We start from the raw sequence: 57,671 nt of genomic DNA, 5'->3' as shown, positions 1-57,671 counted from the left end.
ACCAAATAAGCCTGCGCCAATATTAGCAATACCTTGGCCCTTACATTCTTTATTACGATCGCTCGTTGTATCAGTTAAGTCATCAACAATAGTGGCGGTCATCATTGACTCAAGTAAGCCCACAACAGCAAGACCAATTGAATACGGTAAAACAATTTGCAGTGTTTCGAGTGTTAGGGGGACATCGGGCCATAAGAATATAGGTAGAGTGTCTGGTAGTTCGCCCATGTCGCCAACGGTTCTTATATCAAGACCCAAAAATATTGAAACCAGTGTAATAACAACAATACACACTAAAGGAGAGGGAAGTATTTTGCCAATAGTTGGAATATACGGAAATAAGTAAATAATACCTAAGCCCGCTGCGGTCATCGCATAAACATGCCAAGTAACATTAGTCAGCTCAGGTAACTGCGCCATAAATATTAAAATCGCCAGCGCATTTACAAACCCTGTTACAACAGAGCGCGATACAAAGCGCATTAATTCACCGAGCTTTAAAAAGCCTGCAAATATTTGTAGTACACCAGTGAGTAAGGTAGCAACCAGTAAGTATTCCAAACCATGGTCTTTAACTAGCGTTACCATTAACAGTGCCATTGCACCGGTAGCCGCCGATATCATGCCAGGACGTCCGCCTACAAAGGCAATAATAACCGCAATACAAAATGAGGCGTATAAACCTACTTTTGGATCAACACCGGCAATAATAGAAAAGGCAATCGCTTCAGGTATTAGGGCAAGCGCCACAACAATACCAGCAAGCACATCGCCACGAACATTAGAGAGCCAATCTCTTTTTACGTGATCAAACATGTAATAAACCTAATTAGTTAGTTTCCCAAAGTATAGGGGAGTATTTTATTTAAATAACAGTGATTCTCGCGCAGATGGCGATTAAGGTTGCACGTAACGTGCTGATGAAAAAGAGGAGTGGTTGCCTAGGGCGGCGTAAGTTTCAAGAAAAAAGCTCCTTTTGATTAGTTTATATTAATAATGCGGACGAATTATAAACATCACATATATATTAGCAATATGTTATTTGGCCTTAAAGACCAAACATTAATTTAATTATGCATTTGCTTATTTAAAACTCAAATGTAAAACCAAACTCTCTTAGTTTTTCGTATAAGTTTATATCAAAACGGTACAAAGTAGCAGCTCGGTGAGCTACGTTGGTTTGTTTTTCTTTGCAGTTTATGAGTAAGTTTATTTTTTGGAACTTACGTCTAAAGTTAGGCTTATCGAGTGATTTATTTAAAATCGACTCGTAAATTCCTTGTAGCTCAAGCAAGGTAAACTTTTCAGGGAGCAGGCTAAAACCAATCGGCTCGTGCCTTACTTTATAGCGTAAGTAATCTAAGCCACTTTTTAAAATGTCGGCGTGGTCAAACATTAAAGGGAGAACGTTATTTACATCAAACCATTCACATTCTAAAGCATTGTCGCCGCTCACAAGATTGGTTTCTTCAAAGCGTACGAGCGAATAGTAAACAATGGTTATAATACGTCTAGCAGGGTAGCGGTCAACGTTACCAAACGCACCTAACTGATCTAAATAAAGGTTTTCAACACCGGTCGTACTTTTAACAACACGCAGAGCTGCTAACTAATGGTGACTTTGAAGCCGGTCTTGATTCATGGCAATCACGAGGCAGTGCTACTATTTCACTTGAAACAACCCAAGCTCACAGCGGGCAAAACCTATAATGTATCTGCGTGGGTTAAGTTATCTGACGATAACACAGCGGTATCGCCAGGAATTAAACTTACACTGCAAATTGAGCATGCGAGCACTGAATACCTCGAGCTAACCACTGTTACAAACGTAATTGCAGGCGATTGGGTAAAGCTTTCGGGCACTTATACCCATTCAATAACAACCGAGGAAAGTGCGGCTTTACTTTATGTGGAGTCAAACGAACTGACTGCTGATTTTCATGCAGACGACGTATCGGTCATTTTGGTAGAACAATAAACCAAACTAAAAGTAATTAACCCCACATTTGATAGTCTGTATTTTTATACAGACTATCAAATGTGGGGTTTCATAAAAAGAAGTGCACTATGCTTTTATATTAGTAATGAGTATCGCTTTAAAGCGACATATACCGTCATTATAAATACATTAGCACGATAACGCCGGTGCGTGAAAAGCTATATTAGTTTGACTCAAATGACGAAAGTTTCTTTTGAACGTTATTTCGCAATACATCGTCTATGTACTCATTAAATGCCTTATTACCGGTTATCACGGGGTTTCGTTGATCAGATTTACGATTTTTTAATGTATTAATTTGATTAATTAGATCATGTGAAAACGGGTGGTTTGAGATACTTCCATCAACATCGTTTTTGTTTGCAATTTTTTGAAAATAATTTAAAGAGTGCAAATAAGTTTGATTTGCTTCTTTAGTATCCGGTAAACCGGTACCTCCCCAAAGTGCAACTGTATGAGGTATGCCATTATCTGTAACAGGTATTATCAAAGACAACCCACCAGGCGTATGTCCTGGTGTAGCAAGTACAGTTAAATTAGTTTTACCTAAACTTATTTTTTCGCCATCGATAACTTGGGTGTAAGTGCTAGGTAATGGTATTTCGGTAGAAAAGTTACCGAAAGGATCAGTTAATACAGGTGCACTTGGATTATGGATGTAGTCCCACTCATTTTTTCTCATTAAAATTTTAGCGCCATAATGTGATTCAAAGTAGTGAGCGCCGCCATAATGGTCGCTGTGGCCGTGAGTAACTATTACGTATTTAATATCTTCAGGATTTAAGCCTAACTCTTTTAGTCCAGGAACAATCACATGTTTGGCATCGTGCGGAGTCCACATGGTATCGATTAAAATAATGCCCTCAGTTGTAGTGATAACAAAAGTGCCTACGCTGATATATCCTACAAAATAAAGGTTATCAAATAGCTGAGTGGGTTCAACAACAGTGGTATTGAACAAATCACTAGAGGTTAGCGAGGAAGGTAATTTATTTAATCTAGTACTTATTTTATCTTCACTCAATTTTGTAATATTACCGTTATTTGATGTTGTGCAGCCGCTCAGTAAGTAAGTTATTACTGTAATCGAGAAAATGCCTAAAAATGTTTTTTTCATATTTTACACCTTAGTTAATTAGGCATATTAAAAGCCCAAGTAATAAACTTTAGTACGTCGTATATTTAATTATTAAATACAGGGTATGAACTCAAAATTAAAATTTAATGAATAAAACAACTTTAGCCTTTGTTTGTTTAGAGATCGAGTTTGTTATCTTTAGGCTAAATGAGAGATGCGAAAGCATTAGTCATTTTGTAAAAGAGGGTTTGAATAACGATAGAAGCGAATATATCGTTATTCATTGTATTGAAAATAGCTCTAGGTTACTTACTATCTAAGGCGTTTATATCATTGAGTCGGTTAATTATGATATTAATTAATAAAGCACATAAAATAACGGCAGGTATTGCATTGGCAACACTGTCGTAAACTACATGAAAAAATGTTGCACCAGCCATAATAACTAACAAACCACTTGCAGCTAAAATGCTTAGTTTTTTGATCCAAATAGCAATAGCACCCGCAAGTTCACTTGCACCAATAAAATAGCCAAACCAAGCAGGTAAACCCATAAGAGCAAAAGATAAGTGCATTTGCTCAACTCCTGCTAGTTTTGCAGAGCCTGCAGCTATAAAGGCAAGTGTTGTTAATCCTAGTGATGTATACATAAAAATTCTTTTTACTTTTGTGCTCATGTTATTCCCAACTTTAATAAGAGTGGTTTAAGCAGATGCTTAGCTTTTGACGTTAGAATAATCACAGTTCTTATTAATTAATATTGAATGTTTTTTTATAAGATATAAACTTTAGCTTTACATGTTTGGCGTAAATTATGAAATTAGAACAGCTTAGTATGTTTGTTACTGTTGCTCAGGTTGGATCATTGAGTGAAGCAAGTGCTCTTTTACACAAAACTCAACCAGCTATAAGCCAAGGCATTAAGCAACTAGAAAATACCCTTAACTTTGCCTTATTTAGTCGTAATGGTTATCGGTTAGAGCTTACCAGTGCAGGAAAAACTATGTTTCATAAGGCTATGAAATTGCTAGATGATGCAGCACAACTTAAACAAGTTGCACACCACATAGCACAGGGGAACGAGGTAAGTATAACGATTGCAATTGAAGCATCATTTAATTTAAAGGGTATTTTACCATTACTAAAAAATATGCAAAATCAGTTCCCTGAAACTCAAATAATAATCAGGCAAGAGTACATAACAGGTGCAATTGAAGCCTTACTTGATGGCGGTGCCGATCTGTGTATAACACCAACAATGGAGTTTTCTGCACAAGAAGAGAAAATTGAAAAGCATTTGTTAAATAGCGGCTCATTAATCAATGTAGCTTCCCCTTTGTTGTTAAAGCGAAATCCAAACCTAAGGCAAGCCACTGATTTGTTGAACGAATACCAAATAATTGTGCAGGACTCAGGCACTGGTTCAAAAAACATAGAGTGGGGTGTTCAGCAAGGTCAGCGACGATGGTATGTAAATGACTTTCCAACTAAAAAAATGCTTATCGAAAGTGCAATGGGTTGGGGCAAATTACCAGGTTATTTAGCTGATGAAGGTATTGCAAATAATACTCTGAAAATGCTGTCACTTAGTGATGTGCAAAATATAACGCCTCTAAAATATTACATTATTAAGAAAAGGGGAGAAGTGTTGGGGCCTGTAGCAGAGGCTGTGTGGGAGCAATTTAAAAACTATCAGATATAACAATCTTATATATGTGAAAAACTTATTTAAGTGTTTATATTGAGGTAATTTTGCAGCTTGTAAAATTAACGAAGGATTGGTTGTTGCATCAACCGGTTGTAGGGCTTTGATTGACTCTACATCGCCACTGTCGGCAACGACCGTGGTTACTTTTTTGAGTTGTTCTAACAAGTTCATAATGATGTACGCCTCGGCTTTAAAACCGAGGAGATGTCCTTATACGTAGCGGTTAACAATATTCTCAAGCAGCTCTTGTCGGCCAGAAACTTGCTTAGGATAGATGTCGTTTTCGTGTACTAACGCAGCAAGGCTCTCAAGTGATTGTTCACCTTTTAAAATGCTTTGGCCTAGGTCTTCTTTCCAACCTGCGTAACGTTTTTCTACAAAGTCAGAAAGCTCGCCGCCTTCAATCATTGCTGCTGCATTGAGTAATGCTTTTGCCATCGTATCCATACCACCAATGTGACCGATGAATAAATCATCGCGTTCACACGATTGACGACGAAGTTTAGTATCAAAGTTAAAGCCACCGGTTGTAAAACCGCCATTCTTTAAAATTTCGTAAACGACAAGTGTTCACTCAGCTACATCGTTAGGGAATTGATCTGTATCCCATCCGTTTTGCATATCACCACGGTTAGCATCAATACTACCCATAATACCTTTAGCGCAAGCAACGGCAATTTCGTGGTGGAAGCTATGACCTGCAAGTGTTGCGTGGTTTGCTTCAATGTTTACTTTAATTTCGTCTTGTAAGCCGTGCTTGTGTAAAAAGCCTGCAACCGTTGCTGTATCGTAATCGTACTGGTGCTTAGTTGGCTCTTGTGGTTTTGGCTCAATTAATAATGTGCCTTTAAAACCAATTTTTTTCTTGTGTTCTACAACCATTTTCAAAAAGCGTGCGTACTGCTCGCTTTCTTGCGCAAGATCTGTATTTAGTAGTGTGTCGTAACCTTCACGACCACCCCAAAGTACGTAGTTTTCGCCGCCTAAACGATGCGTAATTTCCATTGCATGTTTAACTTGCGCTGCTGCATATGCATACGTATTAGGATTAGGGTTTGTTGCACCACCGGCACAAAACGTTTGTTTGAGAACAAGTTAGCAGTACCCCACAGTGGCTTTACACCAGTGCGCTGCATTTCTTTTTAGATAATGTTAGTTATGTGCGTTACGTTATCGAGGCTTTCTTGTAGTGTTTTCCTTCAGGGGCAATATCAACATCATGAAAAATATTTGTATTTAAGTTTTTACATGAAACCAAAGGCAAAGAGCTTGAACAAATGAAAGGGTAAATATTACCCCTTTAATAAGCGCCAAAACTATTGTAATAGTTTGGCGCTTATTTTATTTATTTTCATATCTACAATGAAAAAGTGTGCTTATATTCATCTTTATTTTTCTATAAAAGACTCCTAATAGATAAAGTTATATTTAGGAGTCATTAATTTTCTAACTTGCACCGCAATAGTACCTTACATAAATTATGCTGGCTAAGTGGCCTTAATAATAGTTACCCTATTTGTATGGTTGTTTTAGCAAATTTAAGAGGTTGTAATTTAGGTTTTGCAAAACAATAAGCAAATGTCAGTGGACCTACTCTGCCAATCAGCATAAGTAAAATTATTATTAGCTGGCTTGGCATACTTAAATTACTAGTAAAATCACGAGATAGCCCTACAGTGCTCAATGCCGAAATTACTTCAAAAGTAATATCTAAAAGAGACGCTTGCTCGATTTTACTCATAATCATGATGCTTAAAAAAGCCGTAAATAAGTATAAAATTACAACACTCAATGCTTTTATCACAAGTTTGTCGCTTAGCTCTCTGTTAAATATGGTTACCTGGGGTTTTTGGCGTAAATAACTATACATAGCAAGTAGTAAAATAACAAAAGTTCCTATTTTAATGCCGCTTGCTGTACTTACCGAACCGCCACCTATTACCATTAATAACAATGTAAGCAATGTCGAGTCGGAACTGAGCTGGCTAATAGGTAAAGTATTAAAGCCTGCAGTACGTGGTGTAACTGCTTGAAACCAAGCAGCAATTACTTGCTCGTTAATAGGTAGGTTGGCAAGTGTGGCTGGATTTGAATATTCAAATAAAAAAATAAGCAAAAATGCACTGCAATTTATTACAGCACTTGCAATTAATACAATACGTGTATTAGTTGCTAATTTATGCCAGCGACGTTGTTGATATATATCTATTAAAACGGTAAACCCTAAGCCACCGATTATAAATAATGCACTGATAATAAGATTAACAGATACATCACTTTTAAAAGCCATTAAGCTATTACTGTCGAGTGCAAACCCGGCATTGTTAAAAGCCGAAATAGTATAAAATAGACTTTGATAGGCGCTACCCGCAATACCATAGTCATCTACCCAGCTAATAAAAAGTAAGCAAAATGCTATAGTCTGAATTATTAGCGAGTAAGTTATTACACATCTAGCTACATGGATCACTCCATTTAAATCGCTTGTATCGAATGCTTGGCTTGCAAGTAAACGTTGTTTTAATCCTAAGTTTTTACCAATACTTAAAAATGAAATAACGGCTACGGTCATAAAGCCGATTCCTCCAATTTGAATAAGTACCATAACAACACATTGCCCAAATGTGGTTAGCGCAGTACCTGTATCAATAACAACTAAGCCTGTAACTGTAACCGCAGAGGATGCAGTAAAAAAAGCTTGAATAAAGCTAAGCGATTCAACACTTGCAAAAGGTAATAGTAATAAGCAAGTGCCTAAAATAATGAGAGCAAAAAAACCAGCAGTTAAAATTAAAGGGGGGTTAACAGGCCTTTTGAAATTTTTTAAACGGCGATTAAATTGCTTTGGAAGTACGTGTGCTTGCCAGTTAATCATAAAGCTTTAAACCGTTTGGTGAGTTTTGTTAGGTAATGTTTAGAGCCCAGCAATACAAGGCTATCACCATGGCGTAACTCGGTGTCGAGTGTTAGGTCTGTATTGAAATTATCATCTCGGCGTAAGGTGAGCGGTTTTATATCTGAGTTACGCTCTTTTAGAAGCCAGCCAATATTGCGCCCTGATAAATGTAAATCTATGGCAAGCTCAACAATAAATGTAGATTGTGTAAGCGCAAAGTACTGGTTAACCATAGGGTAGTTAAGTGCATGTGCTACTCTGATCCCCATTTCTTCTTCGGGGTGAATAATACGAGATACGCCAAGTTTACTTAAAATTTGATGGTGACTTTTAGAGCACGCCTTAACCCATATTTGTTTAACACCAAGGTTTTTTAAATGCAGCACGCATAAAATACTCGCTTCTATGTTTTCACCAATTGCAACTAATACAGCTTGGCAGCTGGTTAAGTCGAGTCGAGCAAGCTGTGTTTCATCACTAGCATCTAAAATGACAGTGTAATTTAACTGATTAGCAAACGTGTTAATGGTGCTTTCGCTTATATCGGCTGCGCAAACGTGATGCCCCTGATTAGCAAGCTCAAGCGAGGCGGTAACACCAAAACTACCTAATCCAATTACTGCAAACTGTGCCATGTGCGTTCCTATTTAAAAAATACTACATAGCAAAGACTATGGAATTTTAAAAAAGAGTCACCCCATATCAATTAAGCTTTATAAACATTTAACACTACAGCCAAAAATCTTTATAAAAACTTTATACACAACGTATTAAAAAGCAGTAACCTATAAAAAGAGAATTTTATGGGAGTGCACAAATGGGTATTAATAAATGGCTTAAGCCGCTTTTATTAACAACAATTGCGCCTATTTTTATTGTGCTGGCTATTTTTCCAGTTCGAGAGTGGCTAACGACCACCGACATTGTGATGTTGCAATTACTTTGGGTAGCATGGGTTGCGGTGCGTCAAAATGCCGCCTTAGCGGGGATTACAACGTTAGTTAGTGTGGCATGTACCGACTGGTTTTTTGTACTGCCGTACTTTACATTTCATATCGAAAAAATTGAATACTTAGTCACTTTTACTGTCATGCTTATAGTTGGCTTGATGATAAGCAAATTGGCGGGCGAGCTAAGTAAAAACGTTCGTGATACCCAGTTACATGCCAGTAATATACGATGTTTATATGAGTTAGCTAAGGCGCTTAATGGGCTTGATGATATAAACGATCAGCGCCAAGTATTTACAACATCGATTAAAAACCATCTAGGTATTACACTTCGTTGGAACAATAATACAATGGATAATGGAGAGTACTTCAATATCGAACAAAACACACAATGGGGCGGCTTTATTTCAGATGCCGAACTTAGTCCTGAAAACCGTGCATTTATAGATACGGCACTGTCTTTGTTGTTTCAGGTCCACGAAAACTCAAATCTTAGAAACCAGTCGGCATCGATGAAAGTACAAGCAGAGTTAGAACGTGCTAAAAACGCATTGCTGCGTAGTTTATCTCATGATCTACGCACGCCTTTAGCTACTATTATGGGTTCATCAAGCATGTTAGCTGACGAAAATATTGAGCTAAGTAAGGCATCAATTACAGAACAAGCAAAAAATATTTATGAGCAAAGTGAAATCTTAAATCAGCATTTTAATAAAGTGATGGAGCTTAGCCGGGTAAATAAAATAGGAGAGCAGCTAGCGTGGCAAGCTATCAACGTACATACACTTGTTACTGAGGCTAAAGCACGCAGGCAGCGGCAATTAAGTGGTTTTAACTTAGCGTTAGTATTTGATAAAGCTACTTGTTGTATAGGTGATATAACACTTTTAGAAATCGCGCTTGCGAATATATTCGAAAACGCGGCACGTTACGGTGATGGAGCGGCGACAGTGGACTTTAATACTGAGCGAATTGCTAATATAACACACTATAAAATAGCCGTAAGCAATCTCATAGTTACTCATCCAAGCAGTTCGGATGAAGGAGTTGGGCTTGGTAGCGTAATTTGCGATGTAGTTGCTCAGTTTCATCAAGGCGAATTTGTATTAGCTATTGATGAGCTGACCCAAGTAGCCACAGCAATACTTAGCTGGAGTGCAAAGAATGATTAATGTATTGGTGCTAGAAGACTCACCTGCATTGCAAAGTTTTTTAAAAACATTACTAGGTGCCAGTGGCTATAACGTATCAATTAGTGCGAAAGGGCTTGATGGTTTTTCATTAATGAGTGAGCAAAGCTTTGACTTAGTGTTACTTGATTTGGGTTTGCTTGATATGGATGGACAGGCTTGGTTACTTGAAGTACGACAATGGAGCCAAATACCAATATTAGTGCTTTCGGCTCGCGATGGCGAGGTGGAAAAGGTTACAGCCCTTGATAATGGGGCAAACGATTATATAACCAAACCTTTTAGTGCAAACGAACTTCTGGCAAGAATGCGTGTGCTACTAAGAGTAAATACACAGCCCAGTTTGGCACTGCAATGCGGTAACATCATTATAGATCCGCATAAGCACACAGTTACGCTTAACAGCAGCGATGTAAAGCTCACTAATAAAGAATATAAAATTTTGCTTATGTTATTTCAAAATAAAGATAAAGTGCTTACTCATAATGCTATTTTAAGTCAGGTATGGGGGGAGCAATACATTAATAGACCTGAGTATATTCGTGTACATGTAGCGCAACTAAGACAAAAGCTTGAAGTAAACCCTGCAAGCCCTATTCATATCTTAACTGAGCCAGCGGTAGGTTATAGATTAGTTGGGTAGGCACTAAAAAATTATCGTCCTAAATTTAGCTATTTAGGACGATAAAGTTACACGTTTTCTAGTTTCGTTCCTTTGGTTTCTGTTACTAAGTAAATAACAAAAAGCACCGATATTAATGCGAAAAATGCATAGAGCGAATATGCGAGTACAAGCCCTCCAGCGGCTAGCAATATGGGAAAGGTAATAGTGACTAAAAAATTAGCCAGCCATTGAGCAAGCCCTGCAACTCCTAAGCCTAATCCTCTCATGCTATTTGGAAATATCTCGCCGAGCATTACCCACATTACGGGACTCCATTAAAGGTTAAAAAAGAATACATATAAGTTGGCCTTTACAAGAAAACCAAAGCAGCAAAATCTTGATTCCATACAAAAAATTAGTAATAACCGCTCATGGACATAGCCGAAGTTGATATAAAAGCTGAACATTCAGCTAACCCAATACAAAGCGAATTAAACCTGCTCTACAGAGTAGTGCTCTTTTTATTTCAGTGTGAGATACCCAAGTTAGTAATACTTATATAATGCGGCTTTTTCATGTGGCTGCATTAATCAATAAGCAATTGCTTAATAAGGCAACCTGCTTAATTTAGGAATTTAATATGAATACCTTAAAACGAATTCGCTTTATCATTGCAATGTTTATGAGCATAAGTATTTGTGCGAACGGGCAAGACTCAGCTGAACTTAATGAGCAAGCAAAAGCCACACATAATGTGATTGCAAAAACACAATTAGGGCTTGTTAAAGGGGGGTCTGTACTAGATACAAAAATGCCAGTTAATAAATTTTTGGGGATCCCTTATGCACAAGCACCTATTGCTAATTTACGCTGGCAGGGACCTAAAAGTGCGACTCAGTGGCGAGACGTGCTTGATGCAACTCAATATGCCCCTGACTGTATGCAAACCACATTTCCTGGTTATTCGGCGCCCCTAAAAGGCTCATTGAGTGAAGACTGCCTTTACTTAAATATATGGGCACCAGCACAAGATATCACTCAAAAGCGCCCAGTTATGGTGTGGATACACGGTGGAGGCTTTGTCAATGGCGGTTCGTCAGCGGCTATTTATAGTGGTCAGTCGTTTGCCGAATCGGGCGTTGTATTTGTTAGTTTTAACTACAGGTTAGGGCGTTTTGGTTTCTTTGCTCATCCTGGGTTGAGTGAACAAAGCAAAAATACACCGCTTGGAAATTACGGCTTAATGGATCAAATCGCGGCCCTAAAATGGGTTAAAAATAACATTACCCATTTTGGTGGAGACGCTGATAATGTAACACTTTTTGGTGAGTCAGCTGGTGGTCGCTCGGTGAATTTTCATATGTTATCGCCCCAATCTAAAGGGCTTTTTCACAAAGCGATTGTGCAATCAGGGGGTGGTAGAAGTGATTCGACAGAGACGGTCGTATACTTAAATAAAAAAGGCACTAAAGGTAACCCTTCAGCTGAGGATGCTGGCATTCAATTTGCTAGAAGTGTGGGAATTAATACCAATGATATAAAAGCACTCGCAAAACTACGTGCTTTACCTGCAGAAAAGGTATTGAGCGGTTTGAATATGATGAACGCAAATACGCCTACTTACAGCGGGCCTATGATTGACTCATCTATTGTATTAACAAGTGACGAGGAGGGGTTTGCTCAAGCTCTACAAACAAAAGTTCCACTTTTTATTGGCAGTACGGATTTTGAGTGGGGATTTTTAAAAGACTACAATCCGAAAGGTGCTATTGCAATAGCCACAGAAACGATCGAATCAGTGAACAATAAAGCTCAGTTTACTAAAGCGTATGCGCCATTTGTGCTAGCTAAAAATGGGGAGTTAAATTATCCACTGCTAGGCTCTATGATATTCGGTGATAAGCGTTTTGTAGAACCTGCGCGCTATATTGCAAGCAAAGCGAGTATGAGTGAAGAGCCTACATGGCTTTATCGTTTTAATTACGTCCCTAGCCACTTAAAAGGCAAAGTTGATGGCGCATACCATGCCACTGAAATACCTTTTGTATTTAATACTCTTGCGCAAAATCCGTTAACATCGCAAAACGATTTTAAAATTGCCAGTGCAATGCACGCTGCATGGGTAAGGTTTGCTAAATACAGCAACCCGTCACCTAAGCAAGGCATTGCTTGGCCTAATTACAATGCTAAAGATAATAGAATAATTGAATTTAACGAGAACGGAAGTGAGGTAAAACAAGACCCACTTGAGAATCGCTTAAATGAGATAACCAATCTAATTAGCCAATAAACATTTATAGAGCCCGTATATATACGGGCTTTTATTGGCATAAATATTAAATTTTCATAACTAAAATTTATATTTTTAGAGCGTGTTGATATGTGTTTATTAAAAAATTAAACAAAGCATGTTTAGTGCATTTTAAGCATGATATTAGATTTTAATGTATTAACCATTTGGTCCGTCTGTTAGGCTGATTCAGTATGCTAAAGCTGCATATGTGCCATTTAAATTAAACTCAAATACCACACAATAGCATTAAATCAAGGCGCAAACCCTGACCAAAGCGTTGCTGTTTACTTTTTAATTATTACGAAAAATTTCATTGATTCAGTAAAATTGTAGCTAGGTAAGCCGTATTTATTGGGTAGCAGACATGGCCTTAACGATTCAAATACATAGCTTATAGCTTAAAAGGAAAAGTTTAGGAGGCATATTATACAATTTGAATTCAATTGTTTTGATTCTGTGAAAGTTAAATTTCAGCAGCTAATCACCTCCAGATAAAATGTTGCCACTGAAATGTATGTTGTTTGGGTTAAATTTGTTACATATGGCAACCCATCACCTTATTTTACTCAAAATTTGCCACTACTTTCAGCGATAAAGAATGAAATTATTGAATTTAATCAGTTTTGGTAAGCTATCAAAAACGATCAGATAGTTAAGCTTTTAAACGATATAACTAAGTTAGTTAACTAATCGTATATATTAATAAATAAAGCCCATGTTACTAATATCATATGAGCTTATTATTTTAAGGGAACTTGTTTAAATTTTCTCGTATGGCATTCCCACATATTGGATTGCTATTACTTTTTTACCTTCTTCATAATTTAGATGAAAATCAAGGTCGGATGCCATGAATCGTTCAAGCGTTTTAGTCTCGTTTTCATTCATGTTGTCATCATCGTATTCATGCAGCATGTTTGACATCCACCATGAGAATCGCTCGGCGTGCCATACTCTTTTTAATGCTATTTCGGAGTATTTGGCTACCGCATCAGGTTCCTCACCATTGTATGTCTTATCTAGCAATTTGCTGAGGGTGGATACATCAGATGCTGCCAGATTAAGACCTTTAGCGCCTGTAGGTGGTACAATGTGAGCGGCATCGCCAACTAAAAATAAGCGTCCATCTTGCATTGGTTCACATACAAAGCTACGCAGAGGGGCAATACTTTTTTCAATGCTGGGGCCGGTAATCAGCATCTCAGCTACGTCTTCAGGTAAGCGTTTTTTAAGCTCAGTCCAAAATTCATCATCAGACCAATCTTCAATTTTATCAGTTAATGGCACCTGTAAATAATAACGTGAACGGGTTGAAGAGCGCATACTAGCTAAAGCAAAGCCTCGTTTAGTTTTACAGTAAATAAGCTCATCAGCAACGGGGGGAGTATCGCTAAGTAACCCAAGCCAGCCAAAAGGATAAATACGTTCAAATTCGTTACGTTTTTCTTTAGGGATAGATTGTCGAGAAACGCCATGAAAGCCATCGCATCCAGCAATATAATCACAGTCTAATTTATATTCAATACCATTTTGTGTAAACGTTACAAATGGGGAGTTTGAACTTTGCTCATGAATGGCAACATCACTAGACTCATAATAAGTCGTTGCCCCTATGTTTTGGCGCGCTTGCATTAAATCACGGGTAACTTCTGTTTGCCCGTAACACATAACGGTGCTGCCATTTGTAAGTGCCTTTATATCGATTCGATGACGTTGACCATAATGTGCTATTTCAAAGCCATCGTGAATGTGGCCTTCCTTTTTCATTCGCTCATCTACACCAGCTTCTGCTAGTAGACTCACTAATCCTTGTTCTAAAATACCTGCACGAATACGACCTAAAATATATTCGCCTGATGCGCGCTCTATAATTATGTTATCGATCCCCTTTTTAGCTAGAAGTTGACCGAGTAACAATCCAGAGGGCCCTGCGCCAATGATTGCTATTTTAGTTTTTAATGATTGCATTTTTATACTCGTTGAAAACATCGTGTTCTTTTATATTGCTCATTAGTTAATGTTTAAACCATTCACAATTGATGTCATCTGTTGTACTTTTGAGTCAAAGTTAATTTGAGTACACGTGCACATGAATAAAAAAATTCCATTTTATGACCTATACGGAGAGCCGTTTATTCGCCAAGAGCCAGGTGCTGTTCATGTTGAAGATATAGCTTATCGAAGCAGTGAGCTTAAATGGGAGATATCCCCACATCGTCATAATAAGTTAGTTCAAATTGTAATTGTTTTTAATAACTCTTGGGCTGCGAGGTTAGATGAAAGAGAGTATCAACTGAATGGGGATTGGGGGGTAATTATTCCGGCTGGTGTTGTACATGGCTTTCATTTTAAACCACGCACACAAGGCTTTGTGATTTCAATAGACGACAGTTTTTTAGTAAGCAATTATGGTGAGACTAGCCTGAATCAATTGTTATTAAAGCCATTAACGGTTGAGTTTGAAAATGCAGCACGTTTAGTGCATTTAAAGCACTACATAGAGCTGCTAATGTATGAAATTAATTATAATGAATTAGGTGCGCCTATTGCCGTTGAGCAATTGCTAAAATTGATATTGTTAAATATTTTTAGGCAAAAAAACACTACTCTTTTGGCAAGTAACGCCCGCAGTCGAGAAACAGAAATAGTCGTTAATTTTAGAAGCTTAATTGAGCTAAATTATACCTCACATATGACTATTCCTGACTACGCTGAGAAGCTACATATATCTACTTCAAAGTTAAACCGTATTTGTAAAAGTTTATTAAATGATTCTCCCAAAGCAATTGCTCATCAACGTCTGATCACTGAGGCAAAGCGACGTTTAATCTATACTACACAAACAATCGACGAAATAGCGCTTCATTTAGGATTTAAAGATAGCGCGTATTTTTGCCGTTTTTTTAAGTTAGCCACTAATACAACCCCAACATTATTCAAGCAACAGTCGAATATTAACTAGCTCGATTAAAGCATGCGCGTATTGTTTTTAATTATTGTTAAAAAACGCGATTGCATTTGGGTAGGCTGCCAGTCTTTTCGTATCGTCAGTCCTATACTACGGTCAGTATCGGGCAGTGTCATCGGGCAGATAGCTAATATTCCTGTTTGTACTTCTATTTCAACTTGCTTGGCTGGCAACAAGGCCGCTCGAGAACTGTTTAATAAAATACCGCGCGCAGCAACTTGCGAGCTGCACTCTATTACATGGCTTGGTGGTGGTAAACCTCGGCTAACAAATATGTTACTAAAAACCTGCCACGCGGGTGTGCTTTTGTTAGGTGCTACCCAATCAAGTTGCTGGAGCTCTTTTGTTGATATTGTTTGGCGGCTTGCCAAAGGGTGTTGAGCATTTACTACAACACAAAGTTGATCTTTAAATAATGGAATTTGTTCAATATCATTATGTTGAGCAGGGATGCGTAATGCACCGACAATGATGTCAATTTCACCATGAAGTAAGTTAGCTAGCTGCTCTTGGTATGGACCATCTATAATACTTAGCTGGGCATCAGGAAATTCATTATTTAAAGCAATAATACTCAATGGCACAATAGCTGAGCGTGCCAATGGTAAGCTACCTACTTTTAGAGCACCATCCATTTGTCCATTAAACTCCCTCATTTCATAAATACCTTGGCGTAATTCAGAGAAAAACAGCTTTGCAAAACGATTTAGCAAGTTTGCCGTCCAAGTAGGTTCAATACCCACGGGTGAACGTACCGCGAGGTCCTTTTTACATAGTTGCTCTAAATCTTTGATGCTGCGGTGTAAGGTGGGTTGCGACAAATTAAGTTTATTGGCTGCAGCGGTGTAGTTTTTCATTTGTACTAAGTGTATGAGTGCTACTAATTGCTTTGAAGTGACAGAGCGATTAAAGGCATCTTGCTTATGTTTATTATTAAAAATAACCCTCGAAAATTCATCCAAATACTCAAATGCACGTTCAACCCGATTTAGAAAAAATATACCGCTTGGCGTCGGTGTCATCCCCGAGTGGGTCCGAATAAATAGGACTTGATTAAGTTCGTTTTCAAGTTTTTTAATGCCTTGGGTGAGTGCCGACTGGGTTAAGTGAACAGTATTAGCTGCCTTGCTTAACGACATTAAGTTCCTTATATACAAGGCGCTTAACAAATGTCTATTGTTAAAATTCATTTTTATTTAACTCACACATTAATATTTGATTACTACCACTATAGAAAAAACTAATGTCCTTTGACAGCTTTTTAAAGTTCTTTATATAGCTGACTTCAATATACTCATTGCATCAATAGCGTTTAATTATAAATAAGGTAAATAGTATGGCTGTGTGTATTACAGATATAGCGCGCCCTAATAAAGAGATATTAGAAAAATACCAAAATGCTGAAGTTGCAACGGTACATGAGGCACAAGGTCGCGTTGGCTTATTAGCCAGCTATATGAAGCCTATTTATCGCTCTGCTCGTATTGCTGGCAGTGCAGTAACATGTGAAGTGGCTCCTGGCGACAACTGGATGATTCATGTAGCTGTAGAGCAATGTCAGCCAGGTGATGTACTTGTTGTTACACCTACGAGCGGGTGTATTGACGGTTTTTTTGGTGACTTGTTGGCAACTTCATTACAAGCGCGAGGCGTTAAAGGTTTAATTATTGATGGTGGCGTACGCGATATCGCAACACTGACTGAAATGGGCTTCCCGGTTTGGTCTAAAGATGTTTATGCGCAAGGTACAGTTAAAGAAACCATTGCAAATGTCAATGTGCCAGTTGTGTGCGCAGGGGCTTATATAAAACCTGGAGACATCATTGTTGCTGATGATGACGGCGTTGTTGTTGTTGAACAAAGTCGTGGTGAAGAGGTTCATGAAAAAGTCCTGAAACGTGTTGCTAACGAAGAAGACAAGCGAAAGCGTTTAGCTTCGGGTGAGTTAGGTTTGGATATATATGCTATGCGCGAGCGTTTAGCAGCTAAAGGCTTAACTTATATAAAGCAAAGTGAGGATAAGTAAATGCACGCGGCTATTCCTTGCTCAATTATGCGCGGTGGTACCTCTAAAGGGCTTTATTTTTTAGCCAGTGATCTTCCGAGTGATTCCTCAAAGCGCGATGAATTACTGTTACACATAATGGGGTCGCCTGACACAAGGCAAATTGATGGTTTAGGTGGTGCGCATCCTCTCACCAGTAAAGTGGCTATTGTTGAAAAATCAATGCGAGCAAATACTGATGTGGATTACCTTTTTTTACAAGTTGTAGTTGATAAAGCGGTGGTGAGTGATACACAAAATTGTGGCAATTTACTCGCCGGTGTTGCGCCATTTGCAATTGAGCAGGGCTTAGTGAATGCAAAAGAAAAAACAACCGATGTTCGAATTCATATGCTAAATACTGCAGCCTCAGCTGTTGCACGCGTTCAAACTCCTAATGGCAAAGTAAGCTATAAAGGGGATGCCGTAATCGACGGTGTACCAGGTTCAGCAGCGCCTATCACGCTCGACTTTCTAGATATAGCGGGTGCCAATTGTGGTGCACTTTTTCCTACGGGTAATGCCATAGATGAAATTAATGGGTATTCAATAACCTGTATTGATAACGGCATGCCGGTGGTTATTTTAGATGCTAGCGAGTTTGGTTTAGTGGGTGATGAGTCGCCTAATTCACTCGAAGATAATACCGATTTAAAGCAAAAGATTGAAGCTATTCGTTTAATCGCGGCTAAGATGATGAATTTAGGGGATGTAACTAATAAAACGATTCCAAAAATGTCTTTAGTAAGCCCTGCAAAAAATGGTGGGGTAATTAACACTCGAACATTTATACCCCACCGTGTTCATGAGGCTATTGGGGTGTTAGGCAGTGTGAGCGTAGCAAGTGCATGTGTTTTAAAAGGTACTGTAGCCTATAGGCATGCTAACCAAAACTTTATTGATGGGGAGTTTGATATCGTTGTTGAGCATCCAACGGGTCAGTTTACTGTTGAAATGCAGGTATCAGGTATCGCTCAACTGAGCACTTATAAAATACATCGTTCTGCGCTGTTAAGAACCGCGCGCTTATTAATGGTCGGCTCAGCAATGGCTTGATCGACTACTAAAAGATAGTTTCAATAATATTCTCAGCAGGAGACACACAATGATAATAGACTGCCACGGACATTACACAACAGCGCCAGAGTCATTACAGCTTTTTAGAGCAGCGCAAATTAAAGCATTTGAAGAGGGAAGAGCCCTTCCAGGCGTTCCCTATATTTCGGACGATGAAATTCGCGAAAGTATTGAAAAAAATCAGTTAAAATTACTTGATGAACGCGGCTTAGATATGACTATTTTTTCACCTCGTGCATCGGCTATGGCTCATCACGTAGGTAATGAGGAGGTATCAAAACAATGGACCTCAGCCTGTAACGATTTAATAGCGCGAGTTGTTGACTTATACCCTACGCGTTTTATAGGAGTGTGCCAATTACCACAATCGCCGGGAGTACCAATTGAAAATTCAGTTGCTGAGCTAGAGCGCTGTGTTAATGAATTAGGATTTGTTGGTTGTAATTTAAACCCTGACCCTTCTGGTGGTCATTGGACTTCAGCTCCGTTAACCGATCCGAGTTGGTTTCCACTTTATGAAAAAATGGTTGAGCTCGATGTTCCTGCAATGATCCATGTATCGGGCTCATGTAATCCAAATTTTCATGCGACGGGCGCGCATTATATGAATGCTGATACCACCGCATTCATGCAATTTTTACAAGGTGACTTGTTTAAAGAGTTTCCTGATTTACGGTTTATTATACCCCATGGTGGTGGAGCGGTGCCTTATCATTGGGGGCGTTATCGTGGATTGGCTGATATGATGAAGCAGCCACCTTTAAATGAGCACGTAATGAAAAATGTGTATTTTGATACCTGCGTTTATCACCAACCGGGGATTGATTTATTAGTAGACGTTATTGATACTAAAAACATTTTATTTGGCTCTGAAATGATTGGTGCCGTGCGCGGTATTGATCCGCAAACAGGACACTATTTTGATGATACTAAACGTTACATTGACACATTAGAAATATCGGCAGCGGACAAAAAAGCGATATTTGAAGAAAATGCGCGTCGCGTATACCCACGTTTAGACGCCAAACTAAAAGGGTTGGGTTTATGAGTCAATTTGTAATGGATGCCGATTGGCTTCATTGGCATCAATCGCCATCACAACCTAGCTTTGAGTTACCGAAAGGGGCTGTTGATGCGCATTGTCATGTATTCGGTCCTGGCAATGAGTTTGGTTTTGCACCCGAACGTAAATACACACCGTGCGATGCATCAAAACAGCAGCTCTGGGATTTACGCGATTACTTAGGATTTAGTCGAAATGTTATTGTGCAAGCAACCTGTCATGGAGCTGACAACAATGCGATGGTAGATGCGCTTTTAGCATCAAATGGTTTAGCACGTGGTATTGCAACTATTAAAGAAGATATTAGCGAAGCCGAGCTTGATAAATTACATGCTGCAGGTGTACGCGGTGTACGTTTTAATTTTGTAAAGCGCCTAGTTGATGCCTTGCCATTTGACTCGTTAAAACGTATAGCTGATCGTATTGTTAAACGTAATTGGCACATTGTTATCTATTTTGAAAGCCAAGATTTGCCCGAGCTTTATGATTTTTTCACTAGTTTGCCAACGACATTAGTCGTTGACCATATGGGGCGCCCAGATGTTACTAAACCTGTTGAAGGCGAAGACTTTGCGTTGTTTTTACAGTTTATGCGTGAGAATGAAAATGTGTGGTCTAAAGTAAGTTGCCCTGAACGGATCTCTGCTGATGGTCCTGATAAAGGCTACCAAGACGTTGTTCCTTTTGCGCGTAAAGTCGTGGAAAGTTTTCCTGATCGTGTTTTATGGGGCACTGATTGGCCGCACCCAAATATGAAAAGCCACATGCCCGACGATGGTAAATTAGTGGACATGATTCCACTTTTTGCACCTACTGCTGAATTACAGAAAAAGTTATTAATTGATAATCCAATGCGTTTGTATTGGTCGAAATAAGGAATACATATGGCTATTAATAAACCTTACAAAGAGGTGCCAGGTACCATTATATTTGACGCCGATATGGCGCGTTTAGGTTTTCACTTAAATCAATTTTGCATGTCGTTGATGAAAGCGCCAAATCGGAAGAAATTTAAAGCAGGTGAGAAAGTCTACCTTGATGAGTGGCCAATGAGCGAAGCACAAAAAGAAGCGGTTATAGCACGTGATTACAACAGAATGATGAGCCTAGGCGGCAATATTTATTTTCTTGCAAAAATATTTTCTAGCGACGGTATTAGTTTTCAAGCCGCAGCATCAACGATGACGGGGATGACACAAGATGAATACGCGCAAATGATGCTATCAGGGGGTCGTGCACCCGACAGCAGTAATACATTAAAGAAAGGAAGTTAATCATGGCCAAAATAAATGCAGGTGTTGCTACATCACATGTTCCGGCTATTGGGGCTGCTATTGATAATGGCATAACAGATAATGAGTATTGGAAACCATTATTTGAGGGTTATGATTACGCTAAAGAGTGGATAAAAAAGCAAAAACCAGACGTTGTATTATTAGTATATAACGATCATGCAACCGCGTTTGACTCTAATTTAGTTCCTACCTTTGCGATTGCAACGGGTGAAGAGTTTAAGCCAGCCGATGAAGGATGGGGGCCACGTCCTGTGCCAAATGTAAAAGGCTATCCTGAATTTGCTTCACATATTGCTCAATCTATTATTCAAGACGATTTTGACTTAACTGTCGTCAATACTTTAGATGTTGATCATGGCTTAACGGTCCCGTTATCACTGATGTTTGGTCAGCCTGAAAATTGGCCGTGTAAAGTTATTCCTATTGCAGTAAATGTAGTGCTTTATCCAACCCCATCTGGGCAGCGTTGTTACAATTTAGGTAAGGCCTTACGTAAAGCTGTAGAAAGTTTTGATGAAGACCTGAATGTACAAATTTGGGGGACGGGCGGCATGAGCCATCAATTACAGGGACCGCGTGCAGGTTTAATTAATAAAGAATTTGATAATGCTTTTTTAGATGACATTGTTGATGATGCTGAAAACTTAGCCCTAAAACCACATCTTGAATACATTAACCTAGCTGGCTCTGAAGGCATTGAGCTTATTATGTGGCTCGTAATGCGTGGTGCGCTCAATGATGAGGTTGAATTAAAGAAGCGTCATTATCATGTACCCGCATCTAATACTGCTGTTGGTCATCTTGTTTTAGAAAATAAATAACCTGGAGAAATTTTATGAAAGTAATTGTTGTTGGACCAGGCGCATTTGGAATTAAGCACCTTGACGGTATTAAAAATATCGAGGGTGTTGAAGTGGTAGCACTTGTTGGTCGTACGCTAGAAAAAACTCAAAAAGTGGCTGATGAGTATGGCATTCCACAGGTTTTTACAAGCTTAAATGATGCGCTTAAAATTGATGCCGATGCAGTGATTTTATGCACACCCACTCAGCAACACGCTGCGCAATCTATCCAATGTATGGAAGCGGGTAAGCATGTGCAAGTTGAAATCCCATTAGCAGATAGCTGGGAAGATTCATTAAAAGTAGTTGAGGTACAAAAGCGCACGGGGCTGACCTGTATGGTTGGGCATACTCGCCGCTTTAATCCATCACATCAATGGGTTAATAATAAAATTTCGGCTGATGAGTTTAGTATTCAGCAAATGGATGTACAAACGTACTTTTTCCGTCGTAAAAATATCAATGCTAAAGGCGAGGCCCGGTCGTGGACTGATCACCTTTTATGGCACCACGCTGCGCACACTGTTGATTTATTTGCTTATCAAGCAGGCGCTAAAGTGGTTAAAGCGAATGCTATTCAGGGACCAATTCACCCAGAGCTTGGTATTGCTTTAGATATGTCTATTCAATTACTAGCTGAAAATGGTGCAATTTGTACCTTATCATTATCGTTTAACAATGATGGGCCTTTAGGAACATTTTTCCGCTATATTGGTGACACAGGAACATACATAGCACGCTATGATGATTTAGTGGATGGCAAAGAAAATGCGATTGATGTCTCCGCTGTTGATGTATCAATGAATGGTATTGAGCTGCAAGATAGAGAGTTTTTTACTGCTATAAAAGAAGGTCGCGAGCCTAACTCAAGTGTGGAGCAGGTACTTGATTGTTATCGGGTGCTTCACGACTTAGAGCAGCAATTAAATAATCAATAATTAATCGCAAAGGAGGGCGTATGAATAAGCGTAAAATTAATGGTCATAGCGTTAATCCAATTGGGTTGGGCTGTATGAACTTGAGCCATGCCTATGGGAGTCCTCCCTCAGATGAAGCTGCAATTAATTTATTACACGCAGCGATTGATTTAGGTGTTGAGCATTTTGATACTGCCGCTTTGTATGGATTTGGTAAAAATGAAGCCCTACTAGGTAAAGCTTTAGCTCCACACCGAGATAAAATTTTTTTGGCGAGCAAATGTGGTATGGCGGGCGTTAATGGCAAGCGTGTTATTGATGGGCGTCCACAAACGCTTCGATCAACAATAGAGGCGTCTTTAACTAGTCTAAATACAGAAGTTCTAGATTTATATTACTTACATCGTATGGATAAATCTGTGCCGATTGAGGAGAGTGTTGGCGAGCTCTCGCGCTTAGTTGGTGAAGGAAAAATTAAAGCAATTGGCTTATCTGAGGTATCAGCCGACTCAATAAAGCGAGCAAATAATGTTCATTCTATTGCAGCGGTGCAATCAGAGTATTCGTTATGGACACGTAATCCTGAAATTGCAGTCCTCGAAACATGTAAGCATATAGGGGCTGCTTTTATTGCATTTTCACCATTAGCGAGAGGCTTCTTAACTGAGCAAGTTACCAGTCTAGAGGTACTAGTTGAAGGTGATATTAGACGTGGTATGCCACGCTTTAATGAACCTCATTTTAGCAAAAACAAGCAATTGTTAAGTGCATTAAAATCTATCGCACAAAGCACAAATTTAACACTGGCTCAATTGTGTTTAGCCTGGGTGCTTCATCAAGGTGAGCATGTTCATGTTATCCCTGGCACACAGAATAATACACATTTAGCCGATAATGTAAGTGCTGAAAAAATTGTACTGTCAGCAGAGCAGTTAACACAACTATCAGCTTTATTCTCACCGTTCTCAGTTAGTGGTCCGCGTTATCCTGAAGCAACTCAAGCGGAAATAGACACCGAAGAGTTTTAAATGTAGCAATTAAGGTTTTTCGTTTTGAGCTTATTACTAAATGATTTACTCACCCCGCTATATGCGGGGATTTTAATTGCATTCGCTTTTTTTGGATCATTTATTACCGCCACATTTGGCGCAGGAGGCGGCTTATTACTACTGCTTTCAATGGCCTCTATACTGCCTATGTCAATTGTTATTCCCGTTCATGGCCTTGTTCAGTTAGGCTCTAATGCGACTCGAGCAATAGCAACGTTTAGATACATTGACCTGAATATGTTGGCTTATTTTTCAGTAGGAGGGCTGTTTGGTGCTGTGCTATCGACTACTGTAGTAACACAAATAGCACTTGAGCCGATGAAAATTGTGTTGGCAATATTTATTTTTTATTTGTTGTGGGGCCCAAAGCCTAAATTTAGTGGCACATCACCAAGCGTGCGCTTTATTGCAGGGTTAAGTACTGCCTTTCTCTCTGTATTTGTTGGCGCTAGCGGCCCAATTGTAAGCAGTTACTTGTATACAAAAGAGTATGAAAAATTAAAATTTACGGCAACATTTTCAAGCTGTATGGCACTTCAGCATGTATTAAAAGCGGCGGTTTTTAGCGTTGTTGGATTTGCATTTTTTAATTGGCTGCCTTTAATTTTTTGCATGGTTATTAGTGGTGTGTTCGGAACGTTTGTAGGTTTACATGTATTAAATAAAACTCATGGAGCTAACTTTAGAAAGGTATTACGACTTATCTTGAGCTTTTTATCCCTGCATTTGATATGGCAAGGCGTCCGTTATTTTTATAATTAGTTGGGATAATATAAATAATACCCCCTCGCTGTCACTCATTTTCAGCGAAGGGGTATTAACAACCTAGTTAACCTAAAATCGGGTCAGTTATATTGCTTTAGCTAAAGCAATATGGGAGTCGCGCATAATTGCAGAGTGCTCAGCTTTGTCGCCTCCTTCTATTTCAATTTGAGCAAGTCGACCTGAGTTTTCAACAACAAGCTTACAACGCTCCCAACGGCGCTCTTTAAAAGCGGTTAGTGCGTGTTCTAACTGAGCATGCTTAGTTAGTTCATCAGCCAGTACAATAGCGTCTTCAATACCTATACATGCACCCGACGCTAAATGAGGTGTCGTTGCATGTACTGCATCGCCAATAAGTACGATTCGGTTTTTATGCCATGCTTCTTTAACTAATAGCCCTTCAAGTGGTCGGTAATCAATTTTAGAGTTTTCATTTAGGTGAGCATGTATTTCTTGTACTACCGGTGCTGGAAATTTGGCTACAAGTGCTTTTAATAAAGGTAAAAAGTCTTTTGGTTCAATATAATTATTTTCAATTTTATCCTCTGTAACAAACATATACATTTCGTTTTTCGACATAGGGTTAACCCCTACTTTAATATGTTCGCCTACCCACATTACCGTGTTATCAATGCCTTCAAGGCGAGGCAGTACGGCTCGCCATACACCTTGGCCTACAAATTTAGGCTTTTCAGCTTCAGGGAATGTGACTTGTCGTACTTTTGAGTACAAGCCATCAGCACCAATAATTAGGTCATATGTTTTTGTTGTGCCATCGGTAAAGGTTACTGTTGCCCCATTTTCGTCTTGTTCAATAGATGAAAATGTACAGCCAAGCCTAACATTGGCATTGGTTTGTTTCGTTTTATTTGCCAAAATTTGTGCAAGTGCTGGTCGCATTATAGCGCCCGCTTTTGGAATATTAGCATTAGCCATTAATGGCGTTGGTATATGGGCCAGGTGCAAACCATGTGGGGCATATATATCTAACCCTTCATGGGCACTGCCTTTTGCTAAAAACTCTTCTAAAATTCCAAGTTGTTGAAAAGCTCGAATTGTAGCTCCACCTAAACTGATCCCAGCCCCTTCTGCTCGCCAGTTAGGATCAATTTCTACCAAATCGACAGCAATATTTTTTTTCTCAAGTTCGATGGCTGCCGACATACCAGAGAAGCCACCACCAATTATTAATACATTAGAAATACACGGGTTCATTTTAGAACTCCTTTATTGTTGTTATATCCACCCAAATTTCATTGTGTTGGTGAATATCTAATTCAATGTTTGTTAAGGCCTGATTTTTACATGGCCCTTGTGTGCAAATACCAGTGCTAATTTCGAATAAAGCGCCGTGAGCAGCACAGACTATTTGATCACTTTTTGAATCTAAGTATTTATCTTTTTTCCAAGGTAATGTGGTATCACCGTAGTGAGGACAGATATCTTTATAGCCATAATACTCCCCATTTTTATGAACTATAAAGAGGCTGTCGCGCCCTTGATTAAGAGGGTCAAAGCCTTTAGCTTGACCCTCTGTAATATCGCTTTTATAGGCGATAAATACTTTACTCATGATTACTCTGGTTTACCGGGAGGTGGGCCCATTGGTGCCCACTTTTCGCGGTACTGAAGCAAGAAAGCTTGTGAATTATCAGCACCCGGCATTGCTTCTCGTGCAGTCCATTCATCATCGTGTAAATCCATATCAGCATCATATTCAATGTTGCAGCCAAACGGACTTTTGAAGTACCAAAACCAGTTTGATCCGAATATATGACGACCTGGCCCCCAAAAGCTTTGATAGCCTTTATTAACTAAGGCAGTACCTGCCTGAGAAACTTCTGTTGGTCCGCTCATATGAAAAGTGAAATGCTCAATACCTTGCATGTGTGGCGGGGTATTTATAAAAAATAATGTGTGGTGATCGTTGGTACCGGCAGGGCGCATAAAAGGACCTACATGGGTAAAACGATCCGTTGTAATAAAGCCTAAACGCTGTGCGTAAAAAGCTTCAGCTTTAACGGCATCCGGTACAAAATACACAACATGAGAAAGGCTACGAGGCTTTGCCTTGAAGTCTGTATTAATACCAATATTGTTTACAGCACGGTTGTTTTCACACCCTGGCGCGTTGACTTTTTCTGCTGGTAGATTCTCAAGCGATTGCCGTATGGTCACTTGAAAACCAATAACAAACCCTAAATCGTCAACAGATTCGATACTGCCATCGTCTAAAGTTGTTACTGTTCGGTCTTTTTCAAGCTCTGTTTTTAAAGCATCTATTGTATGCTGATCTTTTACACCGTAAATTGTTTTACGCAGCATTGAACCAGTAGCAAGAGGATTCGGTAATGAGCTGTCATCTGCTTTTTTAATCTCAATACCTGTGCCATCAAGAGCAACAAATCGTGTTTCAGTTTTTTGTGTTAAGCCATAATCTAGTGCGAACTGCTTACAACTCTCGGTGTCTTCAACACCAAAAACAAGCGTATCGGGGCCAATAATATTCATGGTGTGATCCTTATTGTTTTTTTAATTCGTTAAATGTTTCAGCTACCCAATCAGCTATGTACTGACCCGCGTTTGAACTGTTGTCGAAGCTAGAGTGCTGTACACCACCTTCTCGTTCTGTAAAGATTTTTAGCTCACGCTTAGGGCTATTGACTAGTTGCTCAAAGGTGCGCTCGGCCCATTTAAGTGGAATTTGCGAATCTTTAGCGCCGTGAGTGACTAAAAATGGCACTTTAATTTTTTCAATTTGACCATCAAGGTGGACGTTTTCAGCAATTTCCATGAAATCATCCATATTTTTTGCACCCCAAACCCATTGCACATGTGCCCAGTAATGAGGTACGGGGAAGTCACCTTCTTTTTCTAAGCGACGTTTTTGAACGTCACGCCAATCGTGGTTTGCACCCCATACACAGCCTAGGGCAAGTCTCGGTTCATTCGCTACCGCACGAGGGCAGTAATAGCCACCTAAAGAGACACCTTCCATGCCAATTAGCTTGCTATCTACTTCATCATGTTGTTCTAACCAATCAACAACAACACTTGCCCAATGCTCAGTGTCAAAACGAGCATGGAAGTCTTGTAGCTTTAACGCTTCACCTGTACCTGGTTGATCTAAAACAAGTGATGAAACGCCACGTTCTGCTAACCATTGTGGTAAACCAACGCGATATTTCATTTCCTTTGATGAATCTAGGCCGTTTATTTGTATAAGAATAGGGGCAGGGCCTTTAACGCCTTTGGCTTTGACATAAAGAGCACTAAGGTGTTTGCCTTCATAAGGAATTTCCACGCGTTCACAGTTTTCGTGACCCAGTTCGATTGATTTTTGAAAAAGCGAAAGTGAACGTTTATACAGCTCTGTTCTTCCCGAGGCGCCATGTGCTTGAATGCGTTCACAGGTTATAAGGTAGGTTGCAGCGCGATTATATTTGTACCCTGCAGAAAGTAGTCTGCCACGTTCTAGATCTTCTTCAGCAAGACCACATAGTTTATCGGCCATTTTAGCCCACGTGTCTCTAAATGCTTGAACGCCTTCTTTATCTGGTGATTTTGCAGCCTCTTGTAAAGGGCCACACATTTCTTCGATTTCGCCAATGCGAGCGCCCATTTCGATAGCTAAATTTACTGATAAATTCCATACATAATTCGTCGGGAAATACTTAAACATAATAACCTCTTAATAAATTAATGTGTTGTGCTCAACTACTTTTCTAGAAATGCGACAGCTCTGACAAAACCTGCTGAGGCATGTTTAATTTTGTAAGGAAAACATGAAACTAAAAAACCACTACTTGGTAGTGATGCTAAGTTTGCTAGCTTTTCCATTTGCCCATAACCAATGTCGCGACCCGCTTTATGGCCTTCCCAAATGATTGATGGGTCGCCGCTTTCTTCGAAACGTTGTTTAGTGAATTTAAAAGGAGCATCCCAGCTCCAAGCGTCGGTACCCACAACTTTTATACCGCGCTCTAAAAGATACAAGGTGGCTTCGCGGCCCATACCAACACCAGCATCAAGGTAACCAGGCTTACCGTAAACAGAGCCTGCACGGGTATTGACTAAAACGATGTCTAACGGCGATAAGGTGTGATTAATTCGGGCTAGCTCTTTTTCAACGTCTAGGGCAGTAATTACATAACCATCAGGGAAATCTCTAAAATCTAATTTAACACCGCGTTGAAAACACCACTCCAAGGGCAACTCATCAATACCAAAGGCTGGTTTTCCACCATCTGTGGTAGAGGCATAGTGCCATGGTGCGTCCATGTGAGTGCCACTATGAGTGGTGATCTCTAAACGTTCAGCCGCCCACGATTCATTTCCTGGGAGTTGATCTTTTTTTAAACCAGGGAACATTGATGACATTTCTGGCCAACCTTGTTGGTGGTCGGTATACTCGATTTTTGGTAATAATGGCGGTGGATCGGTATAGGGGTTATTCTCAAGCGTTACCGATAAATCGATTAATGTGTATTGTGATGGATTAAACATGTGTATTCTCCATTATGGCTTCTTGTTTTATATCTCCAAATATTGACTTGCCCTGCGAATCTAGTACTCGCATATGAACTGTTTCGCCAGATTGTAAAAAGTCTGTTTGTGGTTTGCCTGTGGCAATCATTTCCTTAGCACGTAGCTCTGAGATACAGGCTTGTCCTTTACTAATATCTGCGTTAGAAACAGTACCTGAGCCAAACACGGTGCCCGCTTTAATAGGGCGAGTTTTAGCGACATGGGCAATTAATTCATGAAAACCAAAAAACATCTCTGTGCCATCAGGCGCACCAAACCATTTGTCGTTACGGTAAACTTCTAGTGGCAGTGAAATACGACCATTGCGCCAGTTTTCACCAAGCTCATCAGGGGTAATAGCAAATGGTGCGAAGCTGGTAGGGCCTTTAGCTTGTACAAAGCCAAAACCTGTTTTCATTTCTCTTGGCCCGAGTGCGCGATAGCTGATGTCGTTAAGCATGACTATTAGACGTATTTTCTCAAGTGCAAACTCTGGACTACTCCCCATTGGGATGTCACCGACCATCACGCCAAATTCGCCCTCAAAATCAAGACCAACTTCGTTACTTGGAGCTGCAATTTTATCATTAGCGCTAAGAAAGCTATCGCCAGCACCTTGATAAACAAGTGGATAAATATCAGCATCTTCGATTGGGTCCAGATGAAATGCTTGCTGCATCAACACGCCATGATTTAAAAAAAGTGAACCGTCTAACCATTGCCAACTACGTGGTAAAGGGGCCATTAGTTGAGTGTTACACACTTTATTAATGCCTGTTAGCTCAAGTGCGTTAAGTGCCTCGTAGCGAAGTAAAAGCTTATCTTGTATAGCAGGCCATAAATCTAGTGCCTCTTGGAGCGTGCCGGCTAGGTCGCTAATGTCTACGTAGTCAGTTAGATCCTTAGAGACTAATACAAGCTGACCATCTGGTTTTGAATTATTAATTGTTGCAAATTTCATTGTGTGTCCGCAGATGTTGTTAAACTTTGGTTTAAGTTATATTAATACTTCATTTGTAATTGATGAAATTGAATGTTTAGATAGGTTGTATCAATAATTTTAATACTTAAAAATAATCAAAATTTAAAAATCAGCAGTGGACCAATGTTATGAGATTTGAGCATTTAGATTTAAATTTACTGGTTGCATTAGATGTTTTACTAGAAGAAAAAAACATAACCAAAAGCGCTAAGAGACTGCATTTATCGCAGTCTGCTATGAGCAGTATTTTGGGTAGAGCACGTGCCTTTTTCGAGGATGACTTGTTGGTGCAAGTTGGTAAAACTATGCAACCGACCCCTTTTGCGCTTGAAGTTCAAGTACCAATTACTGAAGTACTGACAACCATTAGAGGCGGGATTATTGGTAAGCGATTTAATGATCCATTAAAAAGTGAACGTCATTTCAAAATTGTTGCATCGGATTATGTTATTCAAGTTCTGTTTTCTAGTATTTTAACCGAGCTTGCTACGTTAGCTCCATTATTGACGTTTGAGTTTTTATCGCCGTTTTCGCATGAAGTTAATATACTTACCAAAGGAGGAGCCGATTTATTTATAGCACCGGAATCGGTAATGCTTGATGGTTACCCTAGTTCATTACTTATGGTTGATGAACTTGCATGTGTAGTCGATATGGATAACAAGTTAGTTGCTGGTGATGTAATTTCAGCTGAACAAGTTGGCAGTATGGGGCATGTGTCGGTAGGTTTTGCACGAACAAGTCATTTAAGTATTGAAACATGGTTAACGGAGACGATGGGAGGAAGTCGAAAAGTTGATATTATTACAAATGACTTTTCTACTATGATTTATACTTTGAAGGGGACTCAACGCGTAGCTATTTTACCCAAAAAGTTTGCCAATATACACGCACAAAAGCATGGTTTAAAGGTCGTTTCATTTCCCTTTGATACACCCCTTTTAGTTGAATCAATGATGTGGCACCCTACACTTGATAACGACCCTATACACCGGTGGTTAAGAGAAAAAGTAATTTCTACTGCACAAAACTTATAAAAAAGTCGCCTTAATAGGCGACTTATAGTTTTATATAATTAGGTCAGTGCTTTAATTCATACCGATTCAAATCTTGAGCTATTGATATCGTCCCTTTGTATTCACCTTGCACTTGCTTGGTATAAAAGTCGATTTCCTCTGGAGTATCTAACCCTGGCGCCATATGAGTAATGACGAGTTTTTTTACGTCTGCTGCTTTAGCCAGCTCACCGACCTGCTGAGGAGATAAGTGATGCTTTGAAAGGTGCCTATGAATACCTTTAAATTTTTTCTCTGGCATACGAGGATTCGTTTTCTTAATTTGATTAACGGTATGATCAATATCCATCATCTCACTAACTAATAAATCAACGCCGTTTGCGAGTTTTTCTACGGCCTTACTAGGGCCCGTGTCACCAGTGTAAACAGCAGTATAACCATCATCCAGTGTAAACTTAAACGATAAAGCTTGAAACTTGTTCCACTCGTCACTGCCTTTTGGCCAGCTATAATGAGTGTTTCTAATTACATTTAGGGTAAAGTCATCAAATTTAATATCTGAGCCATCTTGAACCTCAATTACTTTAATATTGTTATTTGCAGGAGCTGGAACTTGACCAGGAACACCATAATGACCTAATGCACCGTAAGTCATGTATTTAAAAATACCATCAACGGTTTGCTGAGTACCTGGCGGGCCATATATAACAAGCTCATTATTAGCACTTGTTTGCCACCTTAAACTAATAATTGCAGGCAAACCACCTGTGTGATCAAAGTGAAGGTGACTTAAAAATATAGCATCCACATCCTTTATATTAAGTCCTGCTTTTGCTAATTGCCCTGCAGTTCCATCACCCGCATCTACTAAATAGGTATTACCATTAACAAGCATCGCATTAGCTGGTTGAGAGTGTTTTGCATTAGGAATAGGGCCTGCCATCGTACCTAGAGTTATCCACTCATTTTTTGTTTCGCTTGCGTTACCGTTAAACGTAAATGCTAAACAGCCTATAGATAGAAATAAATTAAATAAAATACTACTTTTTTTCATTGTGTGTGCTCTCTTAATAGAAGTCATATTTAAATGTAATGCCGTATGTTCTTGGTTTTTCATAGGTTGACACCATGGTGTTGCCACCATTTGCAAATAACTGTGATGTTGCTTTTATCTCTTCGTCAGTTATGTTTCTCACATATGCGAGAATTGACCACTTATCATTTGCTGAAAATAATTGCATAGAAGTGTCTAAGGTAATAACATCTTCAGCACGCTGTGATGGTAAGAAGTCAAAGCCAACCCAACGTTCGTCGCGGTAACGAGCATCAAAAGACACCGATGCCGAATAACCATTATTAAACTCTAAGTAATGGTTAATACTTGCAGTTAAAGAAAGTGATGGCGAGTTTCTGCCTTCCTTACCTGAACAGTTGACATTATATGTGGGCTCCCCATCAGTCATGCTTATTACCGTTGTGTCACAACCAGTCACAACATTTACAGCTTCGTCTGGCGTTTTTTGAAGGTAACTAAACTCTTCAATCTCATTTTTTAGGTATTGAATATTACCTTTGATTCGTGTTGCTTCAGTCAGTTGATAAAGAATATCAACTTCAACGCCTTTAATACTTGATTGACCTATATTTTCAGTAAAGAATGCAGAATTACCATTACCATCAATACCAAAGTGACTTGCCTGTTGATCTTCATAATCCCAAATAAATGCCTCAGCATTGATTTGTAAATAATTATCTAAAAATCTATTTTTAGAACCAAATGTCCATGCATTTATATACTCAGGTAAAAACTCTTCACGACCTGCTGTTGGACTAAACCCTCCTGAACGATAGCCTGTTTCGTAACTAGTGTAGAGTAAATTACTATCAGCAATATCGTATTCTATTGCTGCTCGATACGTTATTTCGTCATTTTCTTGAACACGGTCAATTTGTGTTTGGTTAATGAAAAGCAAGTTTGCACGCAGGTTATCTGGCGCACCAGGAAACAACGGAATTTGGCCATACGGAACAGGACCTCGATTAGCTATAGGAGCTCCTTCTGGCAAATCCGCTGGATCAATAGATGCAATTGTTTCTGCAACAGTTGCACCAACAGGAATAACTGGCGCACCGTCACAATTAGGGATTTCTGGTCCGCCAGGGTAGGCTGGTAAATCTCTAATACATAAATTTAGAAATACATCCGCTTGTCCCTTAAATTCTTTTTTATCTTTGGTCCAACGCACAGCACCAACGAGTCTAAGATCATCAGAGATGTGATATTTACCATGAACAAAAAACGCGGTTGACTTTGTACTGGAGTTTTCAATATCTTGCGTTGATTGCAAGCTGTATTGGTTAAATGAGGCTAGACCATCAACTTTTTCATCAAAGTAAAAGCCACCCATAATTAAATCAAGCGCCCCTACGGTTGTAGAGAAACGAGCTTCTAAACTAGATTGCTGGTGGTTTTCTTGATTAATAGCTGCTTGGAAAGCGGGATTATTAAATAAAACGTCAACCGTATTCTCTCTATAAGCCGGAATAATTGTTAGATCACCCAATGATGTTGCAACGTTTAACTCTGCCGACACCCCCATATACTCGTTGTCTATATAAGGGTCATATAGGGGAGTGATAGAAGTAAATGCTGGCGAGGTTATTTGGCCTGTGTAGTATTCAACTGCAGCTGGTGTACCTGGGCCTGTATGAGGAGCTGATACGTTATCTGGAGCAGGATTGAAGTTGTAACCTGGAATATTTTTTGGGTGGTTATTACTTCCTTGGAGTGGGAATCCGTAACTACCTTCAAATGAAGGTGAATTACCATTGCCTTTTGTTGTTGAGTAATCTGCAGTGACGGTAAGGTTTACATCTTCTGAAAACTCACCAAATAAACGTGCGCGGAATGCGGTATCATCTGTTGCCGCTGTACCATCATCGTTGTAGCCGTCATTTTTAGTTTTGCCAATCGCAAAACGAGCTGCCCAGTCATCGCTTATTGGTAAATTGACAGCACCAGAAGCTGTTATTGTTCCATAGTTAGCAGCACCAATAGAAATATTGCCAAATGTCTCACCAAGTTCAGGTTTTGTTGAAATAACATTGATCGCACCCGCTGTTGCATTTCGGCCATAAAGAGTGCCCTGAGGTCCCTTTAAAACCTCTATACGTTCTACATCTAAAAATGATGCCGTTGTGGCTGTTGGGCGCCCTAAAAATACACCGTCTACGTTAAATGCTAAAGCAGCATCTGTGTATGCATTTACAGCAAAGTTACCAACGCCTCTGACAAAAAATACAGTATTAGAGCCGCCACCAGAGACAACATTGAGTGCAGGTGATATTTTATTAAGCCCTGTTGCATCGGTAACACCGATGCGTGATAGTTCTTTACCTGTTGCGGCATCAATAGGTACAGCCACATCTTGTAAACTTTCTGTTTTTCTAAGTGCTGTAACCGTTATTAACTCAATACCACTATCTGCTTTAGGTTCTGTAGTTTTTTCGGCAGTTTGAGCCGAAATAGCTAAAGGTGCTAAACATGCAGTCAGAATACATGAACGTAAATACGATTTGTTCATAGTTCTATCCTTATAATTGTGTGTGTAAAAGCGTTTTACTAATAACTTGTTAATACAAGTGACGAGATTGCGATGTGTGTGCAACGCAAAAGTAAAGATAAAGTAAAAACTGCATATCAAGTTAATTGATTTTTATGATTGAAGTTACCTATTTCATAGATACATGAGAGAACTAGGCACTCTAGCGAGGAAAGGTGATAAAAAAGGTAATTGCAATTAACTATTTATTTACGTGATACATTCTATCTAAATATTAAATTCTACAATTGGAAACTTTCAACACATAGTGGAGCCTTCGGGTTTGTATTTAATGACCCGACAACACACTAAGCAAAACACACAATAATTAAAGGAAGTTTTTATGAATACTATCTCGCCCACTGTGGCTTCTACTAAACACGGTATTATTTTAATTTTAGCGGCTATTATGCCTGTTATGGCAGTCATCTCCCTTGTTCCTGTGCTGCCTATGTTACTTGAAGAGTTTAAGCATATTAGTGGTTATGAGGTTTTAGTGCCTATTGCTATGACTATTCCTGCACTCTGTGTTGCTGTATTCTCTCCAATTGCGGGTTCTCTTTCTGATAAGTTTGGCAGGAAGTCGCTCCTTATTTTTGCTCTGTTAATATACAGCGCTGTTGGGGTATTACCTTATTTCTTGGAAAGTTTATCTCATATAATAGTATCTCGTATTTTTTTAGGTATTACAGAAGCGGTTATTATGACAATTGCTACCGCATTAATTGCTGACTACTTCATAGGAAAAGAAAGACAAAAATGGATTTCTATACAAATAGCGTCAGTGAGCTTAAGTGCTATTTTTCTCATTGCACTTGGCGGTATGTTGGGTGAAGTATTGGGTTCAAGAGGCCCATTTGTTTTATACTTACTTGCCTTGCCTGTTGCTTTGCTGGTTGCTTTAAACTTATTTGAACCTAAAGTAAGAGCAAATGAGGACAAACAACTCACGGGATTCCCTGTAAAAAAAGTACTGCCTCTATTATTTATAACACTATTTGTTGGTATTATTTTTTATTCTATGATTGTAAAACTAGGTGAAGTACTGTCGATTAGTCAGGCAGTGACGCCCGCTATTATTGGCGGAATAGGAGCTTTAGCAAATATAGGTGTTGCATTAGGTGCATTTTGTTACGGAAAAATTAAGCATATCTCAGGGCCACTTTTATTATGTGTTGGTTTTGGTTTAAGTGCCTTTGGTTACTTTGCAACAGCAGTGTCTTCTTCAATTGTAATTTCATCAATAGCTATTTTTATTGGTTGCTTGGGTTTTGGCTCTTTATTACCAACGACTTTAACATGGGTATTAAAGCTACTCCCTGAAAATGTACGTGGTAAAGGAACTGGGATGTGGACGGGTATGTTCTTTTTAGGTCAGTTTACAGCACCTATTGTTGTAACTTTACTTCAAAAAACATTGGACTCTTTGAGTGCTGTGCTTGTGCTAATTGCTATTTGTTGTGCAATTGCATCGCTGGTCGCTGCACTAAAAAGTAAAGGTGCAAGAGATTTAAAGTGTGATGATACAAATAAGGCACCTGTTTGAACATTCAATGGGCCTAAATTCAATCTCTTAACTCCAATGAATAGAGCTTAATTGTTTCAAGCATTGATTTAGCCGCGATAGATAAAGACGTGATAGGTTTAGAAATAACGCCTACACGTCTTGCAATAATAGGGGAATTTATTTCTCTGCATATTACGCCTGCTTCTAATGCTTGCTCTTTGCAAAGTGCAGGTACAACAGCCACTCCTAAATTATTACTCACCATCCTTATAACAGTCGCTAACTGGTGCGCATCAAATGCAGGGTTGAGTGCAATGTTATGCTGCGAGAGAGTGTCTTCAATTAGCCCTCTGACAGAAGAGGGACTTTGCAGAGTAATTAACTCAAACTTTAGTAGCTCCGACCAACTAATACTATGGCACTTAGCAAGCGGATGAAATTTAGGTAAAACCACAATAAATTGATCGTTATACAGCGGATGAAATACTAAGTCACCATTATGTTTAGGCTCAAATGAAATACCGAGTTCCACCAAGTCAGCATTTACCAAGTCAATAACCGTATCAGATAACACATCGTCCACTGAGAGTTTTATGTTTGGGTACTTTGTATGAAAACGCTTAATTATTTTTGGCAAAATTGAACTGGCAAAAGAGGGCATGGCTGCGATAGATGTATGCCCAAGATCCAGTGCAAATCGCTTTTTCATCTCTCGTTCTGCTGCGTCTATTTGGTTTAATAAGTTTTTAGCGACAGGTAAAAATGCTTTACCTTCTTGGGTGAGTACTAATGTACGTGTTGTGCGAGTTAATAATTTACCGCCCAAGCTCTCTTCTAAATTTTTGATACTTAAACTAAGCGCGGGTTGCGATAAGTGTAATTTAGCTGCGGCTTCTACAAAACTTAGGCTGGAAGCCACCTGCGTAAATGCCTTCAATTGTTTTATATTCATTTATAAGAAAAACTAATTAATAAAACATAATTATAAAATTAACTATATCTTGCTTTGTTGTCAAACTAATAAACACATTCTTAATTTGGACTTAAACAATGGCTGGATTTAATAAAGTAGTAATTACGTATTCTCAAGCGCTTGAAGGACTTGAAGACGGTATGACCGTTTTAGCTGGTGGCTTTGGCTTATGCGGTATACCAGAGAATTTAATTAAGGAAATACAAAAAAAAGGTACTAAGGGGTTAACGCTTGTGTCGAATAACTGTGGTGTTGATGACTTTGGTTTAGGGTTGCTGCTAGCAAAACGACAAATCAAAAAGATCATTGCGTCTTATGTTGGTGAAAATGCAGAGTTTGAGCGACAAATGATGTCTGGTGAACTGGATGTTGAATTGACACCTCAAGGTACATTAGCCGAAAAAATGCGTGCCGGTGGTGCCGGTATTCCTGCCTTTTTCACCGCAACGGGTTATGGAACTCCAGTTGCACAAGGAAAAGAAGAACGTAACTTTAATGGTAAAACTTACATCTTAGAAGAGTCGATTAAAGGTGATTTTGCCATTGTTAAAGCTTGGAAAGCTGATACATATGGTAATTTAGTTTATCGAAAAACAGCACGTAATTTTAATCCTTTAGTTGCAACAGCTGGCACAGTTACGGTTGTTGAAGTTGAAGAAATTGTTGAAGCAGGGCAATTAGATCCCGATGAAATTCATACCCCTGGGATATATGTGGATCGGGTTATTAAAGGTTCATTTGAAAAACGTATAGAACAACGCACAACTCGTGCTTCACAAGTTTTAGGAGTGTAAAAATGGCTTTATCCCGAGAGCAATTAGCAATGCGTGTTGCGCAAGAACTACAAGATGGATATTACGTTAACTTAGGCATTGGTATTCCGACGCTTGTTGCTAACTATGTCCCTGAAGGTATTGAAGTAATGCTTCAATCTGAAAATGGCTTATTAGGCATGGGTCAATTTCCAACAGAGCAAGAAATTGATGCTGATTTAATTAATGCCGGCAAACAAACGGTGACTATGGCAACCGGCGCCTCTGTTTTTGATAGTGCAGAGTCGTTTGCCATGATCCGTGGCGGTCATGTTGATTTAACCGTATTAGGTGCCTTTGAAGTAGATGTGAATGGTAATATTGCGTCTTACATGATCCCCGGGAAGTTAATTAAAGGAATGGGAGGTGCTATGGACTTAGTGGCGGGTGCCGATAACATTATTGTCACTATGACCCATGCATCAAAGCATGGTGAATCAAAGTTATTAGCAAATTGTACACTGCCACTAACTGGTAAGGGCTGTATTAAAAAAGTATTAACTGATTTAGCTTTTATAGAAATTAAAGACGGTAAATTTCATTTGTTAGAAAGGGCGCCGAATGTCTCGGTAGAAGATATTCAACGGTTAACAGCAGGTGAGCTTGTTATTCCTGAGCATGTACCCGAAATGGACTTGCCCGAGGTGGTAGCATGAAGGCTGTTATTGTTGCTGCAAAAAGAACCGCAATTGGTGGTTTTGGACAAAGTTTATCAAGCCTATCAGCTATTGAAATAGGTAGTCAGTTACTTAAAACCGTTCTTGATGAAACACCGCAAGTAAAGCCACACATTGAGGAGGTGATTTTAGGGCAGGTGCTAACAGCTGGTTGTGGCCAAAATCCAGCAAGGCAGACAGCACTTAATGCCGGACTACCTATTAATGTGTCTGCTTTTACTATTAATCACGTATGTGGCTCAGGACTAAAAGCGGTGCAATTGGCTGCGCAATCAGTTCTTTGCGGTGATGCTAAAATGGTGGTTGCTGGTGGGCAAGAAAGTATGTCTCAGGCGGCGCACGTATTACCCAATAATAGAGTACCTAAAAAATTAGGTGACTTATCTTTGGTTGATAGCCTGATAAAAGATGGTTTGTGGGATAGTCGCGAAAATATACATATGGGAATTACAGCTGAAAATATAGCTGAAAAATTTGCTGTTTCTAGAGCGGAACAAGATGAATTTGCAGTTCATTCACAGCAAAAAGCAGCAAATGCTATTAGCAGTGGTTTATTCAAAGATGAAATTGCCCCTATTTATATTGCAAAACGTGGAGGCGATATCAAGAGTTTTGATGTTGATGAATCAGTAAAAGCTGATACACAAATTATAAACCTTAGTAAGCTTAGGCCTGCGTTCAAAAAAGGTGGCTCAGTTACTGCTGGAAATAGTTCGACTATTAACGACGGCGCAGCGATGGTGGTGGTTACTACAGACGAGTATGCAAAAAAGTTAAACTTACCTATTTTAGCTGTGATTGAAGCTACCGCTTGCGAAGGTGTTGAGCCGCTTTACATGGGCACTGGCCCAATAGCGGCCACGCAGGCTGTGTGTAAAAAAGCGGGCTGGCAAGTGCATGAGATTGATTTAATTGAAGCTAATGAGGCATTTTCGGCTCAAGCTTTGTATGTAAATACTGCGCTGGGGCTAGATAGCAATAAAGTAAATGTTAACGGAGGGGCGGTTGCACTTGGTCATCCAATTGGAGCTTCAGGTTGTCGTATTTTAGTCTCGCTGATATATCAAATGCAGCGAGCTAATAAAACAAAAGGGTTAGCAACACTTTGTATTGGTGGTGGTATGGGCATTGCTATGTTGGTTTCGCGTGAGCGCACAAAGGCTTAATAAGTTTTAATATTTAAAGGCCTCCTTCATTAGCAAGCTTTATATCTTATAGAATATGGCTCCCTCAATATGTAAGAGTGAGTAACACTTCTGTGCATGTTATTTATTTGCGTGCGAAATAACTGTGAGTTTGTTTTTAAGCTCTGTTCGGTGATAGTTTCGATCGTAACCGAGTGTTGCTTGTGCATGCTCACGCATAATTCCTTCAGCACGAGCACCTTGGCGAGAAAGCATTGCATGAAATACGTGGTGATGTTGCTGATGTGCAAATGCAAAGCGTTTAAACTCTTTTTGCATATTATTTTTGTCGATGGCAAGCGCGCTTACCGAGGCAAATGGTAGGTGCTCATTTTTAGATAGTGCAGCCTGGATAGCCAAGTTACCCGACGCTTCAATAATTAGTAGATGAAAACGGCGGTTCATATCATGGTAGGTTGCTAAGTCATCTTCAGTTAGTTCGGCCCCTTCAAATAATAAATCACCACAAGCAAGAAGGGATTGTATTTCATGTTTTTGTTCTTCGTTAAGGCCGTTTTCAGCAGCTTGTCGAGCAGCTAGGCCCTCTAATACTCCTCTTACTTCAATAGCGCCTTCAATTTCAATTGGTGAAACTGAGCGGACTTCGTAGCCACGCCTAGGAAGTTTGGTCAACAAACCTTCTTGTTCAAGTGTTCTAAATGCAATTCTTACAGGCGTTCTTGAAACACCTAGACGTTCAGAAGTAGCAATTTCAACGAGCCTTTCTCCGGTTTTTAGTGCTCCAGTTAAAATCATTTGTCGCAATGTGGTTACTGCATTTTGGCCTGACTTAGTCATAAAAAATTACCTCAATTACTTTTTAAACTGGATCCAATTAGGAATCTACACTGCATATAGTCATTGAAATAGTGTGAATTTACAACTAAAGCGTGACTAAAAGTGCAAAAAAGAAAATTATATGGATCCAATTTACGCATGTTTGTTTTATTTATCTGGATTATTAGTTTATATTGGATCCAATGACAACAAAAACACAACAGGAGATCAAGGTATGGCTAAGCAGACCTTTATTAAAAATACATGGTATGTGGCGGCAATGAGTGATGAAATCAATCACGATAAACCACTCGGCCGAAAAGTGTGTGATCAAAGTATTGCTTTTTATCGTCAGGCGGATGGAAAAGTAGCTGCGGTGCTAGATTTTTGTCCACACCGTGGCGCAGCTTTATCTTTAGGATATGTTGAGGACGGCTTGCTTGTATGCGGCTATCATGGTCTAAAAATGGGTGAGGACGGTAAAACAAAAGAAATGCCGCTGCAACGTGTGCAGAGATTTCCGTGTATGAAGTCATTTGCAGTTGAGGAGCGCTTTGGCTTTATCTGGGTTTGGCCTGGTGATAAAGAGGCTGCAAATACAGATCTTATCCCACACTTACCTTGGGCTGAAGATGATACTTGGGCCTATGGGGGGGGGTTGTATCATATAAAATGCGACTATCGTTTAATGATCGATAATCTAATGGACTTAACACATGAAACCTACGTTCATGCTAGTAGTATAGGCCAAAAAGAAATTGATGAGTCTCCGGTGCAAACTGAAGTAGAAGGCGATAAAGTTTTTTGTCGCCGTTATATGGAAAATATTATGGCACCGCCATTTTGGCGAACTGCTCTGGAGGGTAATGGGCTTGCATCGGATACACCAGTAGACCGTTGGCAAATTTGTCGCTTTATGCCGCCATCACATGTAATGATTGATGTGGGTGTAGCACATGCTGGTTATGGTGGTTTTGATGCACCAAAGAATAAAAAAGCGAGCAGTACAGTGGTTGATTTTATTACTCCTGAGACTGAAAATACGATGTGGTACTTTTGGGGGATGGCACGTAACTTTAATGCCCAAGACGCTACATTAACTGATAAAATTAGAGAAGGGCAAGGCAGTATTTTCCAAGAAGATTTAGAGGTATTAGAACGTCAGCAGCAAAATCTGAAGAGTTTCCCGCAATTTGATCTTTTAAAGCTTGATATAGATGCCGGTGGTGTTCAGTCGCGACGTATCATTGAGCGTTTAATCGATAAAGAAATAAATGCGAAAAATATATCTACAGACGAGCTGCCGCTCCAATCAGTAACATTTTAACAAAGGGAATTAGGATGATTTCAGTTATTGTTAAAAATGTGGTCGTTGAAGCAAAGGCGGTTGTTAGGCTCGTACTTGGATGCGCTGACAATGAGGATTTGCCCCCATTTGAGGCAGGTGCACATATTGATATAAAGCTACCAAATGGTTTGCTTCGTCAATATTCTCTATGTCGGTTACAGTGCGACCCACGTTACTACGAAATTGCAGTATTAAAAGATCCTCAATCTCGTGGTGGATCAGCAGAGGTACATAGCCTACAAATAGGCGATAGAGTCGAAGTAAGTGAACCTAAAAATCACTTTTCATTGCTGAATCCAAAGAAAAATACATTACTGATTGCAGGTGGAATAGGGGTTACGCCATTATTAACGATGGCTCAAACATTACATAGTTTAGGGACACCTTTCGCATTTCACTATTGCGCTAAATCTTCTGAAACTGCAGCATTTGTTGAAGCATTAAAATTAGGGTCGTTTAGCGATAAAATAGCGTTTCACTTTAGCCAAGAATTGCAATCGGGTCGTATGGATGTAGAACAGGTGCTAAGTGAGCATATTCATGATACTGACTTGTATATATGTGGCCCTGCTGAGTTTATAACATATGTATTAAATCATGCTCGTTTGCTGGGTTGGTCTGAGGAGAGATTGCATCGAGAGTACTTCGCCGCACCAGTGGTTGCTGAAAATATTTCAGAAGACACGTCATTCACTATAAAAATTGCTAGCTCAGGTAAACAGTTTACTGTAGGCGAAGGGCAGTCTATCTCTCAAGTGCTAGAGGTTAATGGGATATTTATACCAGTTGCGTGTGAATCAGGAGTTTGTGGCACTTGCCAAACTGGTGTAGTGGAAGGCAATCCGGAACATCGCGATGTTTTTTTAACAGACAAAGAAAAAGCACAAGGCAAGTTGATTATGCCGTGTTGTTCAAGAGCAAAAACAGGGTCCATAACACTCGATTTATAAATACACTTACACGTATAAAACGATTTATAATTACTTTTATACGTGTAACCCGTATCAGCAACGCATAATTTAGGCTTTCCCACGAAATGCCGAGATACAGCTTGCTAGAATTACAAAGCCTAAAGACACGTTAAACGCGAGTGAAATTGTACTCATTAAAGCATGACTATGTTGCGCTGAAAACGTGCTGTCCCCTAAGTAATAATGCACAATTAAATTTACCAAGCTCATTCCAAATAAATTACCAATTGTTCGTGATAAATTCATGGAAGAAGAGGCTACGCCTAACTCATTCTTATCTACAGCACCCATAATTGCATTATTGTTAGGCGTTGAGAATAAGCCAAAGCCAATACCTAACAATAACAGTGAGCCACTAATGTATGTGATACTTGAGTCCATAGATAACAGTGATAGTAAAAAAAAGCTGACCATAACAATTATACAGCCAAATGTAGCTATTATGCGTGGCTGTAATTTATCTGAAAGTTTACCGGACAATGGTGCCATAATGGCCATAGAAACCGCTTGCAGTAACACGATTTGGCCAGCATGAGAAGGACTTAACCCTTTAATATACTGCAGATATAAGCTTAACAAAAAAGCCAATGAAAAATTACTGGCGTACATTAAAAACGATGTAGACAGCGATAAGCTAAATACTCTGCTTTCTAAGAACATTTGTACTCTGATTAGTGGTCGCCTGCTTTTACTTTGGTGAATAATAAATAATCCTAAGCTTATTACCGAAAGTAATGTTAAACCCCATCCAGTCATAGTGGGTAAATCACTGAGTCCTAATACTAAACATATTGCAAAGAGTGAGAAAAGCGCAGTACCCCACCAGTCAAACGAGGATTTTTTATCGTTTTTCCACTCACCATGTAAAAAAAGTTTAATAGCAAGTAGTAGCAGAAGGACAAGCGGAATTTGAGAGTAAAATACAGCCCGCCATCCCCATATTTCGGTGAGCCAACCGCCTATTGCAGGGGCTGCACTTAAGCCTATATACACACACGCTGCAGAGGTGCCCAGTGCCATGCCTCTTTTATTATTTGGCGTAATAGAAGTAATAATTGCAACACCAATACCAAAAATCATGGCACCTGCAGCGCCTTGTACAAAACGCCAAAAAAGTACCCATTCAATTGATGACGCAATAGCACACATCAGTGATGCTAGTGCATTTAGGCCTAAACCAAATGCATATACTCGTTTTCGACCATAGTTATCGGCTATTTTCCCGCAAGGCAGCATAAATATCACGCTACTAAGTAAGTAAAGGGTCGGCATCCAACCAATCATTTTAGCGCTTGCTTGTAAATCCTCGGCAAGATTTGGAATAGCTATGTTGACGCCGGCCATGCCGAGAGGTCCGATAATAGATCCGCTGCATACAATTATAAGCGCGATGTTAGTAATAGGGAGTTTAAACAAATATGATCCTTAAACGCATAGACTATAAAAATAATAAAAGGTGGTGTTTGAGAACATGGGTTTTTTAATGCGTTTATTATTGCTAATAGCAACAGAGGTAGCAAGCTGGTCTACTAAGTATCTACGTAATTTTTAATTAGCGTATTTTTGGTCCAATATGATGAGGTATTACTTTGTAGGCCATTGAAAAAGTAATACCTCAGTTTGAGTTAATATAATTAAAACAAGCCTTTAAGCTTCACATAAGCGCTTAATTATTCGCCTAGCGTGATTTGCACCGGTATCAACATGGATATCAATCATAGGTTGCCCTTTAAAGTGCTTCATTGATTTGTGTTGCGCTTCAATAACCACTTTGTCTTCATTGAACGTGTAACGAGTTTGTTCTACTACTTTTTGTTTTACGTTTTCAATATCAGTTGTTGGGTTTGTTGATATAGTCCAAAAATAATGACATGTTTCTTCTGTCTCTGGAGTTATGCAATGTAAGCCACGCATATGAAAGCCGCCACGGTTAGGGTTAGTTACCGATTCACTGTTTGCGTCAATACCGCCAGTCCATATCCTTAAATGTGATGGATAGAATTCAATTTCTTGCCAGCGATCTATTTTATCTTTAAATGGATAAGCAGCTGTATATGTTGGTGGCGGGGTTGAATTTGGCATGTAACGTTTTACGGTCACTTTATCACCTATAGCTTCTACATCCATTTGTGCATGCATATGCGTTTTAGCGTCACCACCAATCGTTTTAAGGTGTACGTAACCTAAGTGGCTAAGATCGAGTAAGTTGTCATGTATGAGTTGAAATGGTGCTTGGTAGTGATATACATCACCATCGTAAACATATTTTTCGTCAGAATGATAAAGATAGCGAGGTGGGTCTTGATCAGGGGTTGAGCCTTGCTCTGAACCAAACCAAATCCAAATTAAATCATCTTGCTCTTTAAGTGTAAAAGGCGTTACTTTTGCTTTTCTTGGAACTTTTTTTTGCCCTGGTACTTCAAGACATTGGCCTTGGCCATTAAATAATAGACCATGATAACCGCATCTTAATCCTTCTTTTTCAAGTGTTCCCATCGATAAAGGTAGTTGGCGATGGCAACAACGATCTTCAAGTGCGCTAGCATGGCCTTGTGCATCTCTAAATAAAACTATAGGGGTGTTTAATAAAGTGCGAGCTAGTGGCTTGTCGGTTAACTCTTTGCTTAGTGCTGCTAAGTACCACATGTTAAGAGGAAAGGGGGTTTTAGTGTCCGAATTAGTTTGTGTATGTGTGGTCATAAGTGTCTCGTGTAAAGTCTAGTGTTAAAATTTTCTCTATAAATTTAGCGTTAGAGAGTCGCTTAACGCTCTTGAACAACAGGGTGTGAACCTATCGTTTTTTGCCTTTTCATCAGCAGTAAAGAATTCATCTCTGTGGTCGGGTATACCGCATGTCACATAGGTAACGCATGTCCCGCAAATTCCCATTTCGCATGATACGTCTAACTCAATACCCGCATCTTCCATTGCTTCTAGTGCGGTTTGCTCTGCAGAAACATCAATTTCTAAGCCTGAACGGCTCAAAATGAGCTTAAACGGAATATCTTCAGTACCTTCTGCTTTAGGTTCAGCTTTAAAATTTTCTTTGTGTAAGTACTCGTCTTTCCAGTTATTTGATTTTGCACTGTCAAAAATATATTCCATATAAGCTGCTGGGCCACAAGTGTATAAATGCGTATTCGTTTTAAATTCACCAATAAGTTCTTTGGCATCTTTTTTTGGCTGGGTTGAAAAGTGAAAAAATACCTTTTCAGAAAATGAACACTCTAGCAATTCTTGATAAAAAGCAGCCTCTACGGGGGATTTAGCATGATAATGAAGCTCAAAATCAACGCCGTTAATATCAAGCTCTCTTGCCATTGAGATTATCGGAGTAATGCCTATACCGCCTGCGAATAATAGTGCTTTATTATGAGTTGAATTGAGTGCAAAGAGGTTGCGAGGATCAGAAATTGATAATGTATCACCGACTTGCACATCAGAGTGAAGTGCAATTGAGCCTCCTCGTGAATTGGCATCTTTTAATACAGCTATTTTATAAAACTCATCGGATTGAGGATGGCTGATAAGTGAGTACTGACGAGTTATTTTATCATTAAGCACCACATCAATGTGGCTACCCACATCAAATTTAGGTAAAGCTTGCCCATTTATAGGTATTAGCTCAAAACTGACAATATTAGGTGTTTCAACCTTTTTACTGCGTACGTTTACTGAAAACATAAAGTTCCTAATGTTTGTTACTTTATGTTTATAATGTTGAATTATAGTTGAGGTGTCAACTATAATTTGGGTGTAGAGATTAACTTAGTGTTAACGTTATGAATGTAAAACTCTTTGCTCGTAATAAGCAATGATCATAAATAGTTTTAATCTCAAGATTTACCTAGTAAAATTTATTTATACCTAAAAATTGGAAAAACCAATGCCTTCTAAACCCAAAGAACCTAGTGCTAAGCAGCTAGATCTTGAACGATATATACCTGCGCTTGTAAATTTTCTTTCTAATAAACTCTCAAGTGGTGCATCTGTATGCTATCGAAAAAACTTTAATGTAGGCGTTATTGAGTGGCGTGTATTAGCGATGCTGAAAGTAGAAACTAACATTTCTGCAAATCGTATTTGTCAGGTGATTGGCCTAGATAAAGCAGCTGTTAGTCGAGCTTTAAAACAATTACAAACGTTAGGCCATATTAGCTTTATAAAAAATGCTAAAGATGGTCGTTCATCATTAGCAAAGCTGACGGAAAAAGGTGAAAAGTTACATGATAAAATTCTCTATGTAGCTTTAGAGCGAGAAAGATTGTTATTACAAGGGGTTTCACAAAAAGAGCTTGATACACTTATTGAGGTATTGTTAAAACTAAATAAAAACATTAAGCAAGTAAATGAGTTTAAGGTAAGTAATACCACATAGGGATTCTTCCTCAAACTGTTGAAAGGTAATTGTTTAAATTTTTTGTTGCTCAATCTAAACTACTGTAAAGTTATACACTTGCTAAGAAGTGGTCTATTTTAACTGAAAATAGCTTTAGGCGTTCAGATATTGTTTTAGGAACAACTCGATGAAAAGCATAATATTTAGGACGGTTTTTTGGATTTGGTTCTAGTCAGTTCTAAATTTTGAATACAAAATAATAAAAACTTAGAATTTAAATTCAGCGTAAAAATTATATAGATAGATTATTTAGGTTTTTAACCGTTTGAAATGTATAGTTTAATTGGTACGACTGAGTGGATTCGAGTTACTGCCCCTTGGACCGGTGGTCAAGATTAGGTAGTGCTCTTTCCTTCAATTATACGTTTATTAATGTTGGTACGACTGAATGGATTCGAGTTACTGACCCTTGGACCGGGTGATCAAGAGTAGGTAGTGCTTTTTCCTTCAGATGTACTTTTATTTATTTTACTTAAATGTTGGTACGACTGAGTGGATTCGAACTGCTGACCTTTGGACCGGGTGATCAAGAGTAGGTAGTGCTTATTCTTCGGTATTTTTAGTTTTTTTTTATTACTTTGAAGTGGTACGACTGAGTGGATTCGAACCACCGACCCCTACCATGTCAAGGTAGTGCTCTAACCAACTGAGCTACAGTCGTACAATTTTTGAGGTTTTACTTAAATGTTGGTACGACTGAGTGGATTAGAACTACTGACCTTTGGACCGGGTGATCAAGAGTAGGTAGTGCTTTTTCCTTCAATTATACTTTTTTAAATGTTGGTACGACTGAGTGGATTCGAACTACTGACCTTTGGACCGGGTGATCAAGAGTAGGTAGTGCTTTTTCCTTCAATTATACTTTTTTAAACGTTGGTACGACTGAGTGGATTCGAACCACCGACCCCTACCATGTCAAGGTAGTGCTCTAACCAACTGAGCTACAGTCGTATTACTTTATTTAAGTAAGTGTTAATTGCTTAACAACGGCGGCTAATATATAGCGTGGCGGTTGGTGAATCAAGCAAGTTTGTTGTTTTTGAGTTTATTTGCCGTTTTTTTATTCATATTGGGCTTATTTCACACGTTTTATAAAAACCTTGCCACCAAACCACATGTTTTTTAGCTGAGCTTTTAAGTAAGTTCAGTAAGTTACTTGTTGAGCCCGTTTTTACTAAGTTATTAATTTGAGGGCTTGAGATACTTTCGTTAAACCAAAGCTCATTATAAAGCGGTTGTAGTACCTCTAGATAACCAGTTAATTGCGCTTGATAGGGCTGAATTTCTTTTAGGTAAAACTTTTGAAATACGTTGCTTATGATTTTTGCGTTTTTATTATTTTTATCCTCTGGGCACAGCGTATTAAAGTTTAGTGTTTTTACAAACTGTGTAGCGTTGTTATTTAACACGACCTGCATGCGGACTGATTGAATGAGTGCTTGGTTAAATTGAAATTTATTAAGCTGCTCGAGTGCACTAAAAATAGAGTCGCTATTAATTTCACTAAATTCTTTAGCCTTAATTTGCTGTTTAATGAGTACAAGTTGCTTTAGCGCAAATACGGTATCGCGAAAACCAGCGGGTTCAGTAGTGAGCTCGTTTGAGGTGAGTTGCCAGGTACGATTTAACTCAGGTTCTTTAAATAACATGGTATTAAAAAAGTACATTAGGTGTGTTTCTTTATAGTTTTTGGCTGCGAGTATTTTTGTGTAACTAGGGCTATTTTTATCAAGCGTATTTAAGCAAACCTGCGCACTTTTAATAAAGTTTATTTGATATTTTAATTGCCCAGCAGCGCTGGCTGTTTTTCCTAATTGGTTATTGTGCTCACTTATAAGCACGTTAAGCTTACATTGGCTAATGCCTGCAAGCTCCACAATACTCAATGTTAAGTCACTTTGTGCTATTGGGGGAGGCTGCAGTAAAGGGAGTTGCTTGAGTGGCGCAGGCTCTGTGGTGCTTGTATCAACTGTGCTACTTAAGCGTTCAATATAAGTAGCGTTTACAGTACTTTGTGGTTTGTTGCAGCCTGTAAGCATTAAAAAACACATTACCAGCAAAGCAGCTGGTAATGTTTTAAGGCTGAGTTTATTAGTTTTGATTGAGTGAATCACTGTTAACAAATTCATATTTTAGACGCTTTCTTACTGTTAGCATTAATAAAATAGCAGCGACACTAAGGCCTACTATTATTCCAACCCAAAAGCCATGCGGCCCCATAGCTGGCACAATTATGTCTGTTCTTGCCAATACGTAACCTAAACAAAAGCCGATTAACCAATACGATATAAACGTAATATACGATATAGGCGTGGTGTATTTTAACCCACGAAGCATGCCATTTGCAGCAACCTGTAATGCATCGGGTAACTGGTAGACACACGCTAGTATCATAATTGATGAAGCCAGAGCCATTACTGCGGGACTGTCGGTATAAAGTTGGCTAATTAAATCACGACCTGTAAAAGTCATAAGTGCCAAAAATAGTGCAATTACAATAGCTAATATGTAACTAGTCGATACGGCAACTTTTAACTGCAGTAAATTATTTTGACCATATAGGTTACCAATACGAATACTTATAGCGATAGAGAGGCTCAGTGGCATCATAAACAGCAATGTAGTTACACTCGCTGCTATTTGGTGCCCCGATACAGCCACTGCTCCTAAATGCGCAATAAATAGCGGTATACACGCAAATAAAGTGACTTCAAAAAAGGTTGCAAGTGAAATTGGTATACCTAGCTTAGTAATAATACCAATGGTAGTGAAATTAGGTTTTTCGAATGATGAAAGCAGGCCTTTAGCATCTACCTTTTTACTCATTTGGCAGTAAGTAACTTGTGCTATTGCCATAACAGTTAAAACAATTGCTGTGGCAATGCCACAGCCTGCGCCGCCATAAGCAGGAAAACCAAATAAGCCATTTATGAAAATATAATTTACTGGAATATTAACGGCTAAACCTAATAGGCTTATATAAAAGGCGGGTTTGGTCATCCCCATGCCCTCGGTAACGTTTCTGTATACTGTAAAAATTAAAAATCCAAACACACCCCATTTCACAAAATGGATGTAGTCAATGGCAAGGTTTGCAATAGCAGGCGTTGTATCGAGCTTTAAAATAATGGCATCTGCTAAATGGGCAATACCAAAACCTGTAAAGCTTAAAATAGCGGTTAAATAAAGCGCTTGTTGAAAATAGTGGCTAATGCCTTTGCGGTCATCACTGCCCGAAAACTGCGCAATAATACCAGTAAGCGCTAATAAAATACCTTGCAGAGCAAGTAATAATGGGTTCCATATTCCTGTTGCAATAGAAAGTGCAGCTAAGTCAGTAGGGCTAACTTGGCCGGCCATAATTGTGTCGACTACCGACATTAAAATAAGTGTAACTTGTGCTAAAAAAACAGGTAAGGCTAGGGAAAGTAAACGCTTGGCTTCCCAATTGCAAAAGGTCATAAAAAAAGCTATTAGATAAAACAGGCGGCAATTGTAATCTATTGCGTTTCAAATAAAAATCACAGTAGTGAATGATTTTATGAGTTGATACGTTAAACTAGCACTTTGTAATAATTTTAAGTGATTTTATGTTTACAGGAATAGTGCAAACACAAGCAACAGTGGTCTCTAAAACTCAAGCTGATGGTGTGTTACGCTTAGTTGTATCGGTGAGCGATGAGTACGTTAAGCATTTAGATTTAGGCGCAAGTATTGCTATTAATGGCTGTTGTTTAACGGTTGTGCAAGTTGAGCTAAGTAATCATGATGTGGTGGCGCAAGTGCATTTTGATGTGATTGACGAAACTCTAAAGTTAACTAATTTAGGCTTGCTTGAGCTAGGCAGTTTAGTAAATTACGAACGCTCTGTTACGTTTGGTACTGAGCTAGGTGGGCATATAGTGTCTGGGCATATTCATTGTACGTCACAAATCTCTCAAATAGTGAAACTTGAGAATAACTGTAAAATACAATTAAGCTTGCGAAAAGAGTGGAAAAAGTATGTGTTATATAAAGGCTTTGTTGCTATAAATGGCGCAAGCTTAACCGTAGGCGAAGTTGATGAACAAGGTTTTTGGATACACCTAATTCCGGAAACGCTCGCCATTACAAACATTGGTGCAGCGCAAGTGGGTGACAAGTTTAATATTGAAGTTGATCAGCAAACTTACACTATTGTAAATACGGTAGAGAACTACTTACGCCATCAGGCTTAAGTTAAAATATTTGTTCGTCGTCACTGTCTACGTGTAGCTCCAATTTATTATTAGCATGGTCTATATGCATATTTAAATGAATTGGGTTACAGCAGGCAGTGCAATCTTCTATATAGTCTTGATCGCCGCTGCTTGCGTCTAAGTCTAGATGTATGTGGTGTCCGCAGTGTGGGCACGTTATTCGTTGTGATAAAAAATCTTTCATAATCACTCCAGTTATAAATAATTAAGTTAGGTTCAACTTAATCGCTTACAGATGAACGTCTACTTACTCATTAAATATAGTGTTGAAATGCAGCTTATGACATTTATTTTATACCTTCAAATACCAGCTTTTCTATATGTTGTTTAGCTTCAGTAAGATAGTGACCGGCAAAGATGTTGGCATGATTTAAAATGGGGTATAGCTGGTATATTAACTTACGCTTTTCGTAATTTTGAGAAAGCGGGTAGTGCGCGTTATAGGCGCTATAAAAGTCTTTAGGCAGTGGGGCAAATAGTTCGCTCATTGCAATATCCACTTCCCGATCACCATAATAACAAGCCGGGTTAAATATTGTTGGTTCTGCTTTTAAAAATCCCATATTGCCACGCCAAAAATCGCCATGCAGTAATGAAGGTTGTACTTGATGGCTATGTAGTTGCTCTTTTACGGTATTAATTAAGCGTTCGGGCTCAATAAAGTTAATGCCTTTTTCAGCGAGTAGTTGTAATTGCCACCCTATACGCTCTTCGGCGTAAAATACATCCCACTTTTTGTGCCAGCGGTTTGGCTGTATGGTTGTGGCTAGATAATTATCTACATCAAAACCAAACATAGCTTGGTCATGTTTTTGATGCATTTTAGCGAGGTTACGCCCCATATTAGTCCACGTGTCGTGGGGTTGTTTATCTAAAACGAGCCATTGTAAAATAATAAACGAAAACTCTATATTTGCACCAGTTGTAATACATTCAGGTACTTTAAAATTACTATTTTGCGCCAAAAGCTTTAAGCCAATAAATTCACTTTCTAAACGCTCGAGCTCGCTTTTTAGTGCTATTTTAACGAGGTAGTTATGCGTACCATTGGTAATATGAAATAGTTTGTCGGTGTTTGTACTTTGTAATTGGCGTTTGTAGGTGTGCTTAAAGTCAAAATTGATGGCTCGGCTGATGTGCTCATTTACTGTTTTCCACATAACAATTGCTCGCCTTTTAAACAGATACTTAAACTATGGCAAAAAGGTATTAATTTAACAATCTAAACGTTGTAAAATTAACGGCTATATTGAATAAAATTACACTTACTGTAGTGGAGTTAAAATGAACAAAAGTTTAATAACCAATTTGCTAGCGGGTTTATGTGTTGTTGTAGGTTTTATGTTTAACCAAGCAATTGTGTTGTCTGTTGGTTTATTTGCACTTTCTGGCGCGGTAACTAATTTATTAGCTATTCATATGTTATTCGAAAAAGTCCCGTTTTTATATGGTTCTGGTGTTATAGCGCTTAAGTTTGAAAGCTTTAAAGTAGCTATACGAAACCTGATATTAACGGAGTTTTTTTCAGAGCAAAAAATTAATAATTTACTCAATAAAGCGCAGCCCAATATCGACTTTGAGCCAATAATTAGCAATGTTGATCTAAACCCTGCATTCGACAATTTGTTAGAGGTAATAGAGCAGTCTCAGTTTGGTAGTATGCTAGGAATGTTTGGCGGTACAGCGGCAATAGAGCCGATGCGTGAAAAGTTTATTGAAAAAATGCAATTGTCGCTTAGTGAGATTTCTCAAACTGACGACTTTAAAGCATTAGTAAGCCAAACACTTTCACAAGGTAATAGCGCAGAAAGCCTACATAAAACGGTGCTTAAACTAGTTGATGAGCGCTTAGATGAGCTTACTCCTAAAATGGTTAAAGAGATTATTCAGACCATGATCCGCGAGCACCTAGGCTGGCTTGTAGTATGGGGCGGTGTGTTTGGTGGTTTATTTGGTTTAATAGCGGCCGTTATTTAAATCTAGCGACTAATAAAAAACTTAATCATTCGATAGCATTAAATAGTGTACTTACTGCGTTAAAAATTATTTGTATAGAATAACTACACGTTGTTATTTGTGCCTGTTATTGCACTATTTTCTTAGTGAAATAATAGAGCACTAATTTAATGCAATTGGTATAACTTATTTTTTCAGGCTGTTATTATCGCCCCCATAATTTAGTCGTGTTTTTTTAGGAGCAACGGTGAGCAAAACGTTAGCCAGTTATTATCAGCAAGCATACGCGTGCGATCAGCAGCATTTTAATCAGTGTTTTTATTGTGGCTGTGAAGCGACAGAGCGCGATCATTGTCCGCCACTGCATATGCTACAAAGTATCGTTGATTTAGGTGAAGAGGCTGACTTTATCTCTATTCCTGCGTGTTATGAGTGCCATGCACTTTTACATAACGAAAGACTGATGACGATTGATGAGCGCTTTACCAAGCTTAAAAAAAAGCTCTCAAATAAATATGCTAAACCACTGCGCGTTTATAACATGTGGGAAGAAAGCGAACTTGGCGACATGAGCGACGAGTTTGCCCATAGTATTCAAGCGGGTATGAAATTAGGCAAAGAAGCCGCTGAGCGTTTAGCCTTTACGGGTTTTAGCTATGCCACAGAAGATGCCAAAGTAGCAGTGCGCGAAAAAACAAAAGAGTTTGATGTAGAAGGCATGATATTTACCGACTTTAAAGAGGCGCTAAATTACTGCATTAACGATTTAAATGTTCAAAAAAGCGACTTTTATAAAATTTTGGTTGAAGACTATCAAGGCGATTTTAATAAAGCATTGAGCCAGTATCGTCATCGTCATGACAAAGTAACGGCGGCTAAAGATGGTAATACACTTATTAAAGATTTTTCTAAGCTACATAAGCAAAACTCTGATTTTGTAACGCGTACGGTTAAGCACTTTATTAGTAAAGATCCCTCGCTTACCACCGAAGGTGCGCTTGAAAAGCTATATAACAATTATATAAAGAAATAATTACAGAAATTCATCTTAATTAACTGCGTTTTCACCTGTTTTTTTGGCTTTATCCTTTAGGTTTCGCTAAAGTAGCAAAAAAACAGGAGATCCAAACAACATGCAAAAATTTGCACCTTCTTTATTAGCGGTTGGCTTAGCTGCTGCACTTGTAGGCTGCCAAGAAAACGGCCCACAAGACGATAAAATAACAATTAACAAAAATCCTTACCCAAGTACTTATCAGCCAATTTCTACATCAAGCACTCTTATTACAAATGCAACAGTACTTACCGGTACTGGTGAGCGTTTAGATGAGGCTGATGTATTACTTGTTGATGGTAAAGTACAACAAGTCGGTAAAGACTTAACAGCCACTGCTGATATTACAATTGATGCACAAGGAAAATGGGTAACACCGGGTATTATTGACGTACATTCACATTTAGGCGCATACCCAAGTCCGTCGGTCGAGTCGCATCAAGATGGTAACGAAATGACCAGCCCTAACACTGCAGAAGTGTGGGTCGAGCATTCTGTTTGGCCACAAGATCCAGGCTTTAATCGTGCACGCGAAGGCGGCATTACTTCTCTACAAATTTTACCAGGCTCAGCTAACTTATTTGGTGGACGCGGCGTTACGCTTAAAAACGTACCAGCGCACACTATGCAAGGGATGAAATTTCCAGAGGCGCCGTATGGTTTAAAAATGGCGTGTGGTGAAAACCCTAAACGTGTTTATGGTCGTCAAGGTGTATTGCCTTCAACCCGTATGGGTAATATGGCTGGTTACCGTATGGCATGGGCTGAAGCTGCTGAGTACAAACGTGCATGGGATAAATACGATGCTGATTACGAAGCCGGTTTAAACCCAGAAGCGCCAGTACGTGATATTAAACACGACACGCTACGCGGTGTGCTTGAAGGCGAAGTACGTATTCATAATCATTGTTATAAAGCTGAAGAAATGGCAATGATGATTGACCTGTCAAAAGAGTTTGGTTACCACGCGGGTACTTTTCATCACGGTGTAGAAGCATATAAAATTGCTGACTTACTTGCGCAAAATGGTTCGTGTGCTGCACTTTGGCCAGACTGGTGGGGCTTTAAAATGGAAGCCTACGATATGGTTCAAGAAAACGTGGCTATTGTTGATGCGGTTAAAAACTCGTGTGCAGTTGTTCACTCAGATTCAGATACTACTATTCAGCGTTTAAACCAAGAAGCGGGCAAGGTGATGTACCGAGCTAACGAAAATGGTTTTGATATTTCTGAGCAACACGCTATTAAATGGATCACGTCTAACGCTGCTAAATCGTTAGGTATTGATGACAAAACAGGTTCACTAGAAGCGGGTAAGCAGGGCGATGTTGTTATTTGGAATCAAAGCCCATTTAGTGTCTATGCTAAAGCTGAACAAGTGTTTGTTGATGGTGCAAAGGTTTACGATAGAAAAGACAGCGCGTACCAAGCAACAAGTGATTTTATGTTAGGTCAACAATAAGGAGCACCCAGAATGAAAAATTTATCACGTTCGTTTTCGCTTTCTCTGGTTGCTGCAGGATTATTAGCATCTGGTGCTGTAAGCGCACAATCGCTAGCAATTATTAATGCAACATTGCATACGTCTTCTGATCAAGGTGTATTAGAAGCGGCAAGCATTGTAATGACAGATGGTAAAATCACAGCGATTAACCCAACTGAAATTAAAGTAGATCAAATTATTGATGCAAAGGGCCAAATTGTAACCCCTGGCTTTATAGCAAGTATTAATCAACTTGGTTTGGTTGAAGTAAGTGCAGTTGCAGGCTCTCGCGATGCAGGTGAAGAAAAAGCCGGTATTGATTTTGATGTAAGCCTTGCTTATAACGCACATTCAAGCTTAATTCCTTACGCTCGTAAAGGCGGCGTAACACGCGATGTAATTACTCCTCATGGCGGCGATAGCATTTTTTCAGGCCTTGCGAGTGTTGTTGATTTAAGTGGTAGTTTTGACAGTGACATGCAAAAACAAGCGGCTTTAATTGTTTACTTAGGTGAGCGTAGTAAAGGCTCACGTGCTTTTACTTTGCAAACACTTATTAATAAGCTTGATGAGCACAAAAATAAAGCTGGTAAAAAAGCGAAAAAAGATGACGACAAGCCAAGTACTGAAGATAAAGTAATGGCTAAAGTACTCAGTGGTGAAATGCCATTAGTGGTTGGCGTTTCGCGTGCGGCGGATATTATTGAGCTAATTAAAGTAAAAGAGCAATTTGGCATTAATTTAGTTCTTAACGGCGCACAAGACGCTGTTGTAGTAAAAGAGCGCGTTGCTAAAGCAAATATTCCAGTGATTATTAGTGCAATGGATAGCTTACCAGGAAGCTTTGATTCGCTTCATGCGAGTTTAGATAATGCTAGTGTGCTTGAAAAAGCAGGCGTTAAAGTATTATTAACGGTAGGTGGTGATGCAAGTCACAATATTTATCAGCTACGTTTTGATGCTGGTAATGCTGTGTCGTATGGTATGAGCCAAGAAGGTGCGTTAAAAGCGCTTACATCAAACGTTGCTGATGTATTTGGTATTAATGCAGGTAGCCTTGAAGTAGGCAAAGCTGCTGATGTAGTAATATGGAGTAATGACCCGTTTGAGTTAAGCAGCCATGTGAGCAAAATGTTTATTAATGGCGTTGAGGTTTCTACACAATCTCGTCAAGATAAACTGCGTGACCGCTATACGACAGATTCAAAAATGCCACGTGCTTATACCAACCCGCAATAATACTTAATCAATTTGAGGGATTAAATCTGACGGTAACTGCGTTAAAAATTTCTGATATAGAGCAACTAAATAACGAAATTTTTGCCTTGTTATCGACAAGATTTTCTTGCCTCAAAGTTGATCACTTAATTAAGCGAATTGGTATGATACTAAATAATTAAATAATTAAATAATTAAATAATTAAATA

54 protein-coding genes, 2 tRNA genes and 2 pseudogenes (1 of these 58 running past the window's edge) are annotated in these 57,671 nt (G+C 39.0%); 28 read left to right on the top strand and 30 right to left on the bottom strand.

The genetic code is table 11. The features are described from left to right. Nucleotides 1-816: the 5' portion of a SulP family inorganic anion transporter gene (locus H5126_RS07885; RefSeq protein ID WP_182695775.1), read on the bottom strand. The gene continues 675 nt to the left of window position 1, outside the view; the window shows 816 of its 1,491 coding nt (coding positions 1-816); it begins with the start codon at nt 814-816; its stop codon lies beyond the left edge, outside the window. A gap of 271 nt (nt 817-1,087) precedes the next feature. After that, nucleotides 1,088-1,456 carry an NrtR DNA-binding winged helix domain-containing protein gene (locus tag H5126_RS21470; protein ID WP_310736027.1) on the bottom strand — a complete coding sequence of 123 codons (369 nt, stop codon included), beginning with the start codon at nt 1,454-1,456 and terminating at the stop codon, nt 1,088-1,090. A gap of 216 nt (nt 1,457-1,672) precedes the next feature. Here H5126_RS21470 and H5126_RS07875 point away from each other — a divergent pair, with 216 nt between their 5' ends. Continuing rightward, nucleotides 1,673-1,978 carry a carbohydrate binding domain-containing protein gene (locus tag H5126_RS07875; protein ID WP_259413595.1) on the top strand — a complete coding sequence of 102 codons (306 nt, stop codon included), beginning with the start codon at nt 1,673-1,675 and terminating at the stop codon, nt 1,976-1,978. A gap of 184 nt (nt 1,979-2,162) precedes the next feature. Here the strand turns inward: H5126_RS07875 and H5126_RS07870 are convergent, their stop codons facing one another. Both H5126_RS07870 and H5126_RS07865 read right to left on the bottom strand, forming a co-directional pair. After that, entirely contained in the window at nt 2,163-3,116 is a 954-nt protein-coding gene (locus H5126_RS07870) for an MBL fold metallo-hydrolase (protein WP_182720888.1), read from the bottom strand. A 266-nt stretch (nt 3,117-3,382) separates the two neighbouring features. Next, nucleotides 3,383-3,727 (bottom strand): DoxX family protein, encoded by a 345-nt coding sequence (locus tag H5126_RS07865; protein WP_259399362.1) that lies wholly within the window; start codon nt 3,725-3,727, stop codon nt 3,383-3,385. Between the two features lie 164 nt (nt 3,728-3,891). Between H5126_RS07865 and H5126_RS07860 the strand changes: the two genes are divergently transcribed. Continuing rightward, nucleotides 3,892-4,779 (top strand): LysR family transcriptional regulator, encoded by an 888-nt coding sequence (locus H5126_RS07860; RefSeq protein ID WP_182720886.1) that lies wholly within the window; start codon nt 3,892-3,894, stop codon nt 4,777-4,779. Here the strand turns inward: H5126_RS07860 and H5126_RS21700 are convergent. The 4 genes and pseudogenes from H5126_RS21700 to H5126_RS07840 all read right to left on the bottom strand — a co-directional run bounded on the left by H5126_RS21700 (nt 4,690) and on the right by H5126_RS07840 (nt 8,316). Continuing rightward, nucleotides 4,690-4,959 carry a transaldolase family protein gene (locus H5126_RS21700; protein WP_371544056.1) on the bottom strand — a complete coding sequence of 90 codons (270 nt, stop codon included), beginning with the start codon at nt 4,957-4,959 and terminating at the stop codon, nt 4,690-4,692. The genes H5126_RS07860 and H5126_RS21700 overlap by 90 nt on opposite strands. A gap of 36 nt (nt 4,960-4,995) precedes the next feature. Then, a pseudogene (locus H5126_RS07850) lies at nt 4,996-6,010 on the bottom strand (xylose isomerase); the annotation flags it as partial. 282 nt (nt 6,011-6,292) lie between these two features. Further along, nucleotides 6,293-7,660, bottom strand: a complete 1,368-nt coding sequence (locus H5126_RS07845) for a TrkH family potassium uptake protein (protein WP_101163049.1) — start codon at nt 7,658-7,660, stop codon at nt 6,293-6,295. Further along, nucleotides 7,657-8,316 carry a TrkA family potassium uptake protein gene (locus H5126_RS07840; RefSeq protein WP_024596486.1) on the bottom strand — a complete coding sequence of 220 codons (660 nt, stop codon included), beginning with the start codon at nt 8,314-8,316 and terminating at the stop codon, nt 7,657-7,659. The genes H5126_RS07845 and H5126_RS07840 overlap by 4 nt, the downstream gene beginning before the upstream one ends. A gap of 182 nt (nt 8,317-8,498) precedes the next feature. Between H5126_RS07840 and H5126_RS07835 the strand changes: the two genes are divergently transcribed. Both H5126_RS07835 and H5126_RS07830 read left to right on the top strand, forming a co-directional pair. Further along, entirely contained in the window at nt 8,499-9,803 is a 1,305-nt protein-coding gene (locus H5126_RS07835) for a DUF4118 domain-containing protein (RefSeq protein WP_182720885.1), read from the top strand. Continuing rightward, nucleotides 9,796-10,464 (top strand): response regulator, encoded by a 669-nt coding sequence (locus tag H5126_RS07830; protein ID WP_101163047.1) that lies wholly within the window; start codon nt 9,796-9,798, stop codon nt 10,462-10,464. The genes H5126_RS07835 and H5126_RS07830 overlap by 8 nt, the downstream gene beginning before the upstream one ends. Nucleotides 10,465-10,511: 47 nt before the next feature. Here H5126_RS07830 and H5126_RS07825 read toward each other — a convergent pair. Then, nucleotides 10,512-10,802: pseudogene (locus H5126_RS07825) on the bottom strand (MFS transporter); the annotation flags it as partial. A gap of 263 nt (nt 10,803-11,065) precedes the next feature. Here H5126_RS07825 and H5126_RS07820 point away from each other — a divergent pair. Next, the gene (locus tag H5126_RS07820; protein WP_182720884.1) at nt 11,066-12,715 is read left to right on the top strand and encodes a carboxylesterase/lipase family protein; all 1,650 of its coding nucleotides are present in this window, start codon (nt 11,066-11,068) and stop codon (nt 12,713-12,715) included. A gap of 762 nt (nt 12,716-13,477) precedes the next feature. On the opposite strand, the gene pobA is transcribed toward H5126_RS07820, so the two are convergent. Then, complete coding sequence (pobA, locus tag H5126_RS07815) at nt 13,478-14,686, bottom strand: 4-hydroxybenzoate 3-monooxygenase (protein WP_182711651.1); 1,209 nt, start codon at nt 14,684-14,686, stop codon at nt 13,478-13,480. A gap of 121 nt (nt 14,687-14,807) precedes the next feature. Here pobA and H5126_RS07810 point away from each other — a divergent pair, with 121 nt between their 5' ends. Then, entirely contained in the window at nt 14,808-15,680 is an 873-nt protein-coding gene (locus H5126_RS07810) for a helix-turn-helix domain-containing protein (RefSeq protein WP_182711652.1), read from the top strand. A 5-nt stretch (nt 15,681-15,685) separates the two neighbouring features. Here the strand turns inward: H5126_RS07810 and H5126_RS07805 are convergent, their stop codons facing one another. Continuing rightward, nucleotides 15,686-16,825 (bottom strand): LysR family transcriptional regulator, encoded by a 1,140-nt coding sequence (locus H5126_RS07805; protein WP_259395096.1) that lies wholly within the window; start codon nt 16,823-16,825, stop codon nt 15,686-15,688. A gap of 197 nt (nt 16,826-17,022) precedes the next feature. Here H5126_RS07805 and H5126_RS07800 point away from each other — a divergent pair, with 197 nt between their 5' ends. From H5126_RS07800 to H5126_RS07760, 9 genes are read left to right on the top strand one after another with little or no spacing between them, the layout of a single operon-like run. Next, nucleotides 17,023-17,712: a 4-carboxy-4-hydroxy-2-oxoadipate aldolase/oxaloacetate decarboxylase gene (locus H5126_RS07800; protein WP_154903784.1), complete on the top strand. Its 690-nt coding sequence runs from the start codon at nt 17,023-17,025 to the stop codon at nt 17,710-17,712. Further along, complete coding sequence (locus tag H5126_RS07795) at nt 17,713-18,786, top strand: 4-oxalomesaconate tautomerase (protein WP_182720883.1); 1,074 nt, start codon at nt 17,713-17,715, stop codon at nt 18,784-18,786. Between the two features lie 49 nt (nt 18,787-18,835). Next, complete coding sequence (locus H5126_RS07790; RefSeq protein WP_182695765.1) at nt 18,836-19,855, top strand: amidohydrolase family protein; 1,020 nt, start codon at nt 18,836-18,838, stop codon at nt 19,853-19,855. Further along, nucleotides 19,852-20,745, top strand: coding sequence for an amidohydrolase family protein (locus tag H5126_RS07785; protein ID WP_182720882.1), 894 nt, complete (start codon nt 19,852-19,854; stop codon nt 20,743-20,745). The genes H5126_RS07790 and H5126_RS07785 overlap by 4 nt, the downstream gene beginning before the upstream one ends. 9 nt (nt 20,746-20,754) lie before the next feature. Then, the gene (ligA, locus tag H5126_RS07780; protein ID WP_154903787.1) at nt 20,755-21,144 is read left to right on the top strand and encodes a protocatechuate 4,5-dioxygenase subunit alpha; all 390 of its coding nucleotides are present in this window, start codon (nt 20,755-20,757) and stop codon (nt 21,142-21,144) included. A gap of 2 nt (nt 21,145-21,146) precedes the next feature. Then, complete coding sequence (locus H5126_RS07775) at nt 21,147-21,986, top strand: class III extradiol dioxygenase subunit beta (protein ID WP_182720881.1); 840 nt, start codon at nt 21,147-21,149, stop codon at nt 21,984-21,986. Between the two features lie 14 nt (nt 21,987-22,000). Then, a complete protein-coding gene (locus H5126_RS07770; protein ID WP_182720880.1) occupies nt 22,001-22,945 on the top strand; it encodes a Gfo/Idh/MocA family oxidoreductase in 945 nt (314 codons plus the stop codon). Nucleotides 22,946-22,965: 20 nt separating this feature from the next. Continuing rightward, the gene (locus H5126_RS07765) at nt 22,966-23,952 is read left to right on the top strand and encodes an aldo/keto reductase (protein WP_182716390.1); all 987 of its coding nucleotides are present in this window, start codon (nt 22,966-22,968) and stop codon (nt 23,950-23,952) included. Between the two features lie 24 nt (nt 23,953-23,976). After that, nucleotides 23,977-24,735 (top strand): sulfite exporter TauE/SafE family protein, encoded by a 759-nt coding sequence (locus H5126_RS07760; protein WP_182721104.1) that lies wholly within the window; start codon nt 23,977-23,979, stop codon nt 24,733-24,735. A gap of 87 nt (nt 24,736-24,822) precedes the next feature. Here the strand turns inward: H5126_RS07760 and H5126_RS07755 are convergent, their stop codons facing one another. From H5126_RS07755 to H5126_RS07730, 6 genes are read right to left on the bottom strand one after another with little or no spacing between them, the layout of a single operon-like run. Next, entirely contained in the window at nt 24,823-25,953 is a 1,131-nt protein-coding gene (locus H5126_RS07755) for an FAD-dependent oxidoreductase (RefSeq protein WP_182681167.1), read from the bottom strand. 1 nt (nt 25,954) lies between these two features. Then, complete coding sequence (locus H5126_RS07750) at nt 25,955-26,311, bottom strand: Rieske (2Fe-2S) protein (RefSeq protein ID WP_182695759.1); 357 nt, start codon at nt 26,309-26,311, stop codon at nt 25,955-25,957. Between the two features lie 2 nt (nt 26,312-26,313). Beyond that, entirely contained in the window at nt 26,314-27,249 is a 936-nt protein-coding gene (locus H5126_RS07745) for a VOC family protein (RefSeq protein ID WP_154902988.1), read from the bottom strand. 10 nt (nt 27,250-27,259) lie between these two features. Next, on the bottom strand, nt 27,260-28,420 hold the full coding sequence (locus H5126_RS07740) for a S9 family peptidase (RefSeq protein ID WP_154902989.1): 1,161 nt from the start codon (nt 28,418-28,420) through the stop codon (nt 27,260-27,262). A 35-nt stretch (nt 28,421-28,455) separates the two neighbouring features. Beyond that, on the bottom strand, nt 28,456-29,244 hold the full coding sequence (locus tag H5126_RS07735) for a cyclase family protein (protein ID WP_154902990.1): 789 nt from the start codon (nt 29,242-29,244) through the stop codon (nt 28,456-28,458). Further along, on the bottom strand, nt 29,237-30,226 hold the full coding sequence (locus H5126_RS07730) for a fumarylacetoacetate hydrolase family protein (RefSeq protein ID WP_182716392.1): 990 nt from the start codon (nt 30,224-30,226) through the stop codon (nt 29,237-29,239). The genes H5126_RS07735 and H5126_RS07730 overlap by 8 nt, the downstream gene beginning before the upstream one ends. A 149-nt stretch (nt 30,227-30,375) precedes the next feature. On the opposite strand from H5126_RS07730, the gene H5126_RS07725 reads away from it, so the two are divergent. Continuing rightward, complete coding sequence (locus H5126_RS07725) at nt 30,376-31,284, top strand: LysR family transcriptional regulator (protein ID WP_182721105.1); 909 nt, start codon at nt 30,376-30,378, stop codon at nt 31,282-31,284. Nucleotides 31,285-31,327: 43 nt separating this feature from the next. Here the strand turns inward: H5126_RS07725 and H5126_RS07720 are convergent, their stop codons facing one another. Further along, complete coding sequence (locus H5126_RS07720) at nt 31,328-32,317, bottom strand: MBL fold metallo-hydrolase (protein ID WP_182721106.1); 990 nt, start codon at nt 32,315-32,317, stop codon at nt 31,328-31,330. 13 nt (nt 32,318-32,330) lie between these two features. Continuing rightward, entirely contained in the window at nt 32,331-34,847 is a 2,517-nt protein-coding gene (locus tag H5126_RS07715; protein ID WP_154902994.1) for a TonB-dependent receptor, read from the bottom strand. Between the two features lie 361 nt (nt 34,848-35,208). Here H5126_RS07715 and H5126_RS07710 point away from each other — a divergent pair, with 361 nt between their 5' ends. Next, nucleotides 35,209-36,411: an MFS transporter gene (locus H5126_RS07710; RefSeq protein ID WP_154902995.1), complete on the top strand. Its 1,203-nt coding sequence runs from the start codon at nt 35,209-35,211 to the stop codon at nt 36,409-36,411. A 19-nt stretch (nt 36,412-36,430) separates the two neighbouring features. On the opposite strand, the gene H5126_RS07705 is transcribed toward H5126_RS07710, so the two are convergent. Beyond that, nucleotides 36,431-37,324, bottom strand: a complete 894-nt coding sequence (locus H5126_RS07705) for a LysR family transcriptional regulator (RefSeq protein ID WP_182695753.1) — start codon at nt 37,322-37,324, stop codon at nt 36,431-36,433. Between the two features lie 98 nt (nt 37,325-37,422). Between H5126_RS07705 and H5126_RS07700 the strand changes: the two genes are divergently transcribed. From H5126_RS07700 to H5126_RS07690, 3 genes are read left to right on the top strand one after another with little or no spacing between them, the layout of a single operon-like run. Then, nucleotides 37,423-38,139: a CoA transferase subunit A gene (locus H5126_RS07700; protein WP_182695752.1), complete on the top strand. Its 717-nt coding sequence runs from the start codon at nt 37,423-37,425 to the stop codon at nt 38,137-38,139. Between the two features lie 2 nt (nt 38,140-38,141). Then, nucleotides 38,142-38,813 carry a 3-oxoacid CoA-transferase subunit B gene (locus tag H5126_RS07695; RefSeq protein WP_182721107.1) on the top strand — a complete coding sequence of 224 codons (672 nt, stop codon included), beginning with the start codon at nt 38,142-38,144 and terminating at the stop codon, nt 38,811-38,813. Beyond that, nucleotides 38,810-40,000 carry an acetyl-CoA C-acetyltransferase gene (locus H5126_RS07690; protein WP_182721108.1) on the top strand — a complete coding sequence of 397 codons (1,191 nt, stop codon included), beginning with the start codon at nt 38,810-38,812 and terminating at the stop codon, nt 39,998-40,000. Before H5126_RS07695 ends, H5126_RS07690 begins: the two co-directional genes overlap by 4 nt. Nucleotides 40,001-40,099: 99 nt before the next feature. On the opposite strand, the gene H5126_RS07685 is transcribed toward H5126_RS07690, so the two are convergent. After that, nucleotides 40,100-40,816, bottom strand: a complete 717-nt coding sequence (locus H5126_RS07685; RefSeq protein WP_182695750.1) for a GntR family transcriptional regulator — start codon at nt 40,814-40,816, stop codon at nt 40,100-40,102. Between the two features lie 214 nt (nt 40,817-41,030). Here H5126_RS07685 and H5126_RS07680 point away from each other — a divergent pair, with 214 nt between their 5' ends. Together H5126_RS07680 and H5126_RS07675 are read left to right on the top strand one after the other, a co-directional pair. Further along, the gene (locus H5126_RS07680; RefSeq protein WP_182721109.1) at nt 41,031-42,122 is read left to right on the top strand and encodes an aromatic ring-hydroxylating dioxygenase subunit alpha; all 1,092 of its coding nucleotides are present in this window, start codon (nt 41,031-41,033) and stop codon (nt 42,120-42,122) included. 14 nt (nt 42,123-42,136) lie between these two features. Continuing rightward, nucleotides 42,137-43,093 (top strand): PDR/VanB family oxidoreductase, encoded by a 957-nt coding sequence (locus tag H5126_RS07675; RefSeq protein ID WP_182695749.1) that lies wholly within the window; start codon nt 42,137-42,139, stop codon nt 43,091-43,093. Between the two features lie 69 nt (nt 43,094-43,162). Here H5126_RS07675 and H5126_RS07670 read toward each other — a convergent pair whose 3' ends face one another. The 3 genes from H5126_RS07670 to H5126_RS07660 form a co-directional block, all read right to left on the bottom strand. After that, nucleotides 43,163-44,515, bottom strand: coding sequence for an MFS transporter (locus tag H5126_RS07670; RefSeq protein WP_404936168.1), 1,353 nt, complete (start codon nt 44,513-44,515; stop codon nt 43,163-43,165). A gap of 246 nt (nt 44,516-44,761) precedes the next feature. Further along, a complete protein-coding gene (locus tag H5126_RS07665; RefSeq protein ID WP_058429815.1) occupies nt 44,762-45,814 on the bottom strand; it encodes an aromatic ring-hydroxylating dioxygenase subunit alpha in 1,053 nt (350 codons plus the stop codon). 36 nt (nt 45,815-45,850) lie between these two features. Continuing rightward, a complete protein-coding gene (locus H5126_RS07660; protein ID WP_182721110.1) occupies nt 45,851-46,798 on the bottom strand; it encodes a PDR/VanB family oxidoreductase in 948 nt (315 codons plus the stop codon). A 202-nt stretch (nt 46,799-47,000) separates the two neighbouring features. Between H5126_RS07660 and H5126_RS07655 the strand changes: the two genes are divergently transcribed. Then, on the top strand, nt 47,001-47,492 hold the full coding sequence (locus H5126_RS07655; RefSeq protein ID WP_182681183.1) for a MarR family winged helix-turn-helix transcriptional regulator: 492 nt from the start codon (nt 47,001-47,003) through the stop codon (nt 47,490-47,492). 605 nt (nt 47,493-48,097) lie between these two features. On the opposite strand, the gene H5126_RS07650 is transcribed toward H5126_RS07655, so the two are convergent. The 4 genes from H5126_RS07650 to H5126_RS07635 all read right to left on the bottom strand — a co-directional run bounded on the left by H5126_RS07650 (nt 48,098) and on the right by H5126_RS07635 (nt 50,975). Continuing rightward, nucleotides 48,098-48,174: transfer RNA gene (locus H5126_RS07650), tRNA-Val, on the bottom strand. A gap of 213 nt (nt 48,175-48,387) precedes the next feature. Further along, nucleotides 48,388-48,464: transfer RNA gene (locus tag H5126_RS07645), tRNA-Val, on the bottom strand. A 113-nt stretch (nt 48,465-48,577) separates the two neighbouring features. Continuing rightward, nucleotides 48,578-49,642: a DUF3080 family protein gene (locus tag H5126_RS07640; RefSeq protein ID WP_182721111.1), complete on the bottom strand. Its 1,065-nt coding sequence runs from the start codon at nt 49,640-49,642 to the stop codon at nt 48,578-48,580. Next, nucleotides 49,605-50,975: an MATE family efflux transporter gene (locus tag H5126_RS07635; protein WP_182721112.1), complete on the bottom strand. Its 1,371-nt coding sequence runs from the start codon at nt 50,973-50,975 to the stop codon at nt 49,605-49,607. The genes H5126_RS07640 and H5126_RS07635 overlap by 38 nt, the downstream gene beginning before the upstream one ends. Before the next feature lie 128 nt (nt 50,976-51,103). On the opposite strand from H5126_RS07635, the gene H5126_RS07630 reads away from it, so the two are divergent. Then, nucleotides 51,104-51,730: a riboflavin synthase subunit alpha gene (locus H5126_RS07630; RefSeq protein WP_182721113.1), complete on the top strand. Its 627-nt coding sequence runs from the start codon at nt 51,104-51,106 to the stop codon at nt 51,728-51,730. A gap of 1 nt (nt 51,731) precedes the next feature. Here the strand turns inward: H5126_RS07630 and H5126_RS07625 are convergent, their stop codons facing one another. Continuing rightward, the gene (locus H5126_RS07625) at nt 51,732-51,935 is read right to left on the bottom strand and encodes a CPXCG motif-containing cysteine-rich protein (protein ID WP_002962509.1); all 204 of its coding nucleotides are present in this window, start codon (nt 51,933-51,935) and stop codon (nt 51,732-51,734) included. A 103-nt stretch (nt 51,936-52,038) separates the two neighbouring features. Further along, complete coding sequence (locus tag H5126_RS07620) at nt 52,039-52,911, bottom strand: fructosamine kinase family protein (RefSeq protein ID WP_182721114.1); 873 nt, start codon at nt 52,909-52,911, stop codon at nt 52,039-52,041. A gap of 124 nt (nt 52,912-53,035) precedes the next feature. On the opposite strand from H5126_RS07620, the gene H5126_RS07615 reads away from it, so the two are divergent. The 4 genes from H5126_RS07615 (at nt 53,036) to H5126_RS07600 (ending at nt 57,483) form a co-directional block, all read left to right on the top strand. Then, entirely contained in the window at nt 53,036-53,728 is a 693-nt protein-coding gene (locus tag H5126_RS07615) for a hypothetical protein (protein ID WP_024603971.1), read from the top strand. A 226-nt stretch (nt 53,729-53,954) separates the two neighbouring features. Continuing rightward, nucleotides 53,955-54,740 (top strand): hypothetical protein, encoded by a 786-nt coding sequence (locus H5126_RS07610; protein ID WP_002962505.1) that lies wholly within the window; start codon nt 53,955-53,957, stop codon nt 54,738-54,740. Between the two features lie 100 nt (nt 54,741-54,840). Then, complete coding sequence (locus tag H5126_RS07605) at nt 54,841-56,223, top strand: amidohydrolase (protein WP_182721115.1); 1,383 nt, start codon at nt 54,841-54,843, stop codon at nt 56,221-56,223. Between the two features lie 12 nt (nt 56,224-56,235). Further along, on the top strand, nt 56,236-57,483 hold the full coding sequence (locus H5126_RS07600) for an amidohydrolase family protein (RefSeq protein ID WP_182694075.1): 1,248 nt from the start codon (nt 56,236-56,238) through the stop codon (nt 57,481-57,483). Nucleotides 57,484-57,671 lie beyond the last annotated feature (188 nt).

Source organism: Pseudoalteromonas sp. SG45-3 (assembly GCF_014164075.1).
Taxonomy (GTDB): domain Bacteria; phylum Pseudomonadota; class Gammaproteobacteria; order Enterobacterales; family Alteromonadaceae; genus Pseudoalteromonas; species Pseudoalteromonas distincta.
This window is presented reverse-complemented; position numbering and strand designations above follow the sequence as displayed.

Bases quoted from the DNA above. Each gene is read 5' to 3' on its own strand.
- H5126_RS07870 (WP_182720888.1), bottom strand. From the start codon at position 3,116: ATGAAAAAAACATTTTTAGGCATTTTCTCGATTACAGTAATAACTTAC.
- H5126_RS07865 (WP_259399362.1), bottom strand. From the start codon at position 3,727: ATGTATACATCACTAGGATTAACAACACTTGCCTTTATAGCTGCAGGC.
- H5126_RS07860 (WP_182720886.1), top strand. From the start codon at position 3,892: ATGAAATTAGAACAGCTTAGTATGTTTGTTACTGTTGCTCAGGTTGGA.
- H5126_RS07845 (WP_101163049.1), bottom strand. From the start codon at position 7,660: ATGATTAACTGGCAAGCACACGTACTTCCAAAGCAATTTAATCGCCGT.
- H5126_RS07840 (WP_024596486.1), bottom strand. From the start codon at position 8,316: ATGGCACAGTTTGCAGTAATTGGATTAGGTAGTTTTGGTGTTACCGCC.
- H5126_RS07835 (WP_182720885.1), top strand. From the start codon at position 8,499: ATGGGTATTAATAAATGGCTTAAGCCGCTTTTATTAACAACAATTGCG.
- H5126_RS07830 (WP_101163047.1), top strand. From the start codon at position 9,796: ATGATTAATGTATTGGTGCTAGAAGACTCACCTGCATTGCAAAGTTTT.
- H5126_RS07820 (WP_182720884.1), top strand. From the start codon at position 11,066: ATGAATACCTTAAAACGAATTCGCTTTATCATTGCAATGTTTATGAGC.
- pobA (WP_182711651.1), bottom strand. From the start codon at position 14,686: ATGCAATCATTAAAAACTAAAATAGCAATCATTGGCGCAGGGCCCTCT.
- H5126_RS07810 (WP_182711652.1), top strand. From the start codon at position 14,808: ATGAATAAAAAAATTCCATTTTATGACCTATACGGAGAGCCGTTTATT.
- H5126_RS07805 (WP_259395096.1), bottom strand. From the start codon at position 16,825: ATGTCGTTAAGCAAGGCAGCTAATACTGTTCACTTAACCCAGTCGGCA.
- H5126_RS07800 (WP_154903784.1), top strand. From the start codon at position 17,023: ATGGCTGTGTGTATTACAGATATAGCGCGCCCTAATAAAGAGATATTA.
- H5126_RS07795 (WP_182720883.1), top strand. From the start codon at position 17,713: ATGCACGCGGCTATTCCTTGCTCAATTATGCGCGGTGGTACCTCTAAA.
- H5126_RS07790 (WP_182695765.1), top strand. From the start codon at position 18,836: ATGATAATAGACTGCCACGGACATTACACAACAGCGCCAGAGTCATTA.
- H5126_RS07785 (WP_182720882.1), top strand. From the start codon at position 19,852: ATGAGTCAATTTGTAATGGATGCCGATTGGCTTCATTGGCATCAATCG.
- ligA (WP_154903787.1), top strand. From the start codon at position 20,755: ATGGCTATTAATAAACCTTACAAAGAGGTGCCAGGTACCATTATATTT.
- H5126_RS07775 (WP_182720881.1), top strand. From the start codon at position 21,147: ATGGCCAAAATAAATGCAGGTGTTGCTACATCACATGTTCCGGCTATT.
- H5126_RS07770 (WP_182720880.1), top strand. From the start codon at position 22,001: ATGAAAGTAATTGTTGTTGGACCAGGCGCATTTGGAATTAAGCACCTT.
- H5126_RS07765 (WP_182716390.1), top strand. From the start codon at position 22,966: ATGAATAAGCGTAAAATTAATGGTCATAGCGTTAATCCAATTGGGTTG.
- H5126_RS07755 (WP_182681167.1), bottom strand. From the start codon at position 25,953: ATGAACCCGTGTATTTCTAATGTATTAATAATTGGTGGTGGCTTCTCT.
- H5126_RS07750 (WP_182695759.1), bottom strand. From the start codon at position 26,311: ATGAGTAAAGTATTTATCGCCTATAAAAGCGATATTACAGAGGGTCAA.
- H5126_RS07745 (WP_154902988.1), bottom strand. From the start codon at position 27,249: ATGAATATTATTGGCCCCGATACGCTTGTTTTTGGTGTTGAAGACACC.
- H5126_RS07740 (WP_154902989.1), bottom strand. From the start codon at position 28,420: ATGTTTAAGTATTTCCCGACGAATTATGTATGGAATTTATCAGTAAAT.
- H5126_RS07735 (WP_154902990.1), bottom strand. From the start codon at position 29,244: ATGTTTAATCCATCACAATACACATTAATCGATTTATCGGTAACGCTT.
- H5126_RS07730 (WP_182716392.1), bottom strand. From the start codon at position 30,226: ATGAAATTTGCAACAATTAATAATTCAAAACCAGATGGTCAGCTTGTA.
- H5126_RS07725 (WP_182721105.1), top strand. From the start codon at position 30,376: ATGAGATTTGAGCATTTAGATTTAAATTTACTGGTTGCATTAGATGTT.
- H5126_RS07720 (WP_182721106.1), bottom strand. From the start codon at position 32,317: ATGAAAAAAAGTAGTATTTTATTTAATTTATTTCTATCTATAGGCTGT.
- H5126_RS07715 (WP_154902994.1), bottom strand. From the start codon at position 34,847: ATGAACAAATCGTATTTACGTTCATGTATTCTGACTGCATGTTTAGCA.
- H5126_RS07710 (WP_154902995.1), top strand. From the start codon at position 35,209: ATGAATACTATCTCGCCCACTGTGGCTTCTACTAAACACGGTATTATT.
- H5126_RS07705 (WP_182695753.1), bottom strand. From the start codon at position 37,324: ATGAATATAAAACAATTGAAGGCATTTACGCAGGTGGCTTCCAGCCTA.
- H5126_RS07700 (WP_182695752.1), top strand. From the start codon at position 37,423: ATGGCTGGATTTAATAAAGTAGTAATTACGTATTCTCAAGCGCTTGAA.
- H5126_RS07695 (WP_182721107.1), top strand. From the start codon at position 38,142: ATGGCTTTATCCCGAGAGCAATTAGCAATGCGTGTTGCGCAAGAACTA.
- H5126_RS07690 (WP_182721108.1), top strand. From the start codon at position 38,810: ATGAAGGCTGTTATTGTTGCTGCAAAAAGAACCGCAATTGGTGGTTTT.
- H5126_RS07685 (WP_182695750.1), bottom strand. From the start codon at position 40,816: ATGACTAAGTCAGGCCAAAATGCAGTAACCACATTGCGACAAATGATT.
- H5126_RS07680 (WP_182721109.1), top strand. From the start codon at position 41,031: ATGGCTAAGCAGACCTTTATTAAAAATACATGGTATGTGGCGGCAATG.
- H5126_RS07675 (WP_182695749.1), top strand. From the start codon at position 42,137: ATGATTTCAGTTATTGTTAAAAATGTGGTCGTTGAAGCAAAGGCGGTT.
- H5126_RS07665 (WP_058429815.1), bottom strand. From the start codon at position 45,814: ATGACCACACATACACAAACTAATTCGGACACTAAAACCCCCTTTCCT.
- H5126_RS07660 (WP_182721110.1), bottom strand. From the start codon at position 46,798: ATGTTTTCAGTAAACGTACGCAGTAAAAAGGTTGAAACACCTAATATT.
- H5126_RS07655 (WP_182681183.1), top strand. From the start codon at position 47,001: ATGCCTTCTAAACCCAAAGAACCTAGTGCTAAGCAGCTAGATCTTGAA.
- H5126_RS07640 (WP_182721111.1), bottom strand. From the start codon at position 49,642: ATGAATTTGTTAACAGTGATTCACTCAATCAAAACTAATAAACTCAGC.
- H5126_RS07635 (WP_182721112.1), bottom strand. From the start codon at position 50,975: ATGACCTTTTGCAATTGGGAAGCCAAGCGTTTACTTTCCCTAGCCTTA.
- H5126_RS07630 (WP_182721113.1), top strand. From the start codon at position 51,104: ATGTTTACAGGAATAGTGCAAACACAAGCAACAGTGGTCTCTAAAACT.
- H5126_RS07625 (WP_002962509.1), bottom strand. From the start codon at position 51,935: ATGAAAGATTTTTTATCACAACGAATAACGTGCCCACACTGCGGACAC.
- H5126_RS07620 (WP_182721114.1), bottom strand. From the start codon at position 52,911: ATGTGGAAAACAGTAAATGAGCACATCAGCCGAGCCATCAATTTTGAC.
- H5126_RS07615 (WP_024603971.1), top strand. From the start codon at position 53,036: ATGAACAAAAGTTTAATAACCAATTTGCTAGCGGGTTTATGTGTTGTT.
- H5126_RS07605 (WP_182721115.1), top strand. From the start codon at position 54,841: ATGCAAAAATTTGCACCTTCTTTATTAGCGGTTGGCTTAGCTGCTGCA.
- H5126_RS07600 (WP_182694075.1), top strand. From the start codon at position 56,236: ATGAAAAATTTATCACGTTCGTTTTCGCTTTCTCTGGTTGCTGCAGGA.